Source organism: Cohnella hongkongensis, assembly GCF_042654645.1.
Taxonomy (GTDB): Bacteria; Bacillota; Bacilli; order Paenibacillales; family Paenibacillaceae; genus Cohnella; species Cohnella hongkongensis.
The window spans coordinates 115,344-173,014 of the sequence record NZ_JBHSEP010000005.1 but is presented as its reverse complement, the minus strand read 5'-3'; the positions used below and the strand labels follow the sequence as shown (position 1 = coordinate 173,014).

The 57,671-nt window shown below is 59.1% G+C and carries 50 protein-coding genes and 1 pseudogene (2 of these 51 cut by a window edge); 12 read left to right on the top strand and 39 right to left on the bottom strand.

Going from position 1 to position 57,671, the window contains the following annotated elements:
- The 3 genes in view from ACFO3S_RS09600 to ACFO3S_RS09590 are tightly spaced (at most 50 nt apart) and all read left to right on the top strand, a layout consistent with a single transcriptional unit that may run on beyond the window.
- Positions 1-605 carry the 3' portion of an ABC transporter permease gene (locus tag ACFO3S_RS09600; protein ID WP_378094786.1) on the top strand. It extends 316 nt beyond the left edge of the window, so the window shows 605 of its 921 coding nt (coding positions 317-921); its start codon lies off the left edge, out of view; its stop codon occupies positions 603-605.
- Between the two features lie 15 nt (positions 606-620).
- Positions 621-1,556, top strand: a complete 936-nt coding sequence (locus ACFO3S_RS09595; protein ID WP_378094784.1) for a carbohydrate ABC transporter permease — start codon at positions 621-623, stop codon at positions 1,554-1,556.
- A gap of 50 nt (positions 1,557-1,606) precedes the next feature.
- Positions 1,607-3,196: an ABC transporter substrate-binding protein gene (locus ACFO3S_RS09590; RefSeq protein ID WP_378094782.1), complete on the top strand. Its 1,590-nt coding sequence runs from the start codon at positions 1,607-1,609 to the stop codon at positions 3,194-3,196.
- A 380-nt stretch (positions 3,197-3,576) separates the two neighbouring features.
- Here the strand turns inward: ACFO3S_RS09590 and ACFO3S_RS09585 are convergent, their stop codons facing one another.
- The 18 genes from ACFO3S_RS09585 to thrC form a co-directional block, all read right to left on the bottom strand.
- Positions 3,577-4,674: a toxic anion resistance protein gene (locus ACFO3S_RS09585; RefSeq protein WP_378094780.1), complete on the bottom strand. Its 1,098-nt coding sequence runs from the start codon at positions 4,672-4,674 to the stop codon at positions 3,577-3,579.
- A 24-nt stretch (positions 4,675-4,698) separates the two neighbouring features.
- The gene (locus ACFO3S_RS09580; protein WP_378094778.1) at positions 4,699-5,436 is read right to left on the bottom strand and encodes a hypothetical protein; all 738 of its coding nucleotides are present in this window, start codon (positions 5,434-5,436) and stop codon (positions 4,699-4,701) included.
- Between the two features lie 108 nt (positions 5,437-5,544).
- Positions 5,545-6,576 (bottom strand): ATP-grasp domain-containing protein, encoded by a 1,032-nt coding sequence (locus ACFO3S_RS09575; protein ID WP_378094776.1) that lies wholly within the window; start codon positions 6,574-6,576, stop codon positions 5,545-5,547.
- Positions 6,573-7,385: an HAD family hydrolase gene (locus ACFO3S_RS09570; protein WP_378094774.1), complete on the bottom strand. Its 813-nt coding sequence runs from the start codon at positions 7,383-7,385 to the stop codon at positions 6,573-6,575. Before ACFO3S_RS09570 ends, ACFO3S_RS09575 begins: the two co-directional genes overlap by 4 nt.
- Positions 7,382-8,524, bottom strand: coding sequence for a cysteine protease StiP family protein (locus tag ACFO3S_RS09565; RefSeq protein ID WP_378094772.1), 1,143 nt, complete (start codon positions 8,522-8,524; stop codon positions 7,382-7,384). The genes ACFO3S_RS09570 and ACFO3S_RS09565 overlap by 4 nt, the downstream gene beginning before the upstream one ends.
- Positions 8,521-9,888 carry a phosphoribosyltransferase family protein gene (locus ACFO3S_RS09560; RefSeq protein ID WP_378094770.1) on the bottom strand — a complete coding sequence of 456 codons (1,368 nt, stop codon included), beginning with the start codon at positions 9,886-9,888 and terminating at the stop codon, positions 8,521-8,523. The genes ACFO3S_RS09565 and ACFO3S_RS09560 overlap by 4 nt, the downstream gene beginning before the upstream one ends.
- Positions 9,881-11,089, bottom strand: coding sequence for an HpcH/HpaI aldolase/citrate lyase family protein (locus ACFO3S_RS09555; RefSeq protein ID WP_378094768.1), 1,209 nt, complete (start codon positions 11,087-11,089; stop codon positions 9,881-9,883). The genes ACFO3S_RS09560 and ACFO3S_RS09555 overlap by 8 nt, the downstream gene beginning before the upstream one ends.
- A gap of 121 nt (positions 11,090-11,210) precedes the next feature.
- A complete protein-coding gene (locus ACFO3S_RS09550) occupies positions 11,211-12,011 on the bottom strand; it encodes a TerC family protein (RefSeq protein ID WP_378094766.1) in 801 nt (266 codons plus the stop codon).
- A gap of 148 nt (positions 12,012-12,159) precedes the next feature.
- Positions 12,160-13,428 carry a TerD family protein gene (locus tag ACFO3S_RS09545; RefSeq protein ID WP_378094764.1) on the bottom strand — a complete coding sequence of 423 codons (1,269 nt, stop codon included), beginning with the start codon at positions 13,426-13,428 and terminating at the stop codon, positions 12,160-12,162.
- 29 nt (positions 13,429-13,457) lie between these two features.
- The gene (locus tag ACFO3S_RS09540; RefSeq protein ID WP_378094762.1) at positions 13,458-14,039 is read right to left on the bottom strand and encodes a TerD family protein; all 582 of its coding nucleotides are present in this window, start codon (positions 14,037-14,039) and stop codon (positions 13,458-13,460) included.
- Positions 14,040-14,050: 11 nt separating this feature from the next.
- Positions 14,051-14,629 carry a TerD family protein gene (locus ACFO3S_RS09535; RefSeq protein ID WP_378094759.1) on the bottom strand — a complete coding sequence of 193 codons (579 nt, stop codon included), beginning with the start codon at positions 14,627-14,629 and terminating at the stop codon, positions 14,051-14,053.
- A 78-nt stretch (positions 14,630-14,707) separates the two neighbouring features.
- Positions 14,708-15,283: a TerD family protein gene (locus tag ACFO3S_RS09530; protein ID WP_378094756.1), complete on the bottom strand. Its 576-nt coding sequence runs from the start codon at positions 15,281-15,283 to the stop codon at positions 14,708-14,710.
- A gap of 32 nt (positions 15,284-15,315) precedes the next feature.
- Complete coding sequence (locus ACFO3S_RS09525; RefSeq protein WP_378094754.1) at positions 15,316-15,900, bottom strand: TerD family protein; 585 nt, start codon at positions 15,898-15,900, stop codon at positions 15,316-15,318.
- A 391-nt stretch (positions 15,901-16,291) separates the two neighbouring features.
- Positions 16,292-16,768 carry a C40 family peptidase gene (locus tag ACFO3S_RS09520; RefSeq protein ID WP_378094750.1) on the bottom strand — a complete coding sequence of 159 codons (477 nt, stop codon included), beginning with the start codon at positions 16,766-16,768 and terminating at the stop codon, positions 16,292-16,294.
- 368 nt (positions 16,769-17,136) lie between these two features.
- Positions 17,137-18,219, bottom strand: coding sequence for a cation diffusion facilitator family transporter (locus tag ACFO3S_RS09515; protein ID WP_378094746.1), 1,083 nt, complete (start codon positions 18,217-18,219; stop codon positions 17,137-17,139).
- A gap of 238 nt (positions 18,220-18,457) precedes the next feature.
- A complete protein-coding gene (locus tag ACFO3S_RS09510) occupies positions 18,458-19,648 on the bottom strand; it encodes an asparaginase (protein ID WP_378094744.1) in 1,191 nt (396 codons plus the stop codon).
- 393 nt (positions 19,649-20,041) lie between these two features.
- Positions 20,042-20,926, bottom strand: a complete 885-nt coding sequence (locus ACFO3S_RS09505) for an ROK family protein (protein ID WP_378094742.1) — start codon at positions 20,924-20,926, stop codon at positions 20,042-20,044.
- 26 nt (positions 20,927-20,952) lie between these two features.
- A complete protein-coding gene (gene thrC, locus ACFO3S_RS09500; RefSeq protein WP_378094740.1) occupies positions 20,953-22,359 on the bottom strand; it encodes a threonine synthase in 1,407 nt (468 codons plus the stop codon).
- Positions 22,360-22,589: 230 nt separating this feature from the next.
- Here thrC and ACFO3S_RS09495 point away from each other — a divergent pair, with 230 nt between their 5' ends.
- Both ACFO3S_RS09495 and ACFO3S_RS27960 read left to right on the top strand, forming a co-directional pair.
- Entirely contained in the window at positions 22,590-23,414 is an 825-nt protein-coding gene (locus ACFO3S_RS09495; protein WP_378094738.1) for a sugar phosphate isomerase/epimerase family protein, read from the top strand.
- Positions 23,415-23,437: 23 nt separating this feature from the next.
- Positions 23,438-23,701 (top strand): annotated as a pseudogene (locus ACFO3S_RS27960) (IS1182 family transposase); the annotation flags it as partial.
- 93 nt (positions 23,702-23,794) lie between these two features.
- On the opposite strand, the gene ACFO3S_RS09490 reads toward ACFO3S_RS27960, so the two are convergent.
- From ACFO3S_RS09490 to ACFO3S_RS09475, 4 genes are all read right to left on the bottom strand, one after another.
- Positions 23,795-24,457 carry a hypothetical protein gene (locus tag ACFO3S_RS09490; protein WP_378094736.1) on the bottom strand — a complete coding sequence of 221 codons (663 nt, stop codon included), beginning with the start codon at positions 24,455-24,457 and terminating at the stop codon, positions 23,795-23,797.
- 129 nt (positions 24,458-24,586) lie between these two features.
- A complete protein-coding gene (locus tag ACFO3S_RS09485) occupies positions 24,587-24,766 on the bottom strand; it encodes a response regulator (RefSeq protein ID WP_378094734.1) in 180 nt (59 codons plus the stop codon).
- Positions 24,767-24,928: 162 nt separating this feature from the next.
- On the bottom strand, positions 24,929-25,891 hold the full coding sequence (locus ACFO3S_RS09480) for an alpha/beta fold hydrolase (protein ID WP_378094732.1): 963 nt from the start codon (positions 25,889-25,891) through the stop codon (positions 24,929-24,931).
- 69 nt (positions 25,892-25,960) lie between these two features.
- Entirely contained in the window at positions 25,961-27,157 is a 1,197-nt protein-coding gene (locus ACFO3S_RS09475) for an ROK family protein (protein ID WP_378095034.1), read from the bottom strand.
- A gap of 338 nt (positions 27,158-27,495) precedes the next feature.
- On the opposite strand from ACFO3S_RS09475, the gene ACFO3S_RS09470 reads away from it, so the two are divergent.
- The 3 genes from ACFO3S_RS09470 to ACFO3S_RS09460 all read left to right on the top strand — a co-directional run bounded on the left by ACFO3S_RS09470 (position 27,496) and on the right by ACFO3S_RS09460 (position 29,691).
- The gene (locus ACFO3S_RS09470; RefSeq protein ID WP_378094730.1) at positions 27,496-28,104 is read left to right on the top strand and encodes a chromate transporter; all 609 of its coding nucleotides are present in this window, start codon (positions 27,496-27,498) and stop codon (positions 28,102-28,104) included.
- 24 nt (positions 28,105-28,128) lie between these two features.
- On the top strand, positions 28,129-28,668 hold the full coding sequence (locus tag ACFO3S_RS09465) for a chromate transporter (RefSeq protein ID WP_378094728.1): 540 nt from the start codon (positions 28,129-28,131) through the stop codon (positions 28,666-28,668).
- Positions 28,669-28,875: 207 nt separating this feature from the next.
- Positions 28,876-29,691, top strand: a complete 816-nt coding sequence (locus tag ACFO3S_RS09460; protein WP_465251400.1) for a formylglycine-generating enzyme family protein — start codon at positions 28,876-28,878, stop codon at positions 29,689-29,691.
- Between the two features lie 290 nt (positions 29,692-29,981).
- Here ACFO3S_RS09460 and ACFO3S_RS09455 read toward each other — a convergent pair whose 3' ends face one another.
- The 15 genes from ACFO3S_RS09455 to ACFO3S_RS09385 all read right to left on the bottom strand — a co-directional run bounded on the left by ACFO3S_RS09455 (position 29,982) and on the right by ACFO3S_RS09385 (position 52,343).
- A complete protein-coding gene (locus ACFO3S_RS09455; protein WP_378094726.1) occupies positions 29,982-30,851 on the bottom strand; it encodes a sugar phosphate isomerase/epimerase family protein in 870 nt (289 codons plus the stop codon).
- The gene (locus ACFO3S_RS09450) at positions 30,848-31,843 is read right to left on the bottom strand and encodes a Gfo/Idh/MocA family protein (protein ID WP_378094724.1); all 996 of its coding nucleotides are present in this window, start codon (positions 31,841-31,843) and stop codon (positions 30,848-30,850) included. Before ACFO3S_RS09450 ends, ACFO3S_RS09455 begins: the two co-directional genes overlap by 4 nt.
- 268 nt (positions 31,844-32,111) lie before the next feature.
- Positions 32,112-32,879, bottom strand: a complete 768-nt coding sequence (locus ACFO3S_RS09445) for a DeoR/GlpR family DNA-binding transcription regulator (protein WP_378094722.1) — start codon at positions 32,877-32,879, stop codon at positions 32,112-32,114.
- Between the two features lie 54 nt (positions 32,880-32,933).
- Entirely contained in the window at positions 32,934-33,980 is a 1,047-nt protein-coding gene (locus tag ACFO3S_RS09440) for an aldose 1-epimerase family protein (RefSeq protein WP_378094720.1), read from the bottom strand.
- A 20-nt stretch (positions 33,981-34,000) separates the two neighbouring features.
- A complete protein-coding gene (locus tag ACFO3S_RS09435; protein WP_378094719.1) occupies positions 34,001-34,552 on the bottom strand; it encodes a D-lyxose/D-mannose family sugar isomerase in 552 nt (183 codons plus the stop codon).
- Positions 34,553-34,565: 13 nt separating this feature from the next.
- On the bottom strand, positions 34,566-35,783 hold the full coding sequence (locus ACFO3S_RS09430) for a carbohydrate kinase family protein (protein ID WP_378094717.1): 1,218 nt from the start codon (positions 35,781-35,783) through the stop codon (positions 34,566-34,568).
- The gene (locus ACFO3S_RS09425; RefSeq protein ID WP_378094715.1) at positions 35,780-36,946 is read right to left on the bottom strand and encodes a Gfo/Idh/MocA family protein; all 1,167 of its coding nucleotides are present in this window, start codon (positions 36,944-36,946) and stop codon (positions 35,780-35,782) included. The genes ACFO3S_RS09430 and ACFO3S_RS09425 overlap by 4 nt, the downstream gene beginning before the upstream one ends.
- Positions 36,946-37,791 carry a class I fructose-bisphosphate aldolase gene (locus ACFO3S_RS09420; protein WP_378094713.1) on the bottom strand — a complete coding sequence of 282 codons (846 nt, stop codon included), beginning with the start codon at positions 37,789-37,791 and terminating at the stop codon, positions 36,946-36,948. The genes ACFO3S_RS09425 and ACFO3S_RS09420 overlap by 1 nt, the downstream gene beginning before the upstream one ends.
- 210 nt (positions 37,792-38,001) lie before the next feature.
- Positions 38,002-46,191, bottom strand: coding sequence for a cadherin-like beta sandwich domain-containing protein (locus ACFO3S_RS09415; protein WP_378094711.1), 8,190 nt, complete (start codon positions 46,189-46,191; stop codon positions 38,002-38,004).
- A gap of 302 nt (positions 46,192-46,493) precedes the next feature.
- Entirely contained in the window at positions 46,494-47,597 is a 1,104-nt protein-coding gene (locus tag ACFO3S_RS09410; protein ID WP_378094709.1) for an ABC transporter permease, read from the bottom strand.
- Positions 47,597-48,862, bottom strand: coding sequence for an ABC transporter permease (locus ACFO3S_RS09405; RefSeq protein ID WP_378094707.1), 1,266 nt, complete (start codon positions 48,860-48,862; stop codon positions 47,597-47,599). The genes ACFO3S_RS09410 and ACFO3S_RS09405 overlap by 1 nt, the downstream gene beginning before the upstream one ends.
- A gap of 13 nt (positions 48,863-48,875) precedes the next feature.
- Positions 48,876-49,808 carry an ABC transporter ATP-binding protein gene (locus ACFO3S_RS09400; protein WP_378094705.1) on the bottom strand — a complete coding sequence of 311 codons (933 nt, stop codon included), beginning with the start codon at positions 49,806-49,808 and terminating at the stop codon, positions 48,876-48,878.
- A 139-nt stretch (positions 49,809-49,947) separates the two neighbouring features.
- Complete coding sequence (locus tag ACFO3S_RS09395; RefSeq protein WP_378094703.1) at positions 49,948-50,586, bottom strand: response regulator; 639 nt, start codon at positions 50,584-50,586, stop codon at positions 49,948-49,950.
- On the bottom strand, positions 50,583-51,734 hold the full coding sequence (locus tag ACFO3S_RS09390) for a sensor histidine kinase (protein ID WP_378094701.1): 1,152 nt from the start codon (positions 51,732-51,734) through the stop codon (positions 50,583-50,585). The genes ACFO3S_RS09395 and ACFO3S_RS09390 overlap by 4 nt, the downstream gene beginning before the upstream one ends.
- Positions 51,735-51,836: 102 nt before the next feature.
- Entirely contained in the window at positions 51,837-52,343 is a 507-nt protein-coding gene (locus tag ACFO3S_RS09385) for a GNAT family N-acetyltransferase (protein ID WP_378094699.1), read from the bottom strand.
- Between the two features lie 219 nt (positions 52,344-52,562).
- Between ACFO3S_RS09385 and ACFO3S_RS09380 the strand changes: the two genes are divergently transcribed.
- The gene (locus ACFO3S_RS09380; RefSeq protein WP_378094697.1) at positions 52,563-53,144 is read left to right on the top strand and encodes a Uma2 family endonuclease; all 582 of its coding nucleotides are present in this window, start codon (positions 52,563-52,565) and stop codon (positions 53,142-53,144) included.
- Positions 53,145-53,151: 7 nt separating this feature from the next.
- Here the strand turns inward: ACFO3S_RS09380 and cls are convergent, their stop codons facing one another.
- Positions 53,152-54,600 carry a cardiolipin synthase gene (cls, locus tag ACFO3S_RS09375; protein ID WP_378094695.1) on the bottom strand — a complete coding sequence of 483 codons (1,449 nt, stop codon included), beginning with the start codon at positions 54,598-54,600 and terminating at the stop codon, positions 53,152-53,154.
- Positions 54,601-54,907: 307 nt separating this feature from the next.
- Between cls and ACFO3S_RS09370 the strand changes: the two genes are divergently transcribed.
- The 3 genes from ACFO3S_RS09370 to ACFO3S_RS09360 all read left to right on the top strand — a co-directional run bounded on the left by ACFO3S_RS09370 (position 54,908) and on the right by ACFO3S_RS09360 (position 56,953).
- Positions 54,908-55,534, top strand: a complete 627-nt coding sequence (locus ACFO3S_RS09370; RefSeq protein WP_378094693.1) for a rhomboid family intramembrane serine protease — start codon at positions 54,908-54,910, stop codon at positions 55,532-55,534.
- A 156-nt stretch (positions 55,535-55,690) separates the two neighbouring features.
- Complete coding sequence (locus ACFO3S_RS09365; RefSeq protein ID WP_378094691.1) at positions 55,691-56,047, top strand: hypothetical protein; 357 nt, start codon at positions 55,691-55,693, stop codon at positions 56,045-56,047.
- Between the two features lie 177 nt (positions 56,048-56,224).
- Positions 56,225-56,953, top strand: a complete 729-nt coding sequence (locus ACFO3S_RS09360; protein WP_378094689.1) for a metal-dependent hydrolase — start codon at positions 56,225-56,227, stop codon at positions 56,951-56,953.
- Positions 56,954-57,061: 108 nt separating this feature from the next.
- Here ACFO3S_RS09360 and ACFO3S_RS09355 read toward each other — a convergent pair whose 3' ends face one another.
- Positions 57,062-57,671 carry the 3' portion of a DUF2264 domain-containing protein gene (locus ACFO3S_RS09355; RefSeq protein WP_378094687.1) on the bottom strand. It continues 1,286 nt past the right edge of the window, so the window shows 610 of its 1,896 coding nt (coding positions 1,287-1,896); the start codon falls outside the window, past its right edge; it ends in the stop codon at positions 57,062-57,064.

Sequence of the window (57,671 nt, the reverse complement as noted above, 5' to 3'; positions counted from 1 at the left end):
AATGGTTTCGGAAGCTGACCCAGTCGATTTTATTCCTCCCCTACTTCATCTCTTGGGTTGTCGTCGGCGCGATCGCCTACAACCTGCTGAATTACGACATCGGCACCGTCAACACGCTGCTGAGGGGCTTGGGGCTCGAGCCGATCGACATTTACAACACGCCCGCCTACTGGCCGTACATTCTCGTCGCCGTCTCCGCCTGGAAGACGCTTGGCTACGGAACGGTCATGTATTTGGCGGCGATCGCCGGCATCGATACCGAGATGTACGAGGCGGCCGAGATCGACGGAGCGAACATCTTCCAGCGCGTCCTGAGAATCACGCTGCCCAATCTGTATCCGACGCTGATCATTCTGGTGCTGCTGGCCGTCGGCAACATTTTCCGCGGGGATTTCGGCATGTTCTACAACATGGTCGGCAACAACGGCATTCTGTTCTCCACGACGGACGTAATCGATACGTTCGTGTTCCGGTCGCTCATTACGTCGAACGACATCGGCATGTCCGCCGCCGCAGGCGTCTTCCAGTCGGTTCTCGGCTTCGCGACCATCATGACGGTCAACTACGCGGTCCGCAAATACGATAAAGACCGGGCCTTATTCTGATCGGGGGGATATGACATGCAACCATCGACCGAGAGGTTAAACAGAAGCGCCTTGCCGCATTCCCGGGCACGACAGCACAAGGATCGCCTGCTGTTCGCTACCATCGGCTACGCCTCGCTGACGCTGCTAGCGCTGCTCTGCGTCCTGCCCTTCCTTCTCGTCGTCTCTTCGTCCTTGACGCAAGAAAGCACGATTATCGTGGAAGGGTACCCGTTTCTGCCGCTTGATTTCTCCGCCGAGGCCTACGGCATTCTGTTCAAGTATCCGGCGCAGATGGTTCAGGCGTACGTCGTGACGATCGGAGTGACGGCGGTCGGCACCCTGCTCGGCCTGTTTCTGACCTCCATGACGGCTTACGCCCTGTCCAGGAAAGATTTCAAATGGCGCAATCATTTCTCCTTCTTCTTCTTCTTCACGACGTTGTTCAGCGGAGGGCTCGTCCCTTGGTATCTGCTCATCGTCAACTATTTGCACATGAAGGATACGCCGTTTGCGCTCGTCATCCCGATGGTGCTCAACGTGTTTTACATCATCGTGATGAAGTCGTTCATGAGCAGCATTCCCGAAGCGATCGTAGAGTCGGCCAAAATCGACGGCGCCGGAGATTTTCTCATCTATGCCCGGCTGATCCTCCCGCTGTCCAAGCCGGCGCTCGCGACCATCGGGTTGTTTCTCGCCCTGGCTTACTGGAACGATTGGTACAATGCCCTGCTCTTCGTCTCGAACGAAAACCTGATGCCGCTGCAATACTATCTGTACAAAATGCTCGGCAACATGGACGGCATGCGCAAGGCGATGATGAGCGCCGGGGCCGTCGTCACGACGACGATCCCCTCCGAAAGCCTGAAGATGGCGATGACGGTCGTCGCGACCGGTCCGATTCTGCTCGCTTACCCGTTCGTTCAGAAGTATTTCGTTCAGGGATTGACGATCGGCGCCGTCAAAGGATGAATCCGGGGACACCCGGTTTATCACAATAAACCTTTAGGGGGAAAACTCGAATGGCAGTTAAAAAGAGCTTCCTGCTTCTCGCCGTCATGCTGATGATCGCAGCCGTTCTCGGCGCATGCGGCGGGAGCAAAGACAGCAATAGCGGCGGCAATACTCCGGCGGCCGAGAGCTCGGCTCCGGCTTCGAGTCCGGTACAATCGACCGGGGAGACGGGGACCGATAACGGCATCGACACATCCGAGGAAGTGCGGCTGAAAATGATCTTCGTCGGCCCGAAGCCGGTCGACTATGACAGCGTTTTCGGCGAAATCAACAAGAGGCTGAAGGAACGGATCAACGCCACGATCGAAGGCGAGTTCCTCGACTGGTCCGATTGGGCGCAGAAGTATCCGCTCAAGCTGGCGGCGAACGAAGACTTCGATCTGATCTACTCGGCGAACTGGGCCGGCTACAACGATCAGGCTCTGAAGGGCGGTTTCCTGGAGCTGACGGAAGACATGCTGGCCAAGTACATGCCGAAAACCTGGGAAGCGATGCCCAAGGTCAGCTGGGATCAGGCGAAGGTTAACGGCAAGCTGTATATGGTTCCGCAGAACAGCGGAGAATCCGTCGAGAAGCTGATTCTGTACCGCGAGGACCTGCGCAAGAAATATAATCTGCCGGCCATCGACAGCCCGGAAGCCTACGCGAATTATTTGAAGACGATCGCCCAGAACGAGAATGGCATCATTCCATTCACGCCGGAGACGGGCGACTGGAAATACCATAATCTGGACCGCGTGCTGCTGAAGCAGGAAAACGAATGGAATATGTTCGATCTGGACATGCCGTTCGCCTTTAAGCTGCACGATCCGAAAGGGCAAGTGTTTAACGTCTATGAAACGCAGGAATTCAAAGATTTGGCCTACTATTATAAAGACCTTGCCGACAGCAACGCCTGGTCGAAGAACGCCCTGAACAGCAAGAACGACCACCAGCAAGACTTCAAGCAGGGCAAAACGGCCTCGATCACGCATAACAACGGCACCTTGGGCGCGCTGATGGCGCTCATGCGCCAGGAAAACTCGCCGTACGAGACGGCGCTGGCCGACATTAACCCGAATAGGGCCAAATCGGTGGCGATCTCTACGCAGAACGGCACGTCGGTCCATGCCACGTCCAAGCACCCGGAACGCGCGCTCATGTTCATCGATCTGATGCAGAACGACAAGGAATTTCACGATCTGATGATGTACGGCCTCGAAGGCGTCCACTACGAGAAGTCCGGCGAAGACAAGTATATCGCGACGGAAAAAAATCCGAACTATTTCGGCTTCTCCAACTGGAGCTTCAACTCGCCGCTGAATCGCGACAACGTGGACTTCCCTCAGGAAGCGTCCGATCTCGTGAAGAAATGGGAGGAGCAGGTTTACCACTATCCGCTCGAAACGTTCGTCTTCGACAACAGCAAGGTGAAGACGGAAATTTCCAATCTCGGCAACGTCATGCTTCGCTACGCCATCCCGCTCGAGTACGGAGTCGTCAAAGACGTCGACGCCGGTCTCGCCGAGCTGAACAAGCAGCTAAAGGCAGCCGGTCTCGAGAAAGTCCAGCAGGAGCTGCAATCGCAGATCGACGCTTTCCTGGCAGCCCGCCAGTAAAAGGTCGTACGATGCGGCAAGGCCGGCCATCCGTCCCCGATAAGGGCGGTTGGCCGGCCTTGCCTCCTATTCCGCCTGCTTGCGCGTTCCGCCTAGAGCCGCCGATCCTCCATCATCTCGACAATGGCTTCCGCCTTCTCGCTGCTGGCCGCCACGATCAAAAACACAACGACCAGCCCGATCAGCCCGTTCAGCAGCATACCCGCTCATCCCCTCTGTGAGATCGAACCGTCCGATATTCACAGTCTATCCGTAAGACGAGCAGAATATGATCGCCGAATCGCGCACAGCACGCATAAACGTGATCCCGCCGATCTCAAGATCGGCGGGATCGCGTTTAAGGCCGCTCTCTCCGAGAGAGAGTCGGGCAGCTTCTTAAGTTAGTCCAGCAGGCTCGTCACGGCCGGCTGTTCGAGCGCCGCCTGCGGCGAGGAAGCCGCAGCGGGCTGAAGACCGAGACGCTGTCCCATCTGCTTGTTGATCTCCTGCAGGCGGGACGTCTGCTCCGTAGCGGAAGCGATAATCGTCCGGTTGGACTCCTCGCACCGGTTAATGGCCGAAGTCAGATCGTTCATCGCCTGATTAATCTGCTCCATCGACATCGCCGACTTCGTCATCGCCTCTGTCGTCTTCTGCGTCGTCTCGTTGAGCATGCGGGCATTCTCCGCGAACTGCTTGCCGAGCATGTCGTTCGTCGCGTTCACGGCGTCGATGACCTTCATCTGGTCTTCGAGCGCGGTGGCGATCATCGCGGACACGGTAATCAGATGCTGCGTCTTGTCGATCGTCGCGTCGACGGAATCGATCAGCTTGTCGTTGTTGTCGTTAATGATATCGGAACCGGCAATCGCTTGCTGGTACAGCATGACCATCTCGGTGAGCGCTTGAATCCGGGTGACGACCTTGCGCAAGCCCTTCTCCAGCTGAGGTCTTCTGTTCTCGTTCTCCGGCTTGGCCAATTCTTGCTCGAACAGCGCCTTTAGCTGATTGCCCAGCTCGATCCGCTGCTGGACGTTGTACATCTCCTGGATGCACATCTGCTTCAGATTGCGCATGTGCACGACGTTCTCTTCCAGCGTGTCCTTGCCGTTGCGCAGCGCGGAAATAATCGCCTGAACGTTCGTCCTGACCGACTGGTACTTCATAATATAGTTCTTCATCGGCGTTTTGCGCAAAATGCGTTGGAAGATCGACAGATCTTTCGCCCGGTTCAGATCGTCTACCTCGTTGCGCAGCTTCATAATATTCCCGGCGATCTCCGAGCGCTTGCCGCTGAGCAGATCGTTAAGGGGCCGCTCCAGCAGGGTCAGGTTGGCTCCCGCCCGCTCCATCGTCTTCTGGCCCATGCGGCCGACTTCGTCCATCAGGGAATCGAGCTGGGCGGGGTCCGCCGACGTAATGCGTTGAATCGTGGCTTGCGCCTCTTGCTGGACTCTGGCAACGTCCGAATCCTTAAGCAGAACAGCTTGCGTACTCATGCATAAGTCCTCCCATCGAATAAGTTAGTTCCCGGCGCCGTAGCGCTGATGAATAAGCTCGGCCTTATTTCTCAGCTCCATTAGATCCTTCTGCTCGATAAAGCTCGTATAGGTCGTAATCTGGTTGTCGATATCCCGGATGCTGTTCAGCAGCAGCCTGCGATTCTGCCGCTTCGCCTCCCCGCTCAAATGCAGGAACGGCGTAATGGCTCCGTTCAGATCCTTCAGCACGAGCCGCTGGATTTTATGGTTGATGTCCCCGTTGTTGAAGGCGACGAGCTGCGGGATGATGCGATTCAGCCGAACCAGCAGCGAGAGCGTGCGCTGCACGATCTCGTCGTCGAGATTGTTCTTCTTCCCTTCGAGCAGAACCATGTCCTCGATTGTGCCGATGTACTCCATAATCGAGTCCCATTCCTCTCCGAGGCCCGAAGCTTTCGGCTCGGGTTCGGGCGCTATCGGCTGCGGAGCCGGGAAGGGCGTCGACGTCTGGGCTCCGGAAAGGCCGCTGCCGAAAGACTGCGACGGCGGAATTCGCTGAGGCGGCTGCTGATTGGCGGCTGCAGCGGCGGCCGCCTGGGCGGCGTCGCGCTCGGCGGCCAGCCTGGCCACTTTAAGCTCGGCGTTGCGTATGACCGAAGCGAGCATCGTTCCCAGAATCGGAATGACAAGCGCGATCGGCACAGAAATAAAGTAAGATGAGACGAGGCCTCCGATATAACCGATGATGATGGATGCTAGTCCCCATTTCGAACGAAGCAAGTCCGCTACCTCCTGTCTATCCAACCGAATCCGACTGGCGTAAACGGTCAACTCTTGACTTTAGTTTATGGCTTTCGGCAGCTCTCGTCAATTTATTATCGCAAGCGGTCAGCTCCCCGGCTTCATCAGAACCGGCAGCTCCAGGTAGCTCGCCTTGATGCCGAATTTCGGAGCCGGCGGTTCGAAGGGCTGGCCCAGAATCGATTGAACGGCCAGATACGGCATGTTCACTCCGCTCAGGCACGTAATGTACAGCCCTCCCGACATTCTCGGATTGATCTCGAGCAGCTTCGGAACGCCCCCGTTGTATTTCACCTGAATGTTATAGACGAACGGGATCCGGCAGCGCTCCGAGACTCGCGACGCAATCTCCAGCAGCTCCGGCTTGTCCTCCAGCAGATAGATCCGCCCCGTCGACTTGCGCCGCGGCACGGCGGAGAGAAGGCGGCCTTCCGCATCCGCCAGGCAGTCGATGCTGACCTCCTCGTCCGGCAGCAGCTCCATCACCATAAGCCTCGGAAACCGCTCTACGGTCGACAGCGTCCGGTACGCCTGCTCGAAAGGAATCGCCGTGCTCACCCACCCGTACAGATCGTTCAGCCTGTCGCTGTCGCTGCGTTCGCCGTCGACGATCCGGAACCCCATGCCCCCTTCCGCGTTCGTTGGCTTAAAGCAGACGCGGTGTCCATGGGCCAAGAGCGTCTCGTATGCGGCCCGGAACTGCTCCGCCGTCTCGGCGACGTAATACTCCGGCAGCGATACGACGCCGGTTCCGGCCAGACTTTCGTAGAACCGATCCTTCTCCATCATCCGCTCGAGCAGATCGATGTCCCGGCAGACCATCACCTTCGTTCCGATCTCGTCGAACCGGCCGATCTCCTTGGCGATGTCCAGCATGTTAAGTCGCGGGATAAAAACGTCGATTCGATGGCGGCGGCAGAAGTCCAGCGCGTACTCGACGTATTCGCTTCCCTGCAGCGCCGGCTCCTCCTCCGAGTGGTCGCACGCCTGCAAAGACAGATGCCCCGGATCGGGATGCGTTCCGTAGAAGACAAACCGCTGGCCGTCCGGATTGTCGCGGATCATGTGGATATAATGGTAGGCAGAGGAAAACCAGCGATTAAAATAAATGTTCGTCATCTTGTCGTTCCCTCCCCCCTGCTGCAATTCGCCGCGGCCTCCAGAATCTCTTCGGACGCCCGAATGCCCGAATGGTCGGTAAATCGAAGCGAGCCGCCCTTGCCGCCGTACTTCAGGAACAGCTCGCCGTGTCCCGGCGCCATCGCCTCGTCCGCGATCCGCAGCATGCTTTCGTCCAGCAGGCTGTCTCCGGCGGCGAACAGGGTCGAAGCGCCCGCAAGCTCCTTCACGTAGCTTACGGCCGAGCCCTTGCTTACCGGATCCGGCACCAGATACACCTTGCGCCCTTGAAGGGAGCAATTCCAGCCGCAGACGGCCAGCTCGGAAGCGAGCCGATCCATCCAGCCGTCCGGAACCTCTTCCCGTTTCACGACGACGGCGTAGAAGAGCCCGTCGCAGTACCGCTCCTTTAGCACCCAGCGCGGATCGGCCAGCCGGTCGAACAGCCGCTTCGCTTCCTCGCCGGTAGCGGCGCCGGATCGCACGGCTTCCCGGACGATGCCGTCCCATTGCGGATCCGTCCGGCCGTCGACCAGCACTCTTCCTCCGTTGCTGACGACCGCATAGCGGATCCGGATTCCGCCGGCCAGCCCGTGAATTCTTTCGTACTGCTCCGGAATCCTCGTCGTTGCCGGCACGAAATCGATCTCCCGGCTCAGCTCCCGCAGCTGCGCATAGGCGCTCCGGGTCATGTAGCTCAGATCCTCGCCCTCGTACTTCTCCACGGGAACGAGCTCGTTTTCGCCGACCGCCCCCATCGACCGGCGGGAGTAGATCAGCGTCTGATCCAGATCGCAGGCAAAGATCACGCCAAGTCCCCCTTGAGCGGCTTAATGATGCCGCAGCACGAGTACGTCAAATCGGGATACTCCTCGACGGGAACGCCGCGATCGGCCGCCAGCATCAGGATCGGGGCGAGATTCGGGTTGTCCGCATCGTCCACGAGAATTTTCCATGGAACTCTGCGCAGCAGCACGCGGGTCGTCTCCCCGACGCCGGGCTTCACCAGATTGATGTCGGCGATGCCGAAGTCCCGCTGAATGCTGCGAATGTCCCGCTCCCCTTGCCAGGTGACGGGATCGCCCGTCTCCGCCAGAAGGCGACCGGCTTTCGCCACAGCCGCTTCGCGGACCTCCGGGAAATGCGCTTCGATCGTATCGACGTACTCGTTCGACAGATCGTCGGCGGCCAGCTCGCGGTAATATTTCGCCCCGTGAAAATCCTCCGGTCCGATCAGGTCGTCGCGCAGCACCGTTCGGCTCACGAGACCGGATACGGTCGAGTTCAGACAAGCGCTCGGAATCAGGAAGTCCTCCCGCGTGCCGAACGTCGCCGAGCAGCAGCCGGGATCGGCCAGGACGGCGAGATCGTCGCTCAGGCGAACGCCATACCGCTCATAGAAGCTCTCGCACGCTTCGATCAGCACTTTGCGAATCGCGCCCTTGCCCGTCCAGCCGTCGACGAACTGGATCGACCCGCCCGGATGGCGGCGCAGCATATATTTCAGGGCGTTCTCGTCGATGCCCTTGCCGCGAATGATCGAGATGCTGTAGTGAGGAACCTCCAAGCCGTAATAGGCCCGCAGGTAGCGTTTGATCAGCACGCCGATCGGCGTGCCCGCGCGCGCCAGCGAAGCGAGGGCGACGGATGGGCCGCGCCTTGCGACGATCTGCTCCGAGACGACGGCGACCGCCTCCGCCACCTTGGCCGCGGTGGCGAGCAGCGTCTCCCGGTACAGCCGGATATATTCCTCCGACGGCTTGTATTCGACCGGCAGCATCTCCGAATAGTGGGTGCCGGACTGAATCGCTTCCTCCCGATCCTCCGTGCCTCGCTCCAGGGCGACGTCGCTCAAGTCCTTCAGCAGGAACACGGCATCCTCGGGCTTATAGCTGCCGATAGAGGCAGGCTGGGCGATATGGCCCTCATGTATGGACAATGGCTTCATTCTCCGTCCCTCCGTTCGTCTGGTCCGCCGAAGAAGATGAGATGGACGACGGGAACGCCGATTCGGGACAAAGCCCGCTCGAAGGACGCCCCCCTCTTCGGATCGTACGGTCGTTCGACAAACACGAACGCTTCGTCGTACATGCCCGGCTCGACGTTGTAAATAAAGTTGGACACGTCCTCCCCGTCCACCGCATCGAAGCGGAAGGAGGAGGATACGGCGTAGCCCTCTCTGCGCAGCGGATGAATCGGGCTTCGCGTCGTCGATTGACTGTACGCCCCGTCTCCCATCCGATGGGCGATTCGCATCGGGACGTACATGAATTCTCCCGTCCCCAGACACAGAATCCGGCGTCCCGTCCGACGCTCGGCCAGGTACTCCGCCGCCCTTGCCACTTCGCGGTCCAACGCTTCTCCGTCTGCGGCGCTCATGCCAAACCGGCCGGTGTGAAGCAGGTAGGAGTTAAGCTGCGAACCGGCGCTCGAACGTCCGGCCGCCGGCTGCCCGGCCTGCTGGAACATGGGCGAAAGATCATGCCGGATCAGGCGGAATCCCGGCTGCGGGGCAGTCTCCTCCCATCCGCCGTCCGCTCCCTCTTCCAGAGGGCTGCCCTTCACCGTAATCGAGCCTTCGATCAGCGCCAGACAGCGGATGCGAACGCCAAGCTCGCGCTCCAGCTCCGCGAAGCGGGCGCGGTCGGCTTCGGAACGCCAATCGAGCAAGCTGGCTACGACGAAATCGCGATGTCCGAACGCGGCGTGCAGCTCCCGGACGATGTTCAGCGCCGTCTTCCCCGTCGTAATCTCGTCGTCGACGAGGACGACCCGCGCGGCGTCGCGAAAGACGGAAGGATCGCGAACGTAGCAGCGGTGAGCGACGGCATGCGAATGCTCCTCCTCAAAACGGATGGAGGGGACGAGACCGTCGATCTCCTCGCGCGTCGTATGCACGAACGAGACGCTCCCTTCGAAGGCGTCGAACAGGCTGTGTCCGAGCGCGGTTGCCGTCTCGGCGAAGCCGATGAACAGCGTCGGCTCCTGGACGGGGATCTTGCCGGCCATCAGCTCCCGATACCCTGCGTCCGCTTCCTCTCTGCTCCCGAGTACGCTCCGCACGCGATCCGCGTCCAACGAAGAGGCATGGCGCATCACCTTCGCGGCGTACAAGCGGCCCAGCATCGCCCCCGCTCCCAGCGAAGCCGACGGAATAACCGGAATATGCTTGCCCAGCAGCTTGCTGACGAACAGAAATCCCCGTTTTTTGTTGATCCGAGCCGCCATGCCGAACAATTGATCCAGCTCAAGCCCGAACGGATTGGCGGCGACGTTCACCTCGACCTCCAATCCGTCGACGATGCTATACAAGCGCTTCGACCGGCCTGAGGTCGGCGAGCAAGCTGGTGAAATTATGTTTTTCATGCAGCACCCCGAAAATCTTTGATCGGTTCATAATTCGGTTGGACCAGTTCATATGCGGCTTGATCTCGTTCATCTTGTTGGCGTACTGGCTCTTCATGACCCCGTACTCTCCCTGGCTGTTCGCAATAATGCTCGCCGCGTCGCAATACTCCTCGTGAGTGACGACGTACAGCGCCTGTACGGGCTGAAGATGCGTCGGATGAATAATCGTCTTGCCGATGATCCCGTTCTCCTTGTCGTAGGCCACCTCGCGAATCAAGCCGTCCACGGACCTGTCCAGATAGGACATGCGAAGTCTGAGCCCGTCCTTGCCCATCGCTTCCTGGAACGGAGTCATCCGGAGCTGCGGCTTCAGCACGCGGTCGCTCTTGAAGTACTCCCAGACCGGTCCCGAGATGACGAATCCGTCCTCCTGACGTCCGAAAATATTAATGATATCCGTCACGCAGTCCCGAAGGACGCCGATGTCGTAGATCGTCATGTCGGGATTGCGCCGCAGCCCGAAGATGCTCGAGAAGTCGGTCGCTCCGATCCGCACGTTAAGCACGAACTTCCGGTATCGCTTGAGCAGCGCTTGAATCTCGAGCAGCGCGGACGACCTGCTTTCCCGGTAGATCACTTCCGACGTCTCCAGAATCGGCATGCCGTACAGCATGGGCGAATCCGCCCCCGCTCCTGCCCGATGCGCCTCCAGCAGCCGGAAGTAGGCCTCTCCCGAAGCAGCCGAGAATTTCGGAAAGGCGAACCCCGTCATCAGATACAGCCTCGCCTCCAGACGCAGCAGAAGCCGCTGCAGCTGTTCCGCGGATCGGACGCGAACGAAGAGGAGCGGAAGCGCCGCCGGCTTAATCGCCCCTTCGGCGACGAATTGATGCAGTCTGTCCAGCGTCTCGCACAGATTTCTCTCGGCAAGATCGACTTGGCTGTCCGCTACCGCATCCTCGAGGTCGATGACCAAGGACACGAGCCCCTTAATTTTTCCGCTAACGATATCTTCCGCGATTCTGGGCCGTACGGCGGGCGTGTATAATGCCGCGCCGACCGCATAAGCCAACGTTTCCTTATCGTCGCGATTGCTGAACTCCGTCGGAAGATGAAGAAACAGATCTTTCTCCTGCTCCGGGGTCAAATAGTCGAAATAGCGCAAGGATCTCACCCTCCTCCAAACCTCTAAAGCTTGAAAATACTTCCAATCTCAACTTCAAAAAATATCCCCCACGCGTGCATGAGGGATATTTCGAAGGGTATGCGTCTACCGATCGGCTAGATTAGGAGCGGGCAGAGGACTTGGCTGCTTCTGCTTTTTTCCTGAAGTAGCTGATAACCATCGTGCCTACGAAAATCGCGATCAGAATGGAGAAGAACACACCGTGCGGGACGTGGAAGCCGAAAGCGCCGGCGATCATCTTCGCGCCGATGACGACGATCAGAATAAACGCCGCTTTTTCCAACTCCGGGAACTTCTCGATCAGCTTCAGGAACACCTGCGCAACTCCACGCATCATCAGAACTCCGAGAATACCGCCCAGGAACAGAACCCATACTTCTTCGCTGACGCCGAACGCCGCCAGAACGCTGTCGATACTAAAGGCGATATCCATCATCTCGACGGCCAGCACCGTGCGCCAGAAGCCGTAGCCCTTGTTCTCGATCTCCTGCTCTTCCTCGCTCGGCTTCTTGCCGATATACGGAATGAGCGGCACTCCGCCCACTCGCGCAAGCTTGAATTGCAGGTCGAAGAGATTGCTTAGCGCAATCCAGAGCAAATACAAGCCTCCGGCGACCTTGATCCATGTAATCTTAACGAGGTACGTTCCGATGCCGATCGCCAGGAAGCGGAAGACGTACGCGCCGACAATCCCGTAGAACAGCGCCTTCTTCTGCTGCTCCTTCGGAAGATGGCGAACCATGACCGCGAGCACGAGCGCGTTGTCCGCGGACAGCAGGCCCTCGAGAATGATCAGCGTGCCGATAATTCCCCATGTCGACGGCTGCGACAGCACATAGCCGATATGATCCCAATCAAAAAAGTTCGCGAAGTTTTCAATAAAGCTTTGGAAAAAATCCATGATGGCCCCCCTGCCGGTTTGTGTACAAGTCGAACCGCTGAATAGGAAGTCCATCTCGTTCCGAAAGGGATCTCTCCCCTTCTCCTCTGCAGTGGGCCTGCTCCAATTCGTAGCTTCGGTTCAACCTATATAGCTCCAAATCGATCAATTATTTGCTTCCTCTTGTCCAGCGCAATCCCCAATTGTAGGCGACATCCAGCTTCTGCTGATCGTCAAAAAACTGCACGAGCCGCTCGACGCTGAACGTCTGATTGTTCACGTTGCGAATCATCGCGATCGCGCATAAGCCCTTGCTGTTGTTGTACTCGTCCATCCGCACAATAATATCCGGCCCTCCGGGATACTTGACGGTGACGACTCCGTCCGCCTGCGACCAGTTGGTCACGCCGGAATAGATGAAGGCGTAGATCACGATGCGTTCGATCTCCGTCACCTTGGCTCCGTTAATTCGCAGATTCTCTCCGCCCTCCAGCGCGCCGGTGCGGTCGTCCCCGTCGAGCGACACGTAAGGCGGACGATGATAATCTCCGAAGGCGTTGCCCAGCGCCTGCACGCCGCCCTTGGACCCGTCCTTTAATTCATAAAGGCAGCCGAGATCGAGATCGATGCCGGACGCCGCCTTGAAGAAGCCGCCGCCGGTCTTCTTGCGATTCCAGTTCAGATTGACAAGAATCTCGCCCAGCGTGCCCGACTTTTTCTCCAGATTGATGACGTCGCCTTTTTTCTTCAGCTCGATCTTGTCCAGCCGAATGGACGGAGCCGCCGGCGGCGGGGACGGAGGAGAAGCTTGTCCGACCGGAGGCTTGGCAGGCTCCGGCTTCGGCGTCGGCGGCGGAGCCGCCGGCGGTTCCTCCCGGACGACTACGCCAAAGCTTCCGCATAGCGCAGCCAAGCCTCCGGAATAGCCCGAGCCGATCGCGTTGAACTTCCACTCCCCGTTGTATCTATATAATTCTCCGACGACGATCGCCGTTTCGACAGGAAAGTGGTTGCCAAGCTCGTACCGAAGCAGCTCGTTCCCCGTCGCCTCGTCGATCACCCGCAAATACGCGTCCTTGACGAGAGAAAAGTTTTGCCGGCGGGCGTCCCCCTCGTAGATCGTCAACGTAAACGGAATTTTCTCCAGCTCCTGCGGCACGCCTCTCAAGTCGATGCTTGCCTGCTCCTGGTCCGTCTGACCGCCGTAGGCTTTCTTCTCCTGCCCGAGAATGCGGATCGAGCCGCCGGCTCCCGTCGGATTTGAGTAGAAGATCAAATCCTGATCCGAGCGCACCTTCCCGCTTGCCTGCAATGCGAACACCGAGAAGTCCAAATCAACGCCGGCGCTGGCTCCCCAGCCCATCCCGACAACGATGCGCGACACCGGCGTGTTCTTCGTGATGTCGGCTTTCTGGCCTTTAATTATCTTCTGAGACATGCGCAGCGAATCCTCCGTTAAGTGATCTCTTACTTGGCGTCCAAGCCATAGTTGTTCGCAAGAGCGGCCAAGCCTCCGGAGAATCCCGCGCCTACCGCTTGGAATTTCCAGTCGGCGCCGTGCCGGTACAGCTCGCACACCACGACTGCCGTCTCGATCGAGAAATCTTCACCCAGATCGTAGCGAAGAATTTCGCTTCCCGTCTGCTCGTCCACCAGGCGCACGAACGCGTTCGAGACCTGTCCGAAGTTCTGGCTGCGGCTCTGCGCGTCGTGGATCGTGACGGTAATGCCGATACGCTGAATATGATTCGGTATTTTCGTAAAATCGAGCTTGATCTGCTCGTCGTCTCCGTCGCCCTGTCCGTCCCGGTTGTCCCCGGTATGAACGACGGCGCCGCCGTAGGCGCTTAAATTGTTGTAGAAAACGAAATCTTCGATGCCGTTCGCCTTGCCGTTGGCATGAAGCAGGAAAGCCGAAGCGTCCAGGTCGAAGTCGTCTCCCCCGGTATACTTGTTCGTATCCCAGCCCAGTCCGATGATTGCCTTCACCAGGCCCGGATTCGTTTTAGTCAGATCGATTCTTTGTCCCTTGGATAAGCTGATGGTCATCCTGATTCCTCCTATACCTGAACTCCGAAATCCCGACACAGTCCGGCCAAGCCGTCGCGGTATCCGCTGCCGACGGCGCTGAATTTCCATTCGCCGTTATGCCGGTAGAGCTCGGCGACGACGACCGCCGTCTCGATCGAGAAGTCCTCTCCGAGATCGTAGCGGATCAGCTCTTCGTTCGTCGCCTCGTTAACGACGCGTGCGAAGGAGTTGGCCACTTGACCGAAATTCTGGTTGCGTCCCGCCGCATCGTGGATCGTAATGCAGAACGCGATCTTCTGAACGTCCGCCGGCACTTGGGCGAGCTCGATGACGAGCGACTCGTCGTCTCCGTCTCCTTCGCCGGTCTGATTGTCCCCCGACAGCACAATGGAGCCGTTCGAATTGCTTCTGTTGTTGTAGAAAATAAAATCGTTGTCCGAGCTGACCTTGCCCGAACCGTTTAAGCAGAAGGCCGAAGCGTCCAGATCAAAGGCGCTGCCCCCGTCATACTTGTTCGTATCCCAGCCCAGTCCGATTTTGACCTTCGTCAGCCCGGGATTGGACTTCGTCAAGTCGACCTTCTGGCCTTTGGACAAATTCACCGCCATCTCCGTTTTACCTCCTCGTTAATTGGAAAGGGACCGCGATCCGATTGAACAGCGGTCCCGTAACCGGGTACTACAGCCTTACATCAAGCCGAAATCTTTAACCAAGCCGGCCAGGCCGTCTTTATAGCCGCTGCCTACCGCGTTGAATTTCCATTCGCCGCTGTGGCGGTAGATCTCGCCTACGACGACAGCCGTCTCGACCGAGAAGTCCTCTCCCAGATCGTAACGGAGCAGCTCCGCTCCGGTATCCTCGTTCACGATGCGTACGAACGCGTTCGTGACTTGGCCGAAATTTTGTCCTCTTTCAGCCGCTTCGTGGATCGTGATGCAGAACGAAATTTTTTCCACTTCGGCAGGCACCGTAGACAGGTTCACTTTGATTTGCTCGTCGTCTCCGTCGCCTTCGCCCGTCAGGTTGTCCCCCGTGTGCTCGACAGCGCCGTTGGAGCTCTTCAGGTTGTTGTAGAAAATGAAATCCTTGTCGGAAGCCGCCTTGCCGGCGCCGTTCAGCAGGAAGGCCGAAGCGTCGAGGTCGAAGTCTTTGCCTCCGTCGTACTTATTCGTGTCCCAGCCGAGGCCTACCAATACTTTCGTCAGACCCGGATTCGTTTTCGTGAGATCGATTTTTTGACCTTTGGATAAGCTGATGGACATGTGTAATGACCTCTTTTCTTGAATTGGATTTATTATTGATATTCTCTTGCCAACAAGTCGACATGCGCGGCGAACGAGCCTTCGCCGATCGCGTTAAACTTCCATTCCCCGCTGTGGCGGTAGATTTCCCCGACGATCAGCGCGGTCTTGCCCGCGTAGTTGTCGGTCAGGTTGAACCGGATAAGCTCCTGCTGATTGGCCTGATTCAACACGCGAATGTAAGCGGAGGAGATCATTCCGAAATCCTGCTTGCGGTTAACGCAGTCGTAGATGTTAACGACAACGAGAATTCTGTGAATGCTAGCGGGAACGCGCGCGAGATCGATATGGATCTGCTCGTCGTCTCCGTCTCCCTCACCGGTAAGGTTATCGCCGGAATGAACGACCGACCCGTCCGGGCTCTTCAGATTGTAGAAGCATACGAGGTTCTTGTCGCGAAGCTTGCCGTTCTCGTCGAGCAGCAGCGCCGAAGCGTCGCAGTCGATGTCCACTTTCTTCGAGCCGAAGAAGCCTCTCTTCTCGACCGGGTCCCATCCCAGACCTACCGTAATCTTGCTGAGTCCGGCATTCCCCTTCGTAAGGTCTACTTTCTGTCCTTTCACAAGCGAAATCGTCATGTCAAGCAGGGTCTCCCTTCAACTCAATTCGGCTAATTGCGGCGGGAACGGATTCTAGGAATCTCTCATCCCTCGACTACCTACTTTTACGATATACCGACAAAAAGGTTTCAACCTAGTCAATTATATACGAAATTATGTATGGTTACGATAAACGGAACCTTAAGTTCAGATAAAAATTCGACAATCCGGGCGCTCGTGCAACCTTTTTCTCGCCTTCTGCGTCAGTGAGTTTGTCGGTTCAAGCAAGCAAAAACGCCTTCGGCGTCCTCTAGACGCAGAATTGCGTTTTTGTCGGAGGGGATTCAGAGAAGGAGAGCGTTATTTTATACTTTCGGAATCACGAACAGAAAAACCACCCCTCGCGGGATGGCTCCGTTCAGCTTCCATATTATAGCACTCTGCGCGCTGTCACGTAGGCCTTCGTCCAATAATTCGTGTTCATGCTCGACAGCGTGACGCCCTGACTGCTGCTGGCGTGGAGCATTTTGCCGTCGCCGGCGTAGATGCCGACGTGGCTGATCCCGCTTCCCCCGGTCTTGAAGAACACCAGATCGCCTACGCTCAAGTACGCCTTGTCGACCTTCTCTCCGGCGGTCGCTTGAGCCGCGGAGGTGCGAGGCAGAGAGACTCCCGCCTGTTCGAATACGTATTGTACATAGGAAGAACAATCGAAGGCCGTGGTCTTGCCCGCCGCAGCCCCATATCGATAAGGCGTGCCGATGTAATCTTTTCCATATGCCACCAGGCTCAACGCTTCGGGCGTCGCAGCGCTGGCTTGAGAAGGCGAGCCTAGCATTGCGCCGAACAGTCCCGCAGCGGCCAGACCGCAAGCAAGGCATAACTTGATCGCAAGCTTGTTGTTCATAGTTGCAGTAAATCCTCCCGGCTTCTTCCGGTTGCATTCGAACCGATGTTGTCGGGATTAACTATAACATATCCGGTTTCTCCTATTTCCTTCCAAGAAGAGAACGGCAGCCGCGATTACAGGGATTCTAAGCGTTTCTTAGAAAACGGTTAGAAATCGTTAATTTGGGCCCTCTCCCCGATCAAGGGCCTTCGGAACGCCGCTTCCCGGCCGCCCGTTCTCGCGATGCTCCCTTTGCCTTGCCTGGCCTCGCTTTGCCTTCCTCGTTTGTCCGGCCTCGATTTACCTCGCCTCGCCTTGCTGCTTTTCCTCGTTTTGCCTGACCTTTCCCTCCTCGCTTGCCTGGCCTTTTTCGCCCGCCGCAGCTCCTACACCTTCAACTCCACATGGCGAATCGCGGCCGTCTCGATCTGGATCGTGGCGTGCTGAATTTTGAACTTGTCCTCGATCGTCCGAATCGCCTGCTGCAGAACGTCCTGCTGATCCGCCCCGTCCTCGACGCGCAGATGACAGCTAAGCGAATCCATTCCCGACGTAATCGTCCAGATATGCAGATCGTGAACGTCGAGAACGCCGTCGATATCGGTTAATGCGGCTTTTACCGCGACTTGGTCGACCGTCATCGGAGTTCCCTCCATCAGGATGTGAACGGTGTGCTTAATGACGCCCCAGGCGCTTTTCAGGATGAGCAGCGACACGAGCACGCTGATGATCGGGTCGGCGACGTACCAGCCGAAAGCGAGCATGACGATCCCCGCCACGATGGCGCCGACGGAGCCCAGCGCATCGCCCAACACGTGCAGGTAGGCGCTTCTCAGGTTCAAGTTGTTCTTGACGTCGCCTTTGCGCATGAGCGCGTAAGCGCTCAGCAGGTTGGCGACAAGGCCTACGGAGGCGATCAGCAGCATGGACAGGCTCGACACTTCGGGAGGGGAGAAGAAGCGCTCGTAGGCCTCCCACAGGATGAATCCGGCGATGACGAACAGCGTGACGCCGTTAAACAGCGCGGCCAAAATTTCAAACCGGTAAAAGCCGTACGTCTTGTTCGGCGAAGCGGGCCTGGCCGCGAACCAGAAAGCGACCAGACTGAGCGCCAGCGCGCTTGCGTCGCTCAGCATATGGCCGGAATCCGAGAGGAGCGCCAGGCTGTTCGTGACCAGCCCGCCGACGAACTCCAGCACCATGATGCCCGCCGTAATGATCAACGCGATCATTAACCCTTTTTTATTCCCGTCGCGGTTGCCGTCGAGGTGGTGATGGTGCCCTCCGATTCCGTGATGATGGTGGTGGTGCTCGTGACTGTGACCAGAACCGCCGTCTTGATGATGGTGGTGCTCGTGACCGTGACCAGAACCGCCGCCGTGCTTGCGCCCGTGACTGTCGCTATGATCGTGAGCGTGTCCTTGAGGCTGCAGAGAGACGCGGTCCGGATGAGAATGTGTCTTGGACATCTGTATCCCTCAATTCATTAATATATGAATAATTGATCATATATTAATGATGGACGATTAGGAGGAAATTGTCAATAGGATTTCCCTATTTCGCGTAATGTCATACTCTCGTCGAACTTCGTCCGCCGGAACGTCGCCAAAAGGCCGCCTCCCAGCAAGAGCCGACCACTCGACCGCTTGCAGGAGACCGCCTCTAGGCGACACGATGACCTCAGAAGCCGCTAGGCCGGTTTAAGACTTACGAGGCCAGCTGGGAGCCGTCGATGTCCTGCCTGCCGACCGTCTCGAACCACTCTTTAATGGTATCGAAGTCGTCGGAGAAGGCCAGAGCAAGTATCAGCAGAATACGCGCGTGCTGAGCGTTGAGGCTGTCGCCGGCGATGATCCCTTCGCCGCCTCCGTACATCGTGCCGGAGCCCGTTCGGGTCGTCGTCACGAAGATGACGCCTTGGGCGATCGCCTCCTTGCGGGCATCGCTCATCCGAGACGAGATGCCGCCCGCTCCGGTGCCGGCAGTAACGATGCCCTTGGCTCCTTCCGCCACAAGGCCGCGGATGGAACCGCCGCTCATCTCCTGGCCGTTGTAGGCGATGCCTACAAGCGGCAAATCCTTTTTCCCGATCTTCTTCAGATCGAACGGAGTCCTCCATCCCTCTTGATCCGCCTTCAATACCCGCGCCGGCGCGCGGTAAATGCGGATTTCCTCCTCGTCGATGTACCCGAGAGCTCCCAGAATCGGCGTCTCGAACGTATCCATCCGGTGCGCGTTCGATTTCGTGACATCTCGCGCCGCATGAATCGTATCGTTGAGCATCAGTACGGTACCGAACCAGGTCGTCTTGCCGCTGCCCGCAAGCTTGATCGCGTTATACAGGTTAGCCGGCGCGTCCGTGCCGATCACGTCCCATGGCCGCATCGCTCCCGTAATGACGACCGGCTTCTCGCTCTGCACCGTCAGGTCGAGGAAATACCCGATCTCCTCCATCGTGTCGGTCCCCGTCGTCACGACAACTCCGTCGTACAGCTCCAGAGCCTGATCGACGGCCAAGGACAGATCGTACAGTTCGGCAACGGCATAGCCGCCGGAGCCTTTGTTGCCGAATTGGTACACCGACACGTCCGCGATTTTGTCTTTATCCGGAAGCTGCTTCACGAGGTCTTCCATGAGATAGGTTCCCGCCCTGTAGTTCTGGAAGCTCGTAGCGTCGGCCGCCTTCCCCGCCAGCGTGCCTCCGGTGGCGATCACCAAGACGTTGGGAAGCGGGGAAGAGCGGAATGCGAAGGGCACCGGCGGAATGTTCGACGTAGAAGCGGACGCATCCGGAGCGGTCGAAGCCTCAGCGGCCAATGCCGTATTCATGCCGATTGCCAGAACGCACAACGCCAGAAACGCAACCGAAATTCGGCGAAACAGACGAGACGACATCATCCTTATCTACCTCCTGTATGAGCTATACCCATCTATACGGAGCAGATCGCCAACTTATGTCAAGTTTAATTACACAAAAAAAGTTCTTCATTCATTTTCCCTCTATATTACAGCAGCTAGAGTAACTCAAATGTGACACAGAAGAAGCAAGCATTGTTTCCCGGCACCTGACCGTTACAGACCCCCGCCCGCATTACAGCCTGCCGGACCGCAAGAAGCCGCCATTCGCCTCGACCCCACGCGTTACGGCCTGCCGGACTCTTAGAGACCACCACCCGCCTTGCGAAGACCGTCCTCTTGGCCCTGATGTCGTATGAGTTAACGGGGTATCCGCAGAACAAAAAACTGCCCCCAAAGCTTTCGCTTTGGAGGCAGCCCTCCGTCATGCTCGCCTTACCGCGACTCCTCGTACACACGCAGGCCAAGCGCGATGGAACCGCAGAGGCCGGCGTTGTCGCCGAGACCCGGAGGCACGATATAGTCATCGATGCCGCCCGGCTCCAGCGCGGGAGATGCGACGTAGCCGTTCAAGCCGCTGCGCACCTGCTCCCGGATTAGCGGGAACAGCTGCAACTGGTGCATCACGCCGCCGCCCAGGATGATTTTCTTCGGCGACAGCAGCAGAATCGCGCTCACGAGCGCCTGTCCGATATAGAACGCCTCCATCTCCCAAGCCGGATGGTCGGCCGGCAGCTCGCTGCCCTTCACCTTCCATCTGCCCTCCAGAGCGGGGCCGGCCGCCATGCCTTCCAGGCAATCGCCATGGTAAGGACACCGGCCTTCGTACGTATCGTCCGGATGACGTCTCGTCAGCACGTGGCCGCCTTCGGGATGCACGAGTCCGTGCACCATCCTGCCTTCGGCGTAGACGCCTACGCCGACGCCTGTGCCGATCGTGTAATAGAGACAGCTGTCCAGTCCTTTCGCGGCGCCCCATGTCGCTTCTCCGAGCGCGGCCGCGTTCACGTCCGTATCCCAGCCGATCGGCACGTCGAGCGCCTTCTTCAGCTCCGGCAGCACCGGATAGTTCGACCAGCCCGGCTTGGGCGTCGTCGTCACATAGCCGTACTGCGGACTTGCGCGGTCGATATTAATCGGACCGAACGATCCGATGCCGATCGACGCGACCTGCTTGTCCCGGAAATAAGAGATCACCTGTGCGAGCGTCTTCTCCGGCTGCTCGGTCGGAAAGCTGATCCGATCGAGCACCTCCCCTTTTTCATTCCCGATTCCGCACACGAACTTCGTGCCGCCTGCTTCTACTGCGCCGATAAGCAAACCCTTCTCCCCCGTTTCGATCATGTTTAGCCGTTTGTCTGCCGATAGAAGCTCTTCAATTGCGCTGCGACCGCTTCCTTCGAATTGTCGACGACGACCTGCCGCTGCGGCTTGTCGAACAGCTCGGAGATCCGCTCCGGAAACTTCTGTTCGATGCCGACAAGCCGGATCGCTTCGTCGAACTTCGCGGGGTGAGCCGTCGCCAGCGCCACGAACGCGCCGTCTCCTTTGTTGCCTGCGCGCTCGAAGGCCGCTACGCCGCAAGCCGAATGAGGGTCCAGCAGGTAGCCGTGCCGCTCCTCGTACTTGCGGATCGTCTCCAGACACTCCTCGTTGCCGACGCTGTAAGCCGACAAGTCGCGCTGGATGCGGGCGACCTCTTCGGCGCTGAACGTCAGCTGGCCCTCCGCCTTGAACCGTTCCATGCGAGCCGCCACCTCGACGGAGTCCTCTCCCAGGAAATAGTACAAGTATCGCTCGAAATTGCTCGCGATCTGAATATCCATCGACGGGCTGTGCGTGCTGCGGAAGCCTTCCGGCTTGTAGACTCCCTCGCGGACAAAACGCTCCAGGATATTGTTCTCGTTCGTCGCCAGCACGAGCTGCTTGATCGGCACGCCCATCTTCCGAGCCAGATAGCCGGAGAAAATGTTGCCGAAGTTGCCGGTCGGAACGCTGACGTTGACGACGCCGGACCGCGCTTCCTCCGGCAGCTTCAAGTAGGCGTAGACATAATACACGGACTGGGCCAAAATGCGCACGAAATTAATGGAATTGATCGCCCGCAGATGGTACTTGGTCTTAAAGGAAACGTCCGCGAACAGCTCCTTGATAATCTGCTGGCAGTCGTCGAAGTTGCCGTTAACCGACAAATTCAGCACGTTGTCGTCCTGCACCGTCGTCATCTGCAGCTCCTGCACCCGGCTCACCTTGCCGTTCGGATGCAGGATGCAAATCTGAATCCCTTCCTTGCCGCGCACGCTGCTGATCGCCGAAGCCCCCGTATCGCCCGACGTCGCTCCGAGAATGTTGATGACCTCGCCGCGCTTCTTCGCCACGTAAGCGTACAGATTGCCCATGAACTGGAGCGCGACGTCCTTGAACGCGAACGTCGGCCCGTGGAACAGCTCCATGACGCTAAGCTCCTCGTTGATTCTCGTCAACGGCAGCACGTCGGGACTCGTAAATCCGGCATAGCTGGCCTCGATCAGCCCTCGCAGGTCCGCTTCCGGAATTTCGTCGTTCGTATATAAAGAAAAGACGTTCAGCATAAGCTCTTGGAAGGACAAGCCCGACCAGGCGCGCAGCTGCTCCGCGCCGACAGCCGGAATCGTCTCGGGTACGATGAGTCCGCCGTCTTCGCCCAGCCCCATCAGGAACATATCGATAAAGCCGATCGGCGCGACTTTCCCTCTCGTGCTGATATACTTCATAATTGCGTTTCTCTCCTTGACGCTAAAATGAACTGCCCTGACATTCTTCATCCATTGTGGACGAAAGCGGCCATAATTTCAATAAGCTGTTCGGGGTTTTTCGCAGACTCCGCCGCTCTCCGATACCAAAATACGAGACAATCTCGCCACAATCCCCCATTGGAGAGAGCCGAAAAAAAGAGCTAGGATGAGGTAGGATTCCCAACCTACCCTTATGAAGGAGTGTTCGCATGTCCTATCTTTCCGTCAGCACGTGGAGCCTGCACCGTCTGCTAGGCCCTCTCCGCTGGACGTCCTGGGACGCCGAAGCCGGCGCACACCGCACGCACGAGCAGAGCCAGCCGGAGGTTCATACGCTTCTCGAGTTGCCTGGAGAAGCCGCCCGCCGAGGCTATGCCGCGTTGGAGGTGTGCCATTTCCACTTTCCTTCGACAGAGGACGCTTATCTGGATCGGCTGCGAAGGGCGTTCGCCGAAGCCGACGTTATCTTCGATACGCTGCTGCTCGATTACGGCGACCCCTCGACGACGGATGAAATCCGGCAAGCCGCCGACGGCAAGCTGTACCGCGACTGGATCGACGTCGCCTCCCGCTGCGGGGCGAAGCGGGTGCGCCTGATCGCGGGAGAAGCGCCTCCGACCGACGAAGAGGCGATCCGGAGGGCGGGACGAACGCTGCGCGAGCTAGCCGCGTACGCCTCCGATCAGGGGGTTCGCGTCGTGACGGAGAACTTCAAGCCGCTAGCCTCCACCGCCGCAAGCTGCCTGAAGCTGCTGGACTCGGCAGGCGGCATCGGCATGATTACGGATTTCGGCAATTATCAAGGCGAAGCCAAGTACGACGAGATCGCCATGACCGTGCCGCGCAGTCTGTCCGTGCACGTCAAGCCCGCCTACGACGAGTACGGCGCGCCGGACGAGGCCGAGCTGGTCCGCTGCCTCGAAGCCGTTCGAAAGCCGGGCTACGACGGCGCCTACGTCCTGATCTACGACGGTCCCGGCGAGATGTGGGAGGGACTCGAGCGGGTAAAGCGCATCGTCTTGCCTTACATCTAGGAGAAGCAAGAGGCGGACTCGAAAGTGGCGAAGGATGCCCGTTAAAGGAAGGTTGTACGAAAGCCAAAGAGAAATCAGGTGAGTCTGAAGGATCTGCGTTACAAGCGGCAAGTCCGCGAGAAGCTCAGGATCGGGGAAGGGCGCGCTGTCGGTTCGATGAATGATTGAATCGGGGAGCGTGGGGATTTCGGCGTTTTCCGCTTCGAGGCTTGCCAAAGGCGAGCCTCGAGGTCGGGCGGCTTTCGCTTGCCCACAAATGGCTCAAGCAAGCGATCAAAAACCAGGAATGGCGGTGCAGGATACCCCACCTGAACTGCACCGCCCTTTCTTTTGCCGATTTCCTTCAAGCGGGCAGACCTGCTTCGGCGACAGCCTCTGCCCTATTCGACGATAATCCGGATGGCGCTCGTCTGCGCCGGGTAGGACTCGTTGACCAGCCCCGTCGTCCAGGCTTTCGCCTCCCGGCCTACGAGCGACTTGTCCACCTCGAGCACCGTCTGTTCGTCAGCCGCGAGCAATTGCCCGTCCGCCGTCAAGCCGACCCAATACGCTTCGGGCATGTCCGAGCTGCCGATTTTCTTGCTCTCGTTGACAATTAATACCCGCTGATCTTCGACGGATGTGATCTTGCCGGTCACATGAGGCTCGACCTCGCAGCAGTCCCGTACGGAAATCTGCACCGGGAACGTCTCTCCGGCCAACTCGAACAGACTCGCCTTGAACGCTTCGAGCTCTTCCTCGCTTGGGCTCTTCTCCACATTTCCGTAAGGACGGACTTCTATGACGATTCCGTCGTCGGTCGAATAAACGAATTGCAGCGCGAGAGCATGCTTCTCCTTGAGCAACTCCCATTGCCCGGTCAACCGGTCCTGGATCGCTTCCAGCCGAGCCGATGACGAAGCCGGAGCGTCGGGCGCTACCAACGACGGCGACGGCGATGGCGCGGCGTCGGCTGAAGGCGCAGCTCCAGGCTCGAAAACCGGCGAACGCGCCCCGCAGCCGCTTAGCAGCGCCGCCAGTAAAATGAGAACCATCATTTTCATTTCTTGACCTCCCCGTGTCAGGCGAACCCTACTGTCCATCAGACGAACCTTCGGCCAGGAAGGTTGCACCGCCTCGCGGGAGCGCCGTAAGCGGCACGAACGATTCGGACCTTTCCGCGTCCCGTTCGCTCAGCTCTTTCTCGCCGGCGTAAGCTCGATGCGCCGGGCATCCATTCGCAAATAGTCGATAGCTTCGAACCCGTTCAGCGCGGTTTCGACGGCGGCGATGTTCAGATCCGAAGCAAGCAGGAAGCTTCGGATGCCGACGCTTGCCCGCAGCTCGTCGTCCACGACCAATCTTTCGTACATTCCATTCCCCCCGCTTTGCGAACTGCATGGATGTCCCATCTCCAGCTTAAGGCACCGGCCGCGCTTTGGCGATGATCTAATCCCGGGGGAAAGTGACCGATTCTCGCTTTATTCCGTCAGCCGCGGGCCATGCAGGAAGAAGCCCTCGAAGTGCGCGGGGCCTTATTGATCGCCCAGTAAAAAGCGGATCGTCTGATCCGTCGAGCCTGGCAGATGCTCGTGGCCGAAATCCGGATAGATGACCAGCCGCTTCGGAGCGATTATTTTGTTATAGGCCGCGAACTGCGTGGACGGCGGGCATACGGTGTCCATCAGTCCGACGAACATCAGCACCTCGCCGCGGATACGGTTCGCCAGAAACTGCAGGTCGATGTAGCCGAGCTTGGTGAAAATTTCGTCCTCGCGTTCGTGCAGCGGATCGAAGTGGCGGAAGTACGTCCTCAGCTCCTGGTAAGCGTCCTTCGCCAAGTCCATCTCCCACGTCCGCTTGTAATCGCACAGGAACGGGAAGATCGGAGCCAGCTTCTTCACTCTCGGCTCCAGAGCCGCGCAAGCGATCGTCAACGCGCCGCCCTGGGATCCGCCCGCCGCGTATACGCGCTCCGGATCGACTTCGGGCAGCTCCATCGCAATGCCGGCCAGCTGGGCGGCATCCAGGAAAATGTGGCGGAAAAGCAAGTGATCCTCGTGGTCGCTCAGCCCGCGAATAATGTGGCCTTGATGAGTGGTGCCCTTGACGCCCCCGACGTCCTCGGAGGAACCGCCCTGTCCGCGGCAATCCATCGCCAGAACGGAAAACCCGAGCGAAGCGTAAGCAAGCTTATCGGACCAATCGCCAGCATGTCCGGTATATCCGTGAAACAGCACGACTGCGGGGTGAGGCTCGGCCGCATGGCGCGGGCGCACGTACTTCGCATGGATGCGCGCGCCGCGGACGCCCGTGAAATACAGATCGAAGCATTCCGCCGACGGCGTCTGGAACGCGCTGGGCACGAGCTCGACCTGAGCGTCTGCGGCCCGCATCTCTACAAGCGCTCTCTCCCAATAGGCGTCGAAATCGGCCGGGCGGGGATTGGTGCCGGAATACTCTTTCAGTTTCTCAAGCGGCATGTCGACTAAAGGCATGGACAGAACATTCCTTTCGGCTTAGATGGAGTATATAACGTCTTCCTCCACATGTTACCACATCAAGCCTCAGATCGGCATTCTCTTCCATACCATAAGCGCGGCGCCGGTCGCGACCGCGTCCTCCCGCAACTCGCCCTTGGTGAACGCAGGCTCGTACTCCGGATAGTAGTAGACGTTTTTGCGCGCCACGCCGATCGCCGTCTCGTAGAAGCGGTCGTGCGAATTGATCAGCGCTCCGCCGAGAACGACCGTCTCGGGATGCAGCATATTGATCATATTGGCCAGTCCGATCCCCAGATAGGAGGCGGCTTGCCTGAACAGCTCCTCGACGTCCGCATTGTTCTGCCGGAGCTCCTGCAGCAGAAGCTCGTAGCCGATTTTGTCGGGCGCGATCCGCAGCTTGTCCGCCCATCCCGCTCCGCTGATCTTCGCCCGGGATTGCGCCAGCCTTTCCAGCGCCTGCACGGACACGAACGCCTCGAGCGCGCCGAAATTGCCGTCGTCGCTCAGCCTTGGCCCGTCCGTCTGGATGATCATCTGGCCAATCGCGCCCTCCATGTCCAACGATCCGTGGATAATCTCCCCGTTGGACATCATGGCCGAGCGCAGGCCGACGCCGGCGTGCACATACAGCATATGCCTCGGTCGGGCATGGCGCATCGCCCACTGCTCTCCCATTAAAGCGGCGTTGGCTCCGTTCTCCAGCTCCGCGCGAAACCCGGTTCTCTCTTCGATCATTCGGCAGATCGGCACGTCCACCCATCCCGGCGAAGGGAAATACCGCGGCTTCACAATAACCCCGCTCTCCCGGTCCAGCGGGCCAACGGCGCCGATCCCGACCCCGACGACCTGGGCGGGTTCGATCTTGTGATCGTTCAGAATGGCCTTCATATTCGCGGCCACATGTTCGACGACGCGCTCCGGCGTCATCGCCTCGTCCATGCGCCAGCGCGTAAACGACATCGGATTCATCCGCACGTCGAAAAAACCGAGAGAGGAGGAAAAGCGGGAAATCTCCAGGCCGAAGAAATAACCGAATTCCGGGTTGGTCTCGTACAGAATCGGCCTTCTTCCGCCGCTGGACGGCCCAAGCCCCGAGGCCAGGATCAGCTTCTCCTCCATCATCTCCTCCAGCAGACGGGTCATCGTGCTGCTGGTCATCGCATAACGGGCGAGCAGCTCGGCCTTGGAGACGGCGCCCTGCTCCGCGATATGGGAATATACAAGCCGTTTAGGCGTCGGCAAGCCGCCGCTTCGCTGCATAGTCACGATCCTTCCTCGCTTATCCAAGCAAAAACGCCCTCGGCGTTCTCTAGACGCGGAATCGCGTTTTTGTCGGAGGTGATTCAGATCAGGATAGCGATTTTTATACTTCCTGAATCACCAAGTAACCGCATTGGAAATCTATTAAACCATTATACCTTATTTCTGTTTCCCAGACTACTATAGCCCATTCTCCCCTCCACAACTTTAGATTAATATGGAATTAAGTAAAATCAATACACCGTATAAAAAGACGTTATAGTTCAAAATTCCTTAAACTTAATTCCAAAATGAAATAAAGATGATATACTAGAGGAGAAATGAAAGGAGGGTCCCTTATGAGTGCCAACTGGAAGCTTATCGGCTCGCTGTTCGCAACCTTTTTGAAAATGGGACCTTTTACGTTCGGCGGGGGCTATGCTCTCATTCCGGTCATCGAAAAGGAAATCGTGGAAAAACGCAAATGGCTGCAGAGCGAGGAGGTGGCCGACATCGTAGCGGTATCCGGCTCCGTTCCCGGAGCGGTCGCGGTGAACTCCGCCACGCTCATCGGGTATCGGATTGCCGGCGTCGGCGGCGCGCTGTCCGCGCTGCTCGGCATTTTCCTGCCTACGTTCGCCTTGATGATCGGCCTCTCACTCGTGTACATTCAACTAAAGGACAACCCGAAGATCGAAGCCGCCTTCCTGTCCATTCGAGCGACAGTCGTAGCCATGATCGTCTATGCCGCGATCAAGATCGGGAAGACCGCCGTTGTCGATTTCGCCTCCGGTTCGCTGGCGGCCATCGCCGTCTGTCTGCTGATTTTCGGAGAAAGCTTCCTGCATCCGGCCTGGCTGATCGTCTTCGGCGCGCTTGCGGGCGTCGTCGTCGTGAAGGTCCGGGCGCTGCTGGGCAGAAAAACAAAGCTCGAGGAGAAGGAACCCGTCTACGACTACATGATCTAAACTCGACGATAATGGGGAATGGGTATGCTTATCGATTTGTTCTTGACGTTTTTCATGGTCGGTCTCGTCTCCTTCGGAGGCGGCTACGCCATGATTCCGCTCATCCGGGAAGAAGTGATCCATCGCCACCAGTGGATGGACCCGGCCCAGCTGGCGGACATCGTCGCCGTCGCCGGCATGTCTCCCGGACCGATCGCGACCAATATCGCGGTAGCCGTCGGCTACCATCAGGCCGGACCAATCGGCGCGGTCGTCGCTTCTCTGGCGATGATCCTTCCTTCTCTGGCCTTGATTCTCGCTGCGGGCAAGCTTCTGATGCGCTACCGCGACAATCGGCTGGTGAAGTCGTCCTTCTTCGGCCTGCGTCCGGTAGTGGCCGGCATGATCGTCTACGCCGCGATCGTCTTCGCTCAGAATTCCGGTATGACGACGACGTTCGATTGGCGGACGTGGAGCCAGATTTTGATCTTCGCCGGGTCGCTGTTCGCTCTCGTTTATTTGCACAAGCATCCATTTACCGTCGTGCTGCTTTCCGGGCTCGTCGGGATCGCGGTATACGGATAAGCCGCCGCATTCCAGAACTCACGAAAGGAACTGATCCGATTGGAATTGGAACAACAGCCGATTAAAGCTTGCTGCGCGGCCCGTCGGAGCGAAGGCCCCGCTCCGGCCGAGCCCGCAGCGCCGCCGACCGACTCACAGCCGATCTCCGCCATCGCCTCGCAAAACCCCGAAGAGGGGCTCCTTTGGCTGCCGGGCGGCGAATTCGTCATGGGAACGAACTCCCGCGAAGGGTTTCCTTCGGACGGGGAAGGACCGGAGCGTCTCGTGAGCGTCGATCCTTTCTATATCTCGCCGTATGCCGTAACGAACGCGCAGTTCCGGCAGTTTGCGGAGGAGACGGGCTACGTGACCGAAGCCGAGCGTTTCGGCTGGTCGTACGTCTTCCATCTGTTCGTCTCCGATGAGACGAAGCGTCTGGTGTCCGGCGCGCCGCAGGAGGCGCCCTGGTGGTACGCCGTGAACGGCGCCTACTGGGCGAAGCCCGAAGGCCCGGACTCCGACATTAAGGATCGAATGAACCATCCGGTCGTCCACGTCTCGTGGCACGACGCGGAAGCTTATTGCAAGTGGTCCGGGCAGCGCCTGCCGACCGAAGCGGAATGGGAGTATGCCGCAAGGGGAGGCCTGGAGCGCAAAACGTATCCGTGGGGAGATCTGCTCAAGCCGGACGGAGAGCATCGCTGCAACATCTGGCAGGGAAAATTCCCGGTCAAGAACAACGCGAGCGATGGTTACGAAGGAACGGCTCCCGTCGATGAGTACAAGCCTAACGGCTACGGCTTGTACAACATGTCCGGCAACGTGTGGGAATGGTGCGCGGATTGGTTCAGTCCGTCCTATCATCGGGCAACCCCGAGCGACAACCCGCGGTTCGAGCAGCCTACAGGCAGACGTTCGATGCGGGGCGGCTCTTATCTATGCCATCGTTCTTATTGCAACCGATACCGCGTTGCGGCGAGAAGCAGCAACACCCCGGACAGCTCCACCGGCAACGCCGGATTTCGGGTCGCGCTCTCTCCCTGAGACGGGGAGAATTCCGAGTCCGGGGCTTCGCGTTCGCGCAAAATTCGAAACGGCCGCATCATGACGGCGAATACGGGAAAAAATGAACAGGGCTGCCCTCCGCAGAAGACCGTATCTTGTACGCTCCCTACTTGAGGGACAGCCCTCATAGGATGCCCCGGGCGCCGCGCTCCGTTCCAACCGGGGTCCAGTCCCGCCGTTGCGCCAATCGTCTGCTTCAGCCCGTTCCGGTCGGGTGACGGCTCCGCCGAGCGCCGGAGCTGTACGGGCATGGCGGATACCGGTCCGGCTTACTTGAAGTACTTGGCCAAATGGGCGGCCGCCTTCACGATGCCTTGGCGCTCGGCTTCGGCCGTCCCCCAGTAGCGGTGATCCTCCAGTTCGATGCCGATCGCGCCGCGGTAGCCCGCCCGTTCAAGACGGACGGCCACCTTCCCCCAGTCCACCTCTCCGTGACCCGGGATCGTGTAGCGCCACGAGCCTTCCGAGAAGCCATACTTCGCGCCGAAGGTTGCCGGCAGCGTCCCGCATTCGTACAGCTCGTCGTGCAAAATTTCCGTATCCTTGCCGTGGCAGTGGTTGACGCGCTCTCCGAACTCGGACAGCGCCCTTACATAGTCGATGCCGAGACGGACGAGATGGGACGGATCGTAGTTCAGGCCGAAATGCTTGGACGGGATCGCCTCGAACATCGCCCGCCACATCTCCGGCGTACAGCCGAGCGTCGGATAGTGCGGCGCCGGCCCCGGCCAGCCCTCAATAGCGATATAAACGCCCCTTCGTTCGGCGTGGGCCACCAAATCCGGGAACATCTCCTTCCAGATCGCGAAGCCCTCGGCGCGGGGAAGCGCCGCGTCCTCCGGCACCAGGCACATGAACATCACCGTGCCTCCGAGAGCGGCCATCTCGTCCATCTGCTTCTTCAACGAGGCGGCGGCGTCCGCGCGCCGAGCCTCGTCACGGCTGAGCAGAGACGATACTTGCCGGGCGTCCACCGAACCGATTCCGATTCCCGCTCGCTCGCACGCCTCCTTCACTTCGGGCGTCAGCTCCGGCACGTCCAGCGTGTCGAGACCGGCCTGCGCGGCCCATGCGGCAACGGCGCCGATCCCTTCCTTCCCGATCTGGGGAGGAATTCTCATTCCGATCGATAAATTCATGCTAGCCCCTCCTTGCTTGCGTCGGCATCCCCGGCCGGGGAATAGCCCGCCGCTTCATAGACCATCTCCGACAGCTTAACGACCCGATAGGCGAATTCGCCGCTGACCGCCACGTCCTGTCTGCCCAGAATGGCATCGACGAAGCTCTTGTCCTGGTTCGTCGTCTGCGGCGGAAGCTCGGGAACGATCGGTTCCTGGCGCAGACGGCGAAGCGTGATCTTCCCGTTGTCGTAGAAGATGCCGCCGGCTTCGCCGCAGAAGGCGTACGTCTCGTGCCAGCACGGCGCGTAGCCGACCAGGTTCAGTCCGCCGATCGCGCCCTCCGCAAAGCGGATCGCGGTGAATGTATCGATCTCCACCGGAGAGCCCTGCCTGTGCATCTGCGTCTTGACCTCGACCGGCGTCAGTCCCGTCGTCCACAGCAGCACATCGATAATATGGCTCCCGGAGTCCATCAGAAAGCCGCCGCCCGACAGCGCCGGATTCTGCCTCCAGGTGCCGGGAGTTCCCTGTCTCCACTCCTGGTACAGCGAAGCGGTGACCGACGTCAGCTTGCCGATCTCGCCGCGTTCGATCGCCTCTTTAATATAAAGAAACTCCGGCTGAAAATGACGCTGGTACGACACCTGCAGTATTTTCCCCGATCGCTTCGCCGTCTCGATCAGCCGTTCGGCTTCCGCGGAGCTGCAAGTCATCGGCTTCTCGATCAGCGCGTGCAGCCCCTTGTTCAGCGCATCCGTCGCCTGCTCGTAATGCAGCGTATGCGGGGAGCAGATGACGACGGCGTCAAGCTCGGCCTCCTCCAGCATCGTGCGATAATCCGCGAACTGCGCCGCCTCGCGCAAACCGAACTTCCCGACAAACTTGCCCCTGCTCGCCTCGCTCGTGTCCGTAATCGCGACAATCTCGACCTCGGGCAGCTCCAACAGCTGCCTTCCGTGCCACTCCGCGATTCCGCCCGTGCCGATCATGCCGATACGCAATCTGCTCATCTTTAGCCCTCCACCTATCAGGATTCGGATTTGACAAGATCAGGGTATCAGATCGCACCGGCTCTGTGTATCCACAAACGCGACATCGGTATACGATATTAGCCCTCGATCGCCCCCAAGAAAGGTCCTCGCCGAACCGGCAGCGGCGGGCGATGCAAGCCAAAACGCCTTCGGCGGCCTCTAGACTCAGAATCGCGTTTTTGTTGAAAAAGACGTCTCCCTGCCGGCTAGCGCGCCGTAGGAAGACGTCCGTCTGAGCTGAAGCGATTTATTCCGCGACCTCCAGCAGCACGCCGGATTCCCGGCAAGCGAGCGCAAGCGGCTCGTCGGGCTCCCGATCGGTGACGATCCGCTGCACGCCGGACAAAGGCGCGAACGAGATCAGCATCTTCGTGCCGAACTTCGAGCGATCCGCGACGATCGTCGTCTCGGTAGCCTGGCGGACGGCAAGCTGCTTAATCTCCGCCTCGTAGATGTTGGAATTGCTGAAGCCGTGCTCTACGGTAACGCCGGTCGTGCCGAGGAAGGCGCGGTGGAAGGCCATCCCGGCTATGCTCTGCACCGCAAGCGGCCCGGAGAGGGAATGCGTCGCCTCCAAGTACATGCCCCCCGTCATCATGACGGGAATCTGCTTGCCGGAAAGCTCGGATACGACGGTAAGCGAGTTGGTCACGACGGTAATGCTCATTCCGTGCGGCAGGTACCGGGCAATCTGGGAAGTCGTCGTGCCTCCGTCGATAAAGACCGATTCCCCCGGCTTGATCAGCGCCGCCGCATGACGGCCGATTCTCGCCTTCTCCTCCGACAGCAGGCCGACCCGCTCCTGGAGCGCCACGTCCCTGCCGACGAAGATCACTCCGCCGAACGTTCTCTTGACCTCTCCGGTCTCCTCCAGCTTCTCAAGGTCGCGGCGAATCGTCATCTCCGTAACGCCGTACGTATCCTTCAGGACCGACACCCGAACCTCGCCCTCGCGGGAAATCTGTTCAAGCATCTGCTGCTGCCTTGCATTTAAGCTGTAGTAATTCCCTTTCATTGCCGCACGGCCTCCCGATCGTCCCATTCGATATGCCTCTATTATCGCTTTCCGTTATACGACATTCAACTCCAAGCGATAGTCGACCGATTGACCGGGCGCAAGAACGAGCGGCCCCCCGCGGAGACGCTCCGCCTCTCTCCCTTCGACACGGCAATTAGACGGCTCCAGGCCGAGAACGTGCTCGCCCGCTCCGGGCATCCGCCACTGGACGAGCAGCGGCAGCGTATCCGCCGACCAGCGAAGGACGACTTCGGTCGCCCTCGAGCCCGCAGCCGCCGGAAAATCAGGCTGAACGATCCTCGCCTCGGCCATGCCGTCTTCGCCGATCCCCTCGCGCATCAAGGTATGGTAAAATACCGTTTCTTCGGCATCGGGATCCGGCGCTTCCCATGAGGTGCAGCTGTCCATCGGAGCCGAGCCTCCGGCGCGAATTTTGCGCTCGGCCTCGGGAAGACGGATTTCCGTTCGCTCGCCCAGCAGGGGAAATCCGAAATTGAAATGGTAGAGCATCATGTGCTCGGCGGGCCGAAAGCCGAAATTCTCTACCCGGTCCCGTATCTCGATACGATTGTCGCCCAGCTTGCCGGACAGTTCCCTCGTCAGCCTCAGCTTGCTTCCGAAGATCGCCGTTTCCTCCACAACGCCGAACACGCTCCAGTGCAGCTCGTCCCCGACCCACTCCTCGCGGATGCCGACGCTGCGGGCCGGGGTATGATGCGCCCGGCCGTGCAGACCGTAGCTGCCGGTCTCATCCTGCGAAGGGGGACCGACGTGGGTTAGCCCGCAGGTCATCAGCAGTCCGCCCGAAGCCGTGCGCAGCCAGCCCGTTCCTTGCGGCTCGTAGTATGCCGGATGCGCGTCGCCGCCCGGTGCCTGCCAGGAGATCGGCGTTCCCCAGAGCCGGGCCTGCGAGACGTCCATCCCCTTGGAAGGGACGATCTCAAGCGACAGTCCGGCACCCGTCCGCACTTCGATCAGTTCCGTGCCCGCTTCCTTACCTTCCGTCAGCATCAGCCTCCGGACGCCGCCGATCTGCGCGACGCTGCCGAGGCGCGCTTCGATTTCCCTTCTCGTCCATCGTCTGCCATACAGCCTCATGGCGGCCTCACCTTCTCCCGTCAGTCTTCGACGATGCGGGGCATTCTTTCGATTCTCGGATCGGTGAACAGATCGAACTCGTCCCGGCTTGTGCTGGAAAATTCGGAGACGATCGCGCCTTCCGGCCCCCCCTGGAACCAATGCTTCGTATTGGGCGGAATCGTATACTGCTCGCCCGGCTTAAGCACGATCTCATGGAAAACGGTGTAGTAGGGCTCGCTCCCCGCCGGCACGGCGGCCTGCGGAGAAGCGGCCGGCTCTCCTTCCACGTACAGGTAGACGAGCCCCCGGCGACAGCGGAACGTCTCCATTTTGCCCGGTTCGCCGCCTACCGGCGGGTGCAGATGCTCCGGGCACGTCTGGCGTGGAAAGAGCACCAGATCCTTGGCGCAGTAACGATCCGTGTTTACGTACGTCACCAGCTCCAGCCCCTGCTGCTCCAGCTGGTCCAGCCCGAACCCGGCCACTTCGATGCTTTCCCGTTCGGCATCGGTCAACACGATGCCGGCAGAAGCCAGCAGCTCCGCCGTCCGTTCCTGAGCCCTCTTCACTTCGCTTCGCTTTATCGGCATAATAGTCTCCTCCTCATTCTCCGGCTTCGCGGAACCAGATTCCGCTCGCGGGCTCTCTAGACCAGCCGGGCAGCGGCAGGTCCGTCTCCCGCTGCGGCCAGCCGGCGGCGATTCTCCGCTGCAAGCCGTCCCAATCCGGAATGCCGCTCACCGCGTCGGCCCGTTCCACGTTAAACGCGCCGGTCCCCACCGCCGCCAGCACCGTCTCCTCGACCGTCAGTCCCTGAAGCAAGCCGGCCAGAAACCCGGCGATCGTGCAGTCCCCGGCCCCCGTCGTACCCTCGACCTCGACCCGGAAGCACGGCGCGTACAGCTCGCGGGCCTGCCAGCTCTCGTCCGGCGCGCCTGGTCCCATCGCGCGCAGTCGTTCGGCGCTGCCCGTCGTACGCACGTACAGGCCGCGATCCCCCAGCTTGATCGCGACGACCGCCGTTCCCATGCCGAGCAGCTCCTCCGCAAGCTCGGCCAGCAGCGGTCCGTCCGCATAGGCGAGCAGCTCGGCCGAGCCCCTGCGCTCCGACAGCTCGCGATAACGTTGAGGCTGGAGCATATACAGAATCTCCTCGAAGCTCGGCAGGAAGATGTCCACGTACGGCAGCGCTCGCCGCAGAATCGTCCTCCAGTCGGCCCGTCCGGCAGGCGAATCGGGATCGGGCCGCGCCAGATCGAGCGACACGGTCGGCCCCCGCGATTTCGCCAAGGCGAGCAGCCGTTCCAGTTCGGCCCCGTCCTCCTCGTACATCCGCTTCATCAGCGGCGGATAACCGTAATGGAACAGCCGGACTCCGTCCAGCTTCTCGGCCGGCACGTCGTCCGCCGAGAACGTATCGTTGGCGCCTGTGCAGTGCAGGAAGATGCGATCGACTCCCGGCGGATTGATGACGATCGTATACGAGCTGGATTCTCCGGGAGCGACGATCATGCCTTCGGCAAGCATTTCGCCGCTGTCGCGAAGAATGGACAAAATCATGCCGCCGATCAGGTCGTCTCCGACCTTGCCCATCAATGTCACAGGAAAGCCAAGCCGATGCAGGGCGATTCCGGTATTCGACACGGCGCCGCCCGTGGACAGGGCGGCCGCTCCGACGTCGATCAGCTTGCCGGGAACAAGCAGCTCCCCGACGCTGCGAGCCGGCGCCTCGGCGCCGCGAATCGCCGGAATCATATCCAGACAGATATGGCCGGCTACGACAACCTCGCCTTCCGCTGCGGGGGATCGGCGCTTGCTCACGCCCCGTTCCCCCAATCGACGACTGCCGTCCCGCCCGTCTTATGCGATTCGAGCGCGGCGGTGAACAGGCGATGGCTCCCGGCAGCCTCTTCCGGCAGCGCGCATGCGAACGGCTGCTGCATCCCTTCCCTGCCGTGAACGACCTCGTCGCAGAACGCCGCCCACATCTGCAGAATCGAATCGGAGAAGCCGAATTCGAAGATCCCTCCGGTAATCGTGCCGTAGGCCGACTTGTACGGAGCATCTACAACATGCCAGGCCTGCGGCCCGCCGGGCGCGTAAGGAAGTGACGCCACCTGCTTCGGATTTTTGGTTGTGAATTCGGCGGACATCTCGGTGCCTTGAATGCGGATAAACCACGTATTCGCGTGTCCGGGAGCGATACGCTTCATCGACAGCACCATCGGGAACTGCTGATCGGACGTCTTCACGTCGCAGGCGAGAATGGCGTTGTCCCACGTCTCGCACGGCGCCATGCCGCCCTTGCCGTCGGGCCGCTCGTCGACGATCTTGGACAGCAGCGCGCGCACGCTGGCCGGCCTCCAGCCGAAGCGGAGCGGCAGATGAAGCACGTGCAGACCGAGGTCGCCCATGCAGCCGTACTCTCCGTTCGTCGCGATCCGGCGCTTCCAGTTGATCGGCTTCGTCGGGTCGAGGTCGCTCGAATGCCAGAAGCCCGCCTCCACCTCGATGATCCGCCCGAACCGGCCCTCGTTCACCCATTGGGCGATCTGCAGCGCGCCGGGGAAAAACGGAAACTCCGAGGAACTGCGCACGACGACCTGAGGATTTTCCCGGATGGCCGCCATAATCGCCTCGTTCGCCTGCCGGTCGATGCCGAACGGCTTCTCTCCGAGCAAGTGCTTGCCTGCTCGGATAATATCGATATAGATCTGCTCGTGCAGGTGGTGCGGAACCGCGCAGTAGATTGCCTCTACCGCAGGATCGGCTAGCAGCTCCTGATAGTCCGTATACGCCTTCTCCACGCTCGGAACGTTGTCCTGAAACCACTGCGTCGCTGTCGGATTCGCATCGCAAACCGCGACGATGCGCGGCTCGAAGTCGACGCCGGTCAGATGACACCAGCGCGCCGCCGCGCTGGCGAACTCCTTGCCCATCAATCCGCAGCCGATCACGCCGAACGGTACGACCGTTTTCGCCATTATCCTTGCGCTCCCTTCAGTATCGCAAGCGCCTCTTCAGCCCCGGCTCCCTCGTGCACGATGCTCATCAAGGCCGAGGTCATCGCGCCCGGCTTCGGATGCTGCACGACGTTGCGTCCGTAGACGATGCCGGATGCGCCCTGCTTCATCAGCTCGACGGTCCGGTTCAAGATTTCCTCGTCGCTGGCGCGCCCTCCTCCCCGCACGAGCACCGGAATGCCGGATGCCACTTCGATCACCCGGTGGTATTCGGTGACGTCGTCGCAAGGATCGGCTTTGATGACGTCCGCGCCCAGCTCGACGGCCTGCCGGACGAGCGGCATAATTTTGCGGATGTCCCCGTCCACCATATAGCCGCCCTTCTCTTCGTTAGGCAGCATGACGAGCGGCTCGACCATCAGCGGCATTCCGTATTTGTCGCTCTCCGTCTTGAGCAGCGAGACGTTGCGCACGCACTGATGGTGCAGCTCCGGCTGGTTCGGAAGCAGCAGCAGGTTAATGCATACTGCGACCGCGTCCAACTGAACCGCCTGCTCGATCCCGCGGTCGATCACTTCGCTGAACAGATAGCGGGGCAGCGTGCTTCCGTAGATGTTGGCGGCGTCCATGCGAAGCACGAGACCCGGCTTCTGCTTGCCCGGAATTTCCTGAAGCCATCTGGCCTGGCCCGTGCTGAGCTGGATGCAGTCGGGACCGGCCTGAACGACCGTCTCGACGGCGCTCTTCATATTCTCAATGCCGGGAAGAAAGGAATTTTCGTTGAAGAAGCCGTGATCGATCGCAACATCGAAGCATTTGCCCTGCTTGCTGAACATTCGGTTAAGACGAGGTTTGAACGAGGCCATGAGATGAACTCCTTTGCTTATAAAATGTTTGTTTGTAACATAATATTAAATCAAACGAACATAAATGTCGAGAAGAATTTGAAAGGAACGTTTGCGAACGGGCCAAGCGCGCGGCCATAACCTTCTCGCCGAAGGCTGTATTTCGTTTCCCGGAGCCGGAAAGATAAAAGCCCGTGGAACCTCTTCGGTCCACGGGCTTGCCAGCTATCCTTATCTATTGCGGATTGGCTTCACTTGTACGCCGCCCTCTTCCGACACCATTACCGTGCCGGAGGCGGATTCGATCTCGCGAATCGCCCAGTGGCCCGGCTGAACGTCCGGCCAAGAGGAGGCCGAAACGGGGACCGTAGGCCTCTCGAGCAGTTGGTTCAGCACCCGTACCGCTTCCGCGCGGGTCAAGCTGCGGTCCGGACGGAACGTGCCGTCCGGATAGCCTTTCAGAACGCCGGACTGCAGCGTTTTGCCGATTGCGCCTGCCGCCCAATGTCCTTCCGCATCGCCAGGGACGTCAGGCTCAACCTGGCCTATCCCGTCCGGCGGGAGCAGCCTCGCCACGATGCTGGCCATCTCCGCGCGGGTAACGGCGGACTCCGGACGGAACATCTCGTTGTTGTCGCCGCGCATCAGCCCGGAACGCTGCATAGACGCGATTGCTTCAGCGGCCCAGTGCGCGGCTGCGACATCCTTATAGCCCGAGGCTTCCCCGACCGCCGTTCCTGCGCCCAAGCCGAGACGATGCAGGATAGCGGCGAATTCGGAACGCTTGATCGATTGCGACGGACGGAAAGTACCGTCCGGGTAACCCGTCAAGTAAGGCATCAGCGTTTCGGAAGCCGCACTGTCCCCGCCCACCTGCAGGAGAGTGAACGTGCTGAATTTATTCACTTCGATCGCGACGCCGGCCTCGCCAGCCGAATTGCTGCGAAACTCTCCCGCGGCGATCGCTTTCTCCCCGTCGCTATGTTCGATATATACGACCGGTTCCCAAGACGGCTTTCCGGAGGAAGGCAGTTGCAAACCGTTCAGCCTGAAGAGGAGCTCGGTCTTGTATCCGGTGTAATTGGTTTCGATCATGACCGGCTGTCCGAGCACGGATACCGGCCGTTCTCCGGCCGCTTCCCTGACCGGCGCTGCTTTCAGCGCGCGCGCGGTCACCGCGTCCGCCTCGTTCGGCGCAACGATCGGAACGACCCGGAAATACGCGTCCGTTCCTTTGTCGGCGAGCCGCTGCAGCGTAGCGGCGCTCAGATCGATGACGGCCTCGGGCAGGACGATCTGCAGCGACATGCCGCCATTCGCGAGCACATCGAGCGCGCCTGCACTCAAGTTGACCAGACGTTCGTTGGCCGGATCTTCGGGCAGGTCGGTCAGTTGAATGAGAGCAAGTTTATCCTGATCCCGTTCCGCCGCTTTCGCCAAGATGGACCGCGCTTTCTCCGCATCCAGCTTCACCGTGTCGATCGCGGCACCGTCCGGCGTGCGGGTCCGTACGATCGGAATCGGAACGGTCCAGTCCCCGGCGCCGCCGGTAATCGTCGATTGGCGGATAACTTCCGTCGGAACGGAGCCTCCCCCTCCTCCTTCTCCGGCGCTCACCCTCGTCACGTCGATCGAATACGTCTGCGAAGCGGTCCGATCCGCGGATTCAACTTGAACTTTGATCGTATTCAGGCCTATCGTCAGGCGAGGAGAAAAATCGCCGCCTCCCTCCAGGGATTCGCCCATGACCGTGACCATGGCTTGAGGATCGCCTGATACCGCAGTAACGGTCACGCTGCCGCCGCTTACTTTCTTCGCCGTGCCGTAGTTCAGCCTGTACGGCGAGAAGTCGCCGTCCAGTCCGGCGCTCGCTTCCAAGCTGTCCAGCAGCGGCGGCGCAACGGGCGCCGCCTTCTGGCGCACGGCGTTCAGCGTATAGAGGCGCGAGCTTTCGTCCTGCGCGAGAACCTCGACGGCGACGGACAGGCTTTCCCCGCCGAACGGAAGAGTTATCGGTCCGTCCGTGATGTCTTTCCCGTTCACGCGAACTGCGGCGCTCGAATGCTGAGCGACCGGCTGAAGCGTCAGTTCCGAAGCTCCCGCCGGAACGAGAAGCCGGTATTCCGTCACGCTCGGATCGAAGGCCGGCCTAAGCTCTGCGCCGGCCGTGGCCAGCTGCTGCAGATCGGCATTGCCGCTCGCTTCACGCCATATGACGACCTGATACGTGCGTGTTTCCGATTGGTCCGGCGAGACGACCGCGACCGGGATCGGATTTTCTCCCGAAAGCAAGGCGATCGGTTGAGAAGCTTGCCCGCTCTGAACGATCTGCCCGTTGACCGCAATTCCCGATCCGGGCATCAGCGCGCTCGGCGTTAGGACGATCTCGTCTACTTCGTCGTTCACATACGCATAGTACGTTTCTTCCGCCCCGGTGAACGTCGGCGCTTGAATCTCCGCACCGGACGATGTCTTCAGCGTCAATCCGTTTAAGAGCGCCGCGCCCGAGCCGGCGTCGAGCTGAAGCGTGAAGGTCTTGTCCGGTTCGTTGCCGGCCGGCTGCACCCCGATATAAACCGTTTTTCCTCCGCTCGGCACCGCTACCTCTACATATCCGTTTGCCGTAAGCGGCTGGCCGTCGATCGTCACCACAGATGAGGCCGCCATCGGCACCGCGTAGACGCGCACTTTTTCCGATTCCGCCAATGCCTGATAGGAACCCGTTCCGAATGGATAAGGCCCGGTCATGACCCCTCCGCCGATCGTCAACGCGGCGAGGTCGCCGGGGTACTCCGCCCAGGCGCCTGCGGTATCCTTCAATGCCTCGAAGCCGTAAACCGTCTCGTTGCCGGCCGCGTCGGTCGCCGTAATCGCGAGTTGAACTCGCTCCGCACCCGCGTCCCAGGCAAGCGGGACGTAATAGACGAAACGGCCTTCGTCGTCCAGCGGCACTCGGACACCGGCGATATCCAGCTCCGCTCCGACTTCCGTTTGACCGACAATCAGGATTTTCCCGGAGCCGTCCACCGTACCGTTTAGCGAGATCGGTGCTCCCGTCGCGTCGTCGCCGCCGGAAGCGATAAGCAGAGGCTTCGTGCGATCGACGACAAGCCTGCGGAATTCCATGCTGCGATCGCCTCGTTCATTCGTCGCTTCGAGAAGCAAGCTGTATTCCCGCTCTTGCAGAGCGCTTGCTCCCAGCAGACCGTTCAGATCGAAAGCATGCGAGCCGTTAGCCGGCACCTGGACGCTGTCCAAGATTTGTCCGTCTACCGTCAGTTCAAGCTCAACCGACTGGTTGGAAGCCACCTTAAGCTCCGCTTGTTCGGCAGCGGTAATCAACAACGTCCCGTCGCTGCCGTCATAAGCTTTGTAGTCGCGGCTGACGACCGGGTGCGCCCCCGCGTCCACGCCGATTTCGAGCTCGGCCGGCTGCGGCGCCACCAGCGTAAACGCGGTGCTGTCGGACATCGGGCTCACCGCAAGCCGTCCGTCCCGGCTGCCGACGGCTGTGACGGCCACCGTATAGTCGGCGTTCACCGGAAGACCCGAGATCACCGCTTGCTGTGCGGCTCCGGGTTGCGGTTCAATATCCAGGAGCGGCGTTGCGGGCAGGCCTTCTGCGCCTTCGCCGATCCAAATCCGGTATTTATCCACCTGCCCGGATACGGACGCAAAGCTCAAGGTCGCTTCCCCGTTCCCGGCGGATACAATCTGCGGTGCGCCCGGCGCCGCCAGCGCATACGCCGACTTCACTTCCACCGCGCCTTCCGCGATCGCGTAGGCCGGCGCTTCGTCCTCGCTTGCCGCCATGACCGAAATCGAGTAAGTGCCCGGGACCGTCCCTGCGGGAATGTCAATCACCTTGCTGCCGGAAGCCGCCAATCCTTCGGCCAGCACCTCTCCGACGAAAGACTCGCCGCCATCGGTGAGCATGACTTTCGCTTCGGTGCCGGGGGCGGCGTGCTCCGTGGACCAATCGACCCGTACCCGGTTATCCGCGCCGGCTACCGCCGTTACGGAAGCTTTCACTTCGGGAAGCGGAATGAGCTTCTGAATGTCCACTTCTACGCTCTTCTTGTTCTGTATCGTCCACTTGCCGGCCGGCGCGTTCAATAGTGTAACGTACAGATGATCGCGACCGTCGATCGCGGGGGTCGGCGTATCGACCCGCGGCGCATCCAGCGGGTCTCCTCCCGAAGCTGAGTCCGGTATCCTGTCCGATGCCGGCTGCAGATAAGCGTTGCCGCTCGGATCGGTGAAATTCAGCGCGTAGGTTTTGCCGCTCGGGTCCAAAATGACCGTTGCGGCGCCGCCGCCGCCGATAGACAGCATGTAATCGCCTTTCTCCGTCAATTCCACGACTTTGGAGTAGCGACCTTCGTCCAGCAGAGGCTTGATCGACTTGAATTTCCTGCTCGACTTGTAGGCTGCCACGCTGACGAAGCCGCTTCCGACCGCCTTCCATTGTCCCTTCAGATCTAATCCGTCCAACCAAACGGTCATTTTGGCTTGGGACTCGTCGTATACGACATTCATTCCGCTCTTGCCCGAGTCCGGCTGCAGCGGGTACGGTTCGCCGTTTGGCGCATATAAAATCGTATTTTCGTCCGCTCCGTAGATCTCCACAATAGCCTGTCCGTTCGAGATGCCGGGCAGTTCGAACGCCGATGGATACGTCTTGGCCTCTGTCCACGCCTTCAGTTCATCCGTCGACGTTGAGCTAGGCACGCGTCCAATCCGTACCGACGACGGGCTCTCGTCCGACACGACCAGCCAAGTCCCCGCTTCCGCCGCGCCGATCAGCGCGTGCTGAACGCCGTCGGCGTCCCGGAAAGCGTTCCATCCCGGCTGCCCTTGCGCCGTCTGCAAATAATACGGCCGCCCATCCGGCTTATAGACGATGGCGTCGGACGATCCGGCATTCACCGACAAGGCGAAGGAGCCCCGCTCCGCTAGATAGGCGGCATAGACCGGCCTTTCGGGCGTCTGCTCCCACACCTGCGCCAATTGCTCCAGCGCCAGCGACCGATTCGCGAACAGCAATTCGTTCACACGGATCCGGCTGTCGCTTCCCGCGGTCAGCTTCCAGTCGCCCTTGGCAAGCGATGCGCGCAAATAGGTGCTATCCGTGTCTGCGCGATAAACGATTTCCGTCCCCGCCGTAATTGCGGCATTCGGCTTGTCCTCAGAGGACGACTTCAAGACGGCATCCCGCTGGTCGCCCGACAAGACGATCAGCGCCTCGAACGATCGGCTGGCTTGGAAACCGAAAGTCGTCCGCCCGCCGTTCGCGTCCGCCTTCGCCGATATCGGCGGTGTCCGGTCGACCGCGGTCAATTGCCCGTCCGCGATTTTGGCCGCCGCATCCGGCTCCGCATCCGAAATCGGTTGAGCCGCGAGGCTGACCGGGGTCAGTTCGTACACCCGCTCCATCTCCCCGGCCGCTGAGAGAAGCGTTGCCCGGTCGAACTGTTCGAAATCGAAGCCCTTCGCCCAGTCGTCTGCCGACGCAAGTCGGAAGCGCATGTCTTCGGTCGGATGATAGAGGAAGAGTTCCTCCAAAATATCCCCGAGAGGCGCGACCTTATCGAAGAAATCGCTAATGCCGTTGAGGAAATCCAAACCTTTCTCCCACCACGATTTTTTGGGAGGCTCGGCCTCTACCTCGAACAGGATCGTATTGTTGGCGAACGTATACGAGACTCGCGCCCCGACGCCGTTATGCTTGAGCACGCCGATCATCTGCTTCTCGTTGACGCTCAACACCACGTCGCGCACCGTCGCCCCGCCGATACGCGGGATGCCCTTAGGCACGTGTACGGTCGCTTTAATCGCTCCGCTGTACCCCTTCTTGTTGAAGGAATAAGCCCCGACCGTCCCCTTGATCACGTCGAAGGCGTTGATGTCGCCCGACGTGATGAACCCGGGCTGAGAGAAGCTCTTCAGGCCCGCGATGGACGGGTTGACGACGGCTTGCAGTTTCATTTGCTTGACCGCCAGCCAGTAATAATACTCGATGCCGCTTGCCTCCATGCCGAACGGGGTCAACTCGACAGCGATATTGTCTGTCCCTAGCAAATTGAATTTATACGCGGCGGACGGATGCTTCAGTTGAGGGACCAGAACGTCCGTTACCGAACCGTCTATGCGGAACCGCTGAGGAATTTGCGTCTTCCCGGCCAAGTTGCCCACGCTGCCGAATAAGTAGTCGATCTGCAAGCCCGTCGAAGCGAAGTTCGCCTTTTTGAACGTATCGAAGCTGATCTCGTCCAGACGTCCCTGCTTGAGGGCCATGTACAGATCGAAGCCGATGCTCGTGCCCGGAAGGCCGCCTTTGCCGTTTAGGCTGACATAAGGGAAACGGCTGTCGATGACGAACTTCGTATTGGACGCGTCGATGGGTCCCAGCTTAAAGGACTTGTTCAGATCATAGGTGCCAATAAGATCGAACCGGTTGTTGCGATACTGCAGCGCGTCTATCGGAACCGTGCCGGAAACTTTCTGATTGCCCGCCGAGAAGCCGAGCTCCAGTTGGCCGGCCAAATTCAGCCCGCCTTTGACGAAAGTTATGGAGCTGATCTTAAACGGCATATTCAGCCTCAAATAGTCGATCGCTTCCCCGCCGTTCGAAGCTAGGGAAAATTGGTCCGACGTGAAGGAAAACGCTCCTTCGTACAACGGATAAGGCGCCGTCGCTCCTTGAACGGAGGCATTGACGAACAGTCGGCCTTCGCCGCGAACGACTGTTTTTCCGTCCGTGCCGCTCTTGTCCACCTCGAGGCTGCTTCCTTTGAACAGAACGTTCCCGTTCAGAGTAACAACCTCATCGGGATCGTTCAGTTTATACACGCCAGGTGCGGTAGGCGTCTCGGTGAAGGGACCTTGCACCGTCAGGACGCTTAACTCGTTTCCGGACGAAGTGCTAGGCACTTCAATGAGATCGAAGCTGCGCGGCTTGTAGAAGTCAGTGTTGACGATCGTCAGGCCCTCCAACTCCTCGGTCGCGGGATCGTCGGCGATGACAAAGTTAGGAAACGTGCTATGGTTCAAATGAACCTCGTAGGAGCCGGGAGAGAGGTCCGCCTCCCAGAACAGCTCTACTTGACTGTTATTGACGATGTTGAAGGTCAGAGGAGTAACGCTGTCTCCGTTCTGCAAATAAAAAGAGGCTTCGCTTAGAGGCTTGCGCAGCAAATTCGTGATGCCTTCCCCTACGGCGACGATTCTCTTCTTGTCTCTGATGTGAACAACGGAAGGACCGACGCGATCGAACCGCAAATCGTCGCCAATAACCGATCCGTCGTTATCCATGATGAAACGCTTGATATCCGTATAGGATGTGCCGGCCCCGCTCGACGCGTAACCGCGGAGTTCATACTCCTTGTGCCACTGAAGTCCGGTCAGCACGGACGTAAACGAACCTTTTGTATTCGGATCTCCCACTTCATACGGCTTCTGGATCCAAGTTTCCGTGCCTGCCTCCGTATAGGGACGGTACTCGACACCGCGGGAGAAAACCGCCTGGCTGCCGAGGGAATAGACGCTGGTGATGACGCTGACGGTATCGTTGACGCGATCCGGGTCGATATAAACGGTCGGCCCTGTGATCAGTTCGATGCCGGGCGGCCTTTGCGGAATGACGTATTCGAGATAGTTAAAGGTGTTGCCGGACGAGTAGATAATGCTGCCGTCCGGCAGAATCGCAAGCCCGCCGTTGCTGGGAATGCTCGGAATTCCAGCGATCTCCTCGAAAGCGGCTCCGGCTCCCGAGGCCAGATCGTCGCTGGAGACTCTGTAAAATTTATTCCATTCGTCCTGAACGTATAAGTCGCCATCCTGGGAAAAAACCATCCCCACAATCGTCCTGGTGAACCCATTGACCATTTCCGTAACCGGCGAACCTCCCTTCCCCACTTTGATAATGGTAGGACTGGAAATATTCCGATTGTTGGCAACATACAGATTGCCTTCCGAATCAAACGCCGTGGCGTACAGGAACATGGTATTGTTTGAGTCAAATGTAGCATAAACCGACGCGGTCGATCCGTCTACCGGCAAGCCGGCCGTCAAGGACGAAGCCGGGATTTTATACACCTTGGGATCGCTGTCCCGCGTGTAGAAAAGGTCTCCGTCGATATTCAAGGCGACGCTCATGACATAAGAGACGTTTGTCACGACCGTCTCGACCGCCGAATTCGCTAATGAAGTTCTCGTGATCGCGGGATTGGATGCGTCCACCCGATGCGCCGCATAGACAAACCCTCCATGATAGTCGATCTCCCGCGGCCCCGGGGCCGCAGGAATCGGATCCCGGGGAGCCGCATTCGCTCCCGGCGCTAAATAAGCCAAGAAAAGAGACACAGCCAAAATAAAGCTTAACGACACTTGAACAGCCTTGTTGAACATAGATGATCTCATCGCTTGCCTCCGTATGTAGAATAAACACGCTTTTTGTCGCAATGTATCCTAATTATAGGAGGGAGCTCTAAACATATAATAAACATCTCGCTGCAGCGAAAGGGAAAAGCCCGGTCCGCTCGGCATCGCCGAATGAGGAACGGGCTTGTCTTCAAAAACGGATTAGCCATCCGTGAATCGTGCCTATCGGATTGCACAGCAGCTCACAGCAGCCCTCGCGAATGATAGCGCCCTTCTCCCAGCGGATGCCTTTGTTGATGACGCGGCGAGAAAAACGAGAGATCGCGCGACGGGTCGGCCTCTCAGCCTCTTCTTCTCTCTACCAAATTGATGCCTACGCCCATGCAGACGACGCCGATTAAAGCGAGCTTGGCGAGCGGCAGGTAGATGTCGGACCAAGACTCATCGTATACGGAGATTCCGATCATCGCGTCCAACGCGTGCGTCAGCGGGAACGCCTCGGCGATCGCGAGAAGAAACGGATTCGTGATCGTTCCGGGCGGCATATAGCCGCCGCTGATCAACGGCATGATCGGGATGAGAGACGGGAACACCATATTGAACTGCTCCGGCGTTCGGACCATGCCCGTAATCAGCATGGAGAAGGCGACGGCCGTCAGCGTGTACAGCGCCGCAACGAGCAGCAGCATGCCGATTCTATCCCCCAAGCCGAAGCCGATAGCGTACCGGAACAGCAGCAGCACCGCCGCGATCTGCGCGAAGCCTATGATGGAACTGTAGGTTAAATGTCCGAGGTACATCTCGGATTTGCGCATCGGCGACAGAATGACCCGGTTCCAGATGCCGGACACTTTTTCCTGCGTGATCGCGTTGACTTTGAAGCCAATCGTAAAGAACGAGAGGAACAACGTAAACGTAAACAGAAGCTGCAGACTCATATCGTAGTTGACCAAATCGCCGCCGTCCGCTGAAGTCAGCCGTACGTGAACAGGCGGCTGCTCCAGGTAGCGATCGACATCGTCCCGGAATCCGTCCGCGTTCTCTGCGTAATTCGCGGCGGCCCGCAGCCGAAGCTCTTCCGTGAACACGGTATGCACGTGCCTTTCCACCAACTGCACGTTCGGATTCTCGACCGTCGCGATCAACCGGTAGTCGCTTTCCCGCAATTGAATGGCGGCGTCCGCGCGGCCCTCGCGCACTTCGGAGCGCGCATGCGCCTCGTCCTCCAGGACGAATGCGATCGATTCGTTATCGTTCAACCGGTCGAGCCATTCGTCCGCCACGGAAGCCTCCAGCCCCTGCGCCGGAAATGCGGCAATCGTCATCTTGCCCTGACTGCCTTGGCCGAACAGCAAGGTAGCGATAATGCTCAGCCCGAAAAAGGCCAGAACCGTAATCGGAGAACGTTTTTCTTTCATCCATTGCGACATGAAAATCGGATTCATTAGATTCGTCCCCTCCTCGGAAAACACCACATCGCGAGTCCGATCGTAACGGCGGCGAATACGGTCAGACGGATCAGAGGGACGGTCAGATCGGCTGCCGTCTCGGTTTGCATCCATTGGAGCAATGCGGCGAGCGCAAGCCCGTTCGGCGTCCATTCTCCGGCCAGTCTTAGCCAATCGGGCAGCGCGAACACCGGAACGAAGCTTCCGCCGATCGAGCCGGCGATCAGAATGAACAGGAACGAGACGCCGTTCGCCGTGGAATCTTCAAGGCGAAAGACGAGCGCCGTGAACAGCGCGGCCAACGCGCCCACGCAGAGCGTAAGCAAGAACAACACGGCGGACATGCCGGCCCAGAACTCGAACGAACGCCCCGGAAAGACGCCGAAGATGAAATGAGCGCCAATCACGACGAACGCGATCAGGAGCATAGACAGGCACAAGGTCGAACTCAGCTTCCCGGACAAATACTTGAGCGGATGAGCCCCCGTCAGAAGGATGCGCTGGAACGTGCGCTCCCGCTTCTCCGCCGCCGCCTTGGACGCCGTCGTCACGGATACGAACAACGCGAACAAGATGCCGATAGCCACCGTGAAATACTGAAAGGAAGTCACCGTTTCGACGCCGGGAATCGTCTCCTTCCCGCCGATTTCGCCGACTGCGTTGGCGGCGGCGAGCGCCTCCGCTCCCAATTGGCTTTGAATGGCGGATTGAAAATTCATCGTCCGAACGAAACCGTCGACGATATGGTTCAGGACGTCGAGCGGCATCGTCCAATCCTCCGCCGCGATGCGCAGCTCCGCGCCTTCCCCTTCGCCGAACATCATTTTATTCAGCGTCGCGAGCGTATAGCCTTCGGGGATCGTCACGACGGCATCGACCTGATTTTCGCGCAATTGCCGAAGCGCTTCGTCGGCGTTCATCCGCTCCATGCGGACGATTTCCTTGATTTGTTCCTCCTCGAACAGCTGCATGAACATGCGGATCGGCGCGTGCCCTTCCAGTTGCCCTTCGATCGCTTGCGATTGTTCGTCCTGCAGCGAACGGGCGGCAAGCGAGTCCCGGAATTGCCGCAGCCCGCTCTCTTCGTCGTCCAGTTGAACGACGGCCGCCTTCACCTCGATGGACTTCGACGGATTTTCGATCCAACCGGGCAACGCGAAGCCTAATACGGCAATGAGGATGAGCGGCGTAATCAGCGATATCGATATTTCCTTCCGGTCTCTCCAATAGACGAGGAAATCTTTTTTGAAGAAAGACAGCAAGCTCCTCCCCCCCTTAATCTCGCAGCGTTCGTCCGGTCAAATGCAGAAATACATCTTCCAGACTCGGCGTTTGCACGTGAATATTCGTAATCTGCACCCGATGCTTTTCCGCCGATTGGACGACCTGCGACATTAAGCCGCTCTGCTTGGCAACGATCAGCTTCAAGCCTTGATCCGTCTCTTCAACCTGCCTGATGGGTCCCAGAGAGCGCAATTCGTCGGCCAGCGCCGCGCTTGGCTTGTCGAGGTGGACGAGCAGCGTGTCTTCGCCGGACAAGATGCGGCGCAGCTCCTCCGTCGTACCCGAAGCGATGATCCGCCCGTGATCCATAATATATACCCGGCTGCACAGCTGCTCGACCTCTTCCATATAGTGGCTCGTGTACAGGACGGTCGTTCCTTTTTCCCGGTTCAGCAGCCTGACGGTATCGAGAATATGATTGCGCGATTGCGGATCGATTCCGACCGTCGGTTCGTCCATGATCACGATTTTCGGGTCGTGGAGCAGCGCCGCCGCGATATTGATGCGCCTCTTCATCCCGCCCGAATAGGTCTTGATCAGCTCCTTCTGCCGGTCTCTCAGTCCGACCATCTCCAGCAGCTCTTGGATTCTCGATTCCAGCAGGCTCCCCTTCAGGCGATAGATCCGGCCGAAAAATTTCAAGTTCTCGTACGCGCTCAATTCTTCGTACAACGCGATCTCCTGCGGAACGACGCCAAGCACGTCCCGAATTTTCTGCGGCTTGGCCAGCACGCTCTCCCCGTTCAGCCGGACATCGCCCGAGTTCGGTTTGAGCAAGGAAGAAATCATCGAGATTGTCGTGGACTTGCCCGCTCCGTTCGGTCCGAGCAAGCCGACGGATTCTCCTTCGTCCAAGTAAAAGCTCGCGTCGTCGACCGCGACTTTGCCTTTAAATATTTTGCGTAATTCCATCGCTTCCAGCATCTGTTCCGCCTCCTCGAGTCGAGTCTTTCCCTCTCAACAACCCCAGTATAAAAACAAAAAGACAGTGCTCCCACTGTCTTCCGTCATTTGTTCGCTGCCAACCCGTGACTCCGGTCATGTTTCGCCCTACCTTTTATCCTTACACGACGTTGCGGCGAATCGCGTAGATCGCCAGCTGCGTGCGGTCGCGCAAACCCAGCTTGTCCATGATCTGGCTGATATGATTTTTCACCGTGCCGACGGACAGCCCCAATTCTTCGGCGATCTCGCGATTGCTGCGGCCTTCCCCGACCAGCTTCAGGATGTCCAGCTCGCGTGGAGTAATCGACGCGTCGACGGCGGGTTGTTCCCCCGCCGAGCGCTGCAGCAGCTTCGGGATGACTTTCGCCGCGACGTCGTCCTGCAGCGACAGTCCTCCGGTCAAGCAGCTTCGTATGGAACGAATCAGCGCTCCGGCCTCCGCGTCCTTGAGCATATAGCCGCTCGCCCCGCTCTTCAGCGCCTCCAGCGCGTACTCGTCGTCGTTGAACGTCGTCAGCATCAGCACCTTTCGGTCGGGCCAGCGCTTGCGAATCGTCCTCGCCGCCTCCAGCCCGTTCATGATCGGCATTTGAATATCGAGGATCACCAGATCGAAGATCCCCCGTTCGTTTAAATCGACCGCTTCCTTGCCGTTGCCGGCTTCGCCGGTTACGCAAAGCTCTTCGTCCGTTTCGATCATCATTTTCAACCCTTGGCGAACCATGGCCTGGTCTTCGGCCAACAATATTCGAATCATCCGGATGTCCCTCCCCGAGCGGCGGCCGCATTTAGCGGAAACGTGCCCCTTACGGTAAACCGGTCGCGGTTCGCGACGACCTCCAGCCGGCCGCGGCCGCCCTCGAGCCGCTCCCGCATCGAGCGGAGGCCGAAGCCTTCCCGGTAGCGGTCCGCCGCGCTGCCCGGATTCGAGATTTCGAACCGGAACACGCTCCCGCCGGGCGCCTCGAACGTCACGTCTGCCTCGCGGATATTGCCGTGCTTCATGACGTTCGTCAGCGCCTCCTGCACGCATCGGTACACCGCGATGGATTGATCGTTCGTCAGCGGAGCGGACAACGCCCCGTGCTTCACCGTAAAATAAACGCGAATCAAGCTTTCCGCTTCCAGCTTGCGAATGAGCCTCACAACCGAGGACAACCCGCCGGGCTCGTCGTTTCTCAGCACCTTGACGGCGTTCCTCGTCTCCTCCAGGCTTTCCCTCGCCAAGTCCCGCAAGCTCCGGATTTGCGCTTCCGATTCGGCGTCCGCCTTCATCCGCAACACTTCCAGCTGCATCGTCAGCGCCGTCAGCTTGTGGCCGACCGAATCGTGGATATCCCGGCCGACTTGCGCGCGCTCCTCTTGCCGGGCCGTCTCCTCGGCGGACGCGTTCCGCCTTTTCATTTTCCGGTATTCGCCGAGCAGCGCTTCGCTTCGCGCTTCGGCGGACGCCGCCCGATGCCATGCGTTGCCATAGACGGCCAGGGCAAACGCAAGCAAGGCAGCGTACAGGACGAGAAAAACGGGAGGAAACGAAGGATAGCCGGCGATAGCGGGCGCCAAGGCCCCGACGAAGAGAACGCCGCCGACGATGCAAGCGTAAGCCCCCTGCAGCCTGTAAGCGGCTTTGCCCGCGAGGATCGAAAGCGCCAGCAGAGCATACGGATTCGCCTTTTCCTGTCCTTCCGACCACAGCGAGGCGACTGCGGCCGCGGAAGCTGCCGATAGCAGAAGGGTCAGAATTCGGGGCTTGTTGCGGGCTAACGGAACGAGAAAGAATGCTGCGAAGAACAGCGCGCTGCCCGCCAATCTCCACGGAAACGCCGAAGCTTCGGGAGTGACGAACAACATTGCGCTGATCCAGACGATACTGAGCAGCGTTAACGCGATCCAATACTTGCGCATTTTTATCTCCTTGGGGCCACCGTAAGCTTTACAATTTATCTTACCTAATCGAGGCGAAACTTCCCATCCTGCTCCTGTTCGGCGGATGCAAAAATCACCCTTTTAATCGATTACGATTTCTTTCTCCATCACATAATCGTCCATGACGTAGCCTCTCCCGATGTCCGCCACTTGCTCGCGAACGGTTCGAAAGCCTTTTTTCTCGTAGACGGCGATTGAAGATGCGTTGTGCCGATTTACGGTAAGCCAGATCGCGCCCAGCCTGCGCCTCTTGCACAGCTCCTCCAGGAAGCTCATCGCTTGGCTCGCGTACCCTTGGCCTCTATGAGCTTGGAGAATGTAGAATTTGCTCAGCAGCAGCTTTGTCTCCTCCGGCTTGATCCCCATATACCCGACATTGCATCCGTCCGCCTGCATGAAATAATACTCGTAGCCTTGGCGTTCGATTTGGTCCGTCATCGCCCGGGCGGATTGAAACTTGTCCAGCATATAGTCGATCTGCTCGGTCGAAATGATGCTGACGAAATACTCGCGCCAAATTTCGGAGGCCAGCCGAGCCGCAGCCTCGATTTCCTCTCTTGTTTCCGCTTGCCGAAAAGAAAGCTTCATAGCGCTCCATCCTTCCTCTCGCTTCTCTTATTATCCTACCTTTTCGGCTGCTTCCTCGCAAATCGCAGGACCGGGTGGCCTCAGCCCCGAAGATTGACAGTCTCTTGTCATTTCGCCATAATAAAGAAAATCAGGTCGAGGAAGCACCTCCCAAAGCCGGACACGTTCACGTGTTTCTTTGCGGGGGTGCTTTTTGGCTATGGACCGGAGGCGGGAAATATGAAGAAGAAAACGTACGCGGAACTGGTGAAGGAGTCGCCCGTTACCTACGAGATGTACGCGAATATGGAGGACGACGGCAACCGCTACGAGGTCATCGACGGGGTGCTGGAGCTAATGTCTCCGAGTCCTACAGCATCGCATCAGTCCATCTTATTGGAATTGGTCGATGCGTTGCGACAAGGCTGCAAAACGGATTATCTGATCTACTTCGCTCCCCTGGACGTCATCCTGAGCGATACGAACGTCGTACAGCCCGACGCGATGATGATCCACCGCAGCCGAAAGCATATTGTCACTTCCCGAGGAATAGAAGGCCCGCCGGATCTGGCCGTAGAGGTTCTCTCCCCAAGCTCGCGAAAACGGGACAGGATGAAGAAGAGGGCGGTCTACGAGAAACATGGCGTTCCGGAATATTGGATCGTCGATCCCGAAGCTCGGACGCTGGAACAGCTTCACTTGGACGAACGCGGGAAATATGAGCTAACCCAGCTGTACGAAAATGACGAGCAGGTCGTCTCGAGCAAGCTCCCTTGCGTCTCGTTCGCGGTCAGTCTGCTTTTCGAGGATGTGCTGCAGTGATCCCGGGCTATAAAATCGGAGACAGAAGCCGGGACACCGACTCCTTAATCCGGATAAGCCGCGAACGCTGACCGTACTTCTCGAGCGTCAGCTCCTCGGAGACGCGAATGTCCTCCTGGAACGCGTCGGCCAGCTTCTTCGCGATGTCGCTGTCGTAGACGAAGGCGTTCACCTCGAAATTCAGCTTAAAGCTTCTCACGTCCATATTCGCCGTGCCGACGGAGGCGATCTCCTCGTCCACGACGATCGTCTTGGCGTGCATGAAGCCGTGGCGATACAGGTAGACGGATACGCCCGCCCTGAGCATTCCCCCGATATAGGATAAGGTGGCCCAGTAAATAAACGGATGATCCGGCTTGTCCGGAATCATAATGCTCACCTTCACGCCGGACAGAGCCGCGATGCGAAGCGCGTCCAGATAACCGGCATCGGGCACGAAGTAAGGCGTCTGGATGAGAATGGACCGTTTGGCGGAGGAGATCATTTTCACGTACCCGTTCTTGATGTACTCCAGCCTCGATTCCGGACCGCTGGGAACGATCTGCACCCCCGCCGTTCCGCCGGTCTCCTCCGGCTCGGGGTACAGGCTCGGATGGTAACGGATGTCCTCTCTCGAAGCTTGATTCCAGTCGAGGATGAATCGCGTCTGCATCGCCCGCACCGCCCCTCCCCGCACTCTCAGATGGGCGTCCCGCCAATAACCGAATTTCGGAGACAGACCCAAATACTCGTCCCCTACGTTAAAGCCGCCCACATAGCCGATTTTGCCGTCGATAATAACCAGCTTGCGATGATTCCGGTAGTTCAAGCGAAAGTTGATGAGCCGGAACTTGGAAGGGAAGAACGCCTCGGCTGTGCCGCCCGCCTCTCGCAGCTCCCTCAGGCTGCGCTTGCTGAGTCTTCTGGAGCCCAACTCGTCGTACAGCAGCTTCACGCTGACCCCGCTGCGCGCCTTCTCCGCGAGCGCCCGAATGAGCTTCGTTCCCAGCTCGTCCTTCTGAAGGATGTAGTATTGAATGTGGATATGCTGCCGGGCCTCCGCAATGTCGCGAAAGAGACGCTCGAACTTCATCTTGCCGTCCAACAGCAGCTCCACTTCGTTGTTCTCGGTATACAGCGCTCTTTTGGCCTTCAAGTGCATCACGATCAAGTCCCGGAAGCCGCGGGCCGCCGGATTGCGCAGCTCGAAGCCGTCCCCGCTCAGAAGGGCCAGCTGCTCCTTGGCCGCCTCGTCCGAGCCGGTCCGGCCGATCTCCTTCCATTCGAACAGGCGGGTTTTTCTGTAGTTTTGCGCCAAAAACAAATAAAGCGCGAATCCGAGAAGCGGGATAAAATACAGCACGAGCAGCCAGGCCCACGTCGATCCGACATCCCTTCTCTCCCGGAAAATGATCACCGAAGCGAGCGCCATATTCAAAACAAGAACCAGACCAAGAAACAAGGAAAGAACATTCATGTCGATAACCTCCGGCATTCGTTCGCCCGTTCCCGCCGTCTGAACGGTCTGTTTCGATCTTAACAGGGTCTATGAACGGATTCTACATTTTTTGAGTTGCGCACCGGTTATCAACAGACTCATCCACATATCCACAGGCTTATACACAGTTTACACACAATTTACAATCGAGTTGCACACAGGACGATCCGCTTCGCCGTCGGCATTCCGGCCAGCTCTCTTTCGAGCCGGCGGGGCTTCAGCCTTTGGAGATCCAAGCTTTCGAATGGTATAGTATAGATATCAAAAACAAAAGGAACGGATGCCGATGATCTTTCTACGCAACGAGACGTTTCGAGGGTATGTGCGCGCCTATCCGGTGACCGCATTGATTTTGGCCGTTAACGTGGTCGTATTCCTTCTGGATCATCTGGCGCTGGATCGAGAGCTCTCGATCCGGGGGATGTTTTACCTGGAGCCGTACTTCAACCGCGACGGACTTGCCGAGCCCTGGAGATACGTCACCTCCATCGGGCTGCATGACGGATGGGAGCATCTGCTGTTCAACAGCTTCTCCATTCTGGTCTTCGCGCCCCCGCTCGAACGAATGCTCGGGCATACTCGCTACTTCGTCTATTATGTCCTGTCCGGCATCGCGGGCAATGTCATGAGCGTAATCATATACGTCGGTACCGAGCACTATTCTCTCGGAGCTTCGGGAGCGATCTACGGCCTGTTCGGCGCCTATCTGTATTTGGCCGTGTTCCGCCGGTTCGCCCTGGACGAAGCGACGCGAAAAACGATCTATATTACGCTCGGATTCGGATTGATCTATTCGTTCCTCGTGCCGAACGTCAACATCTGGGCCCATATCGGCGGCGCGTTGGCCGGACTGGCTTTGATGGCGATGTACGTCGCCGGCAAGACGAATGCCGGACGGCGGGGCCGCGGGTGAAGCGGCGCTGCGGCCATTCGGCAGCCGTTCGCCATTCGCATTCGGTCGCCGAATGTGCTTGAATGCGGGCCCGTTTATGCTAAAATGTTCAGTGGTACTTTTTGGGAGAGGCTGTCGCGCCCGAACGGATGATGAAGAATTGAGAGGATTTTGGTCATGAATCGTATCGGTAGCAACCTGCGTTTTGTCAAAGTGACGGGAGAACTGCGCAAGGACAAATGCGAATTCAAGATCGCACCCTGGAGGCTGCTTCTGGAAACCCAGCGTTACTACGAGATTCGGCCCGAGCACGGCGCGGTAAAAAGAATCTACAAGGAGAAGCTCAACACGACGACGCTCGAGACGAAGCAATACGCGAACGGAACGCTGTGCTGCTCGGCCTTCTGTACGGAAGACCGGGTCGAAGAGATTCAGCAAGTCATTCTCCATCAGTTGGAAGCCAGCGTCAAGACGTACATGAACGATCTTCGAATGAACCTGCTGGCGCTGAATCGCTACCTCTCCAGCCGTTAAGGATTCGGAAATCCCTCTGCCGTTTTTGACGGCGGGGGATTTCGTTTTTTTCCCGGGCAGACGAGCATTTCCGCTGCGGATGCGCTACACTGGATAGAGTTGGACCGAACGGCACACGCCGCGGACTCTCTGACAATCGGTGCAGCTGATATTAAGAGCATAATGGAGGAATGACCCTTGGAAATCATTTACCACGGACACTCTTGCATCCAGATCGTCACCGAAGGCCGATCTCTGCTCTTCGACCCGTTCCTGAGAGGCAACCCTCTGGCCGTGACGAAGCCGGAAGACGTTCGCGCCGACTACATTCTGCTCACCCACGCGCATACCGACCATATCCTCGATGCGGAACCGATCGCGCGGGCGAACGACGCCACTATCGTCGCCATCTTCGAACTGGCCTCGTACATGTCCGGCCGCAAAAACCTGAAAGCGATCGATATGAACATAGGAGGGACGGTCGATCTGGGCTTCGCCAAAGCCAAGATGATCCAGGCGTTCCACAGCTCGGCCATTTTCCTCGAGGAGAATCAGGTCATCTACGGCGGGATGCCGGCCGGCTTCATCGTCGAGGCCGAAGGCTTGACGCTGCTGCATGCGGGAGATACGGCGCTGTTCTCGGACATGAAAATGATCGGCGACCGCCATCCGATCGACATCGCTTTCCTGCCGATCGGCGACCACTATACGATGGGACCGGACGATGCGCTGCAGGCAGCCGCATGGTTCGGCGCCAAGCTTGTCATCCCGGTGCATTACAACTCGTTCCCGGCCATCCGCCAGGACTCGGAACGATTTGCGCAGCGCCTGGAGGCGCAAGGCCAGCGCGGCTACGCGCTCGCTCCGGGCGAGAAGCTGGAAGTGACGAAGGCTTCTCTGGCCAGCTTGACCGGCCGGAACGCGTAAGCGGCTGCGCTTGGCGCCAAGGGGCATGCATCCTGTGCGATGCATGCCCCTTGCGTTTTCAGTCGCGGCTGTGTCCGATCGATGGCGAGTTTTATCCTTTCTGAGTCGCTAGATTAGACCGTCGCAACCGTCCGATGGCAGCCCAGCCTCCGGGGAAACGGTCCGGCATCTGCGAAGCGCGGCGTCAAGGAATTCGGCTGAGGGCGCGGGTGGATCCGACGCCGCTCCCGGCTGGCCGAAGACGGCGGAGATCAGCCAGTGCACGCCCGTTTCCAGCTCGGCTCTCAGTGTCGGAAGAAGCGTGCGGGGATAGAGAAGATTGGTGTTGGCCTGCGGATGGATCAGCTCGGCTCTTGCATATCCGCGCAAGCCGACGATCCCGCTCGTCGCGACGGAGCAGGACGCGAATACCCGATCGTCGCGGAGATCGATCGACCGATCCTCGGCGGCGGGAAGCGAGAAGCCCCCTTCGGCGGCGGAGAGCGGACGGCCGGTCTCGAGCCGGTGAATCCGGACGTGCCACGGCAGGCCCGCGATCAGCCATGTACGGACCTCGACGTCCGGCCACGGCTTCCAGCGCGAGAACAAGACATCGCCCCGGATCGCTCTTTCCTCGCTCCGCCTCCTTGCGCGGTACAGGTTATCCCGCTCGCTCAGAGCCAGCATCGAGTCGAACGCCCCTTGGGCGAGTCCCCATTCCGCTCTCGGCACGCTGAAG

What these genes read in the sequence shown, in the direction of transcription:
- ACFO3S_RS09595 (WP_378094784.1), top strand. Translation starts at nt 621, where the DNA reads ATGCAACCATCGACCGAGAGGTTAAACAGAAGCGCCTTGCCGCATTCC.
- ACFO3S_RS09590 (WP_378094782.1), top strand. Translation starts at nt 1,607, where the DNA reads ATGGCAGTTAAAAAGAGCTTCCTGCTTCTCGCCGTCATGCTGATGATC.
- ACFO3S_RS09585 (WP_378094780.1), bottom strand. Translation starts at nt 4,674, where the DNA reads ATGAGTACGCAAGCTGTTCTGCTTAAGGATTCGGACGTTGCCAGAGTC.
- ACFO3S_RS09575 (WP_378094776.1), bottom strand. Translation starts at nt 6,576, where the DNA reads ATGACGAACATTTATTTTAATCGCTGGTTTTCCTCTGCCTACCATTAT.
- ACFO3S_RS09565 (WP_378094772.1), bottom strand. Translation starts at nt 8,524, where the DNA reads ATGAAGCCATTGTCCATACATGAGGGCCATATCGCCCAGCCTGCCTCT.
- ACFO3S_RS09550 (WP_378094766.1), bottom strand. Translation starts at nt 12,011, where the DNA reads ATGGATTTTTTCCAAAGCTTTATTGAAAACTTCGCGAACTTTTTTGAT.
- ACFO3S_RS09545 (WP_378094764.1), bottom strand. Translation starts at nt 13,428, where the DNA reads ATGTCTCAGAAGATAATTAAAGGCCAGAAAGCCGACATCACGAAGAAC.
- ACFO3S_RS09540 (WP_378094762.1), bottom strand. Translation starts at nt 14,039, where the DNA reads ATGACCATCAGCTTATCCAAGGGACAAAGAATCGATCTGACTAAAACG.
- ACFO3S_RS09535 (WP_378094759.1), bottom strand. Translation starts at nt 14,629, where the DNA reads ATGGCGGTGAATTTGTCCAAAGGCCAGAAGGTCGACTTGACGAAGTCC.
- ACFO3S_RS09530 (WP_378094756.1), bottom strand. Translation starts at nt 15,283, where the DNA reads ATGTCCATCAGCTTATCCAAAGGTCAAAAAATCGATCTCACGAAAACG.
- ACFO3S_RS09525 (WP_378094754.1), bottom strand. Translation starts at nt 15,900, where the DNA reads ATGACGATTTCGCTTGTGAAAGGACAGAAAGTAGACCTTACGAAGGGG.
- ACFO3S_RS09520 (WP_378094750.1), bottom strand. Translation starts at nt 16,768, where the DNA reads ATGAACAACAAGCTTGCGATCAAGTTATGCCTTGCTTGCGGTCTGGCC.
- ACFO3S_RS09515 (WP_378094746.1), bottom strand. Translation starts at nt 18,219, where the DNA reads ATGTCCAAGACACATTCTCATCCGGACCGCGTCTCTCTGCAGCCTCAA.
- ACFO3S_RS09510 (WP_378094744.1), bottom strand. Translation starts at nt 19,648, where the DNA reads ATGATGTCGTCTCGTCTGTTTCGCCGAATTTCGGTTGCGTTTCTGGCG.
- thrC (WP_378094740.1), bottom strand. Translation starts at nt 22,359, where the DNA reads ATGAAGTATATCAGCACGAGAGGGAAAGTCGCGCCGATCGGCTTTATC.
- ACFO3S_RS09495 (WP_378094738.1), top strand. Translation starts at nt 22,590, where the DNA reads ATGTCCTATCTTTCCGTCAGCACGTGGAGCCTGCACCGTCTGCTAGGC.
- ACFO3S_RS09490 (WP_378094736.1), bottom strand. Translation starts at nt 24,457, where the DNA reads ATGAAAATGATGGTTCTCATTTTACTGGCGGCGCTGCTAAGCGGCTGC.
- ACFO3S_RS09485 (WP_378094734.1), bottom strand. Translation starts at nt 24,766, where the DNA reads ATGTACGAAAGATTGGTCGTGGACGACGAGCTGCGGGCAAGCGTCGGC.
- ACFO3S_RS09480 (WP_378094732.1), bottom strand. Translation starts at nt 25,891, where the DNA reads ATGCCTTTAGTCGACATGCCGCTTGAGAAACTGAAAGAGTATTCCGGC.
- ACFO3S_RS09475 (WP_378095034.1), bottom strand. Translation starts at nt 27,157, where the DNA reads ATGCAGCGAAGCGGCGGCTTGCCGACGCCTAAACGGCTTGTATATTCC.
- ACFO3S_RS09470 (WP_378094730.1), top strand. Translation starts at nt 27,496, where the DNA reads ATGAGTGCCAACTGGAAGCTTATCGGCTCGCTGTTCGCAACCTTTTTG.
- ACFO3S_RS09465 (WP_378094728.1), top strand. Translation starts at nt 28,129, where the DNA reads ATGCTTATCGATTTGTTCTTGACGTTTTTCATGGTCGGTCTCGTCTCC.
- ACFO3S_RS09460 (WP_465251400.1), top strand. Translation starts at nt 28,876, where the DNA reads ATGGGAACGAACTCCCGCGAAGGGTTTCCTTCGGACGGGGAAGGACCG.
- ACFO3S_RS09455 (WP_378094726.1), bottom strand. Translation starts at nt 30,851, where the DNA reads ATGAATTTATCGATCGGAATGAGAATTCCTCCCCAGATCGGGAAGGAA.
- ACFO3S_RS09450 (WP_378094724.1), bottom strand. Translation starts at nt 31,843, where the DNA reads ATGAGCAGATTGCGTATCGGCATGATCGGCACGGGCGGAATCGCGGAG.
- ACFO3S_RS09445 (WP_378094722.1), bottom strand. Translation starts at nt 32,879, where the DNA reads ATGAAAGGGAATTACTACAGCTTAAATGCAAGGCAGCAGCAGATGCTT.
- ACFO3S_RS09440 (WP_378094720.1), bottom strand. Translation starts at nt 33,980, where the DNA reads ATGAGGCTGTATGGCAGACGATGGACGAGAAGGGAAATCGAAGCGCGC.
- ACFO3S_RS09435 (WP_378094719.1), bottom strand. Translation starts at nt 34,552, where the DNA reads ATGCCGATAAAGCGAAGCGAAGTGAAGAGGGCTCAGGAACGGACGGCG.
- ACFO3S_RS09425 (WP_378094715.1), bottom strand. Translation starts at nt 36,946, where the DNA reads ATGGCGAAAACGGTCGTACCGTTCGGCGTGATCGGCTGCGGATTGATG.
- ACFO3S_RS09420 (WP_378094713.1), bottom strand. Translation starts at nt 37,791, where the DNA reads ATGGCCTCGTTCAAACCTCGTCTTAACCGAATGTTCAGCAAGCAGGGC.
- ACFO3S_RS09415 (WP_378094711.1), bottom strand. Translation starts at nt 46,191, where the DNA reads ATGAGATCATCTATGTTCAACAAGGCTGTTCAAGTGTCGTTAAGCTTT.
- ACFO3S_RS09410 (WP_378094709.1), bottom strand. Translation starts at nt 47,597, where the DNA reads ATGAATCCGATTTTCATGTCGCAATGGATGAAAGAAAAACGTTCTCCG.
- ACFO3S_RS09400 (WP_378094705.1), bottom strand. Translation starts at nt 49,808, where the DNA reads ATGCTGGAAGCGATGGAATTACGCAAAATATTTAAAGGCAAAGTCGCG.
- ACFO3S_RS09395 (WP_378094703.1), bottom strand. Translation starts at nt 50,586, where the DNA reads ATGATTCGAATATTGTTGGCCGAAGACCAGGCCATGGTTCGCCAAGGG.
- ACFO3S_RS09390 (WP_378094701.1), bottom strand. Translation starts at nt 51,734, where the DNA reads ATGCGCAAGTATTGGATCGCGTTAACGCTGCTCAGTATCGTCTGGATC.
- ACFO3S_RS09385 (WP_378094699.1), bottom strand. Translation starts at nt 52,343, where the DNA reads ATGAAGCTTTCTTTTCGGCAAGCGGAAACAAGAGAGGAAATCGAGGCT.
- ACFO3S_RS09380 (WP_378094697.1), top strand. Translation starts at nt 52,563, where the DNA reads ATGAAGAAGAAAACGTACGCGGAACTGGTGAAGGAGTCGCCCGTTACC.
- cls (WP_378094695.1), bottom strand. Translation starts at nt 54,600, where the DNA reads ATGAATGTTCTTTCCTTGTTTCTTGGTCTGGTTCTTGTTTTGAATATG.
- ACFO3S_RS09370 (WP_378094693.1), top strand. Translation starts at nt 54,908, where the DNA reads ATGATCTTTCTACGCAACGAGACGTTTCGAGGGTATGTGCGCGCCTAT.
- ACFO3S_RS09365 (WP_378094691.1), top strand. Translation starts at nt 55,691, where the DNA reads ATGAATCGTATCGGTAGCAACCTGCGTTTTGTCAAAGTGACGGGAGAA.